This is a genomic window from Neptunitalea lumnitzerae (assembly GCF_027924185.1).
Taxonomy (GTDB): domain Bacteria; phylum Bacteroidota; class Bacteroidia; order Flavobacteriales; family Flavobacteriaceae; genus Neptunitalea; species Neptunitalea lumnitzerae.
The window spans coordinates 230,686-288,356 of the sequence record NZ_BRVO01000003.1 but is presented as its reverse complement, the minus strand read 5'-3'; the positions used below and the strand labels follow the sequence as shown (position 1 = coordinate 288,356).

57 protein-coding genes and 2 tRNA genes (1 of these 59 running past the window's edge) are annotated in these 57,671 nt (G+C 33.8%); 44 read left to right on the top strand and 15 right to left on the bottom strand.

Annotation, left to right across the window (positions count from 1 at the left end; genetic code table 11):
• The first annotated feature begins 104 nt into the window (after nt 1–104).
• The 5 genes from Y10_RS13655 (at nt 105) to Y10_RS13635 (ending at nt 3,540) form a co-directional block, all read left to right on the top strand.
• Nucleotides 105–650, top strand: a complete 546-nt coding sequence (locus Y10_RS13655) for a carboxymuconolactone decarboxylase family protein (protein WP_281765964.1) — start codon at nt 105–107, stop codon at nt 648–650.
• Nucleotides 651–835: 185 nt separating this feature from the next.
• Nucleotides 836–1,720 (top strand): helix-turn-helix domain-containing protein, encoded by an 885-nt coding sequence (locus Y10_RS13650; protein WP_281765963.1) that lies wholly within the window; start codon nt 836–838, stop codon nt 1,718–1,720.
• Between the two features lie 10 nt (nt 1,721–1,730).
• Nucleotides 1,731–2,018, top strand: coding sequence for a hypothetical protein (locus tag Y10_RS13645; protein ID WP_281765962.1), 288 nt, complete (start codon nt 1,731–1,733; stop codon nt 2,016–2,018).
• A 17-nt stretch (nt 2,019–2,035) separates the two neighbouring features.
• Entirely contained in the window at nt 2,036–3,100 is a 1,065-nt protein-coding gene (locus tag Y10_RS13640; protein ID WP_281765961.1) for a family 16 glycoside hydrolase, read from the top strand.
• A gap of 47 nt (nt 3,101–3,147) precedes the next feature.
• Nucleotides 3,148–3,540 carry an iron chaperone gene (locus Y10_RS13635; RefSeq protein WP_281765960.1) on the top strand — a complete coding sequence of 131 codons (393 nt, stop codon included), beginning with the start codon at nt 3,148–3,150 and terminating at the stop codon, nt 3,538–3,540.
• Nucleotides 3,541–3,673: 133 nt separating this feature from the next.
• On the opposite strand, the gene Y10_RS13630 is transcribed toward Y10_RS13635, so the two are convergent.
• From Y10_RS13630 to Y10_RS13590, 9 genes are all read right to left on the bottom strand, one after another.
• Nucleotides 3,674–4,702: a hypothetical protein gene (locus Y10_RS13630; protein ID WP_281765959.1), complete on the bottom strand. Its 1,029-nt coding sequence runs from the start codon at nt 4,700–4,702 to the stop codon at nt 3,674–3,676.
• A 5-nt stretch (nt 4,703–4,707) separates the two neighbouring features.
• Nucleotides 4,708–6,156, bottom strand: a complete 1,449-nt coding sequence (locus Y10_RS13625) for an MBOAT family O-acyltransferase (protein ID WP_281765958.1) — start codon at nt 6,154–6,156, stop codon at nt 4,708–4,710.
• A 245-nt stretch (nt 6,157–6,401) separates the two neighbouring features.
• Nucleotides 6,402–6,475 (bottom strand) — tRNA-Pro (locus Y10_RS13620).
• A gap of 45 nt (nt 6,476–6,520) precedes the next feature.
• Nucleotides 6,521–8,644: a methylmalonyl-CoA mutase gene (gene scpA, locus Y10_RS13615; RefSeq protein WP_281765957.1), complete on the bottom strand. Its 2,124-nt coding sequence runs from the start codon at nt 8,642–8,644 to the stop codon at nt 6,521–6,523.
• Nucleotides 8,645–8,666: 22 nt separating this feature from the next.
• The gene (locus tag Y10_RS13610) at nt 8,667–10,049 is read right to left on the bottom strand and encodes a methylmalonyl-CoA mutase subunit beta (protein WP_281765956.1); all 1,383 of its coding nucleotides are present in this window, start codon (nt 10,047–10,049) and stop codon (nt 8,667–8,669) included.
• 251 nt (nt 10,050–10,300) lie between these two features.
• The gene (locus Y10_RS13605) at nt 10,301–10,630 is read right to left on the bottom strand and encodes an FtsB family cell division protein (protein WP_309297836.1); all 330 of its coding nucleotides are present in this window, start codon (nt 10,628–10,630) and stop codon (nt 10,301–10,303) included.
• A 4-nt stretch (nt 10,631–10,634) separates the two neighbouring features.
• The gene (udk, locus tag Y10_RS13600) at nt 10,635–11,243 is read right to left on the bottom strand and encodes a uridine kinase (protein WP_281765955.1); all 609 of its coding nucleotides are present in this window, start codon (nt 11,241–11,243) and stop codon (nt 10,635–10,637) included.
• A 73-nt stretch (nt 11,244–11,316) separates the two neighbouring features.
• The gene (locus tag Y10_RS13595; RefSeq protein WP_281765954.1) at nt 11,317–12,543 is read right to left on the bottom strand and encodes a multidrug effflux MFS transporter; all 1,227 of its coding nucleotides are present in this window, start codon (nt 12,541–12,543) and stop codon (nt 11,317–11,319) included.
• Nucleotides 12,544–12,666: 123 nt separating this feature from the next.
• A complete protein-coding gene (locus Y10_RS13590; protein ID WP_281765953.1) occupies nt 12,667–12,906 on the bottom strand; it encodes a cytochrome c family protein in 240 nt (79 codons plus the stop codon).
• 265 nt (nt 12,907–13,171) lie between these two features.
• On the opposite strand from Y10_RS13590, the gene Y10_RS13585 reads away from it, so the two are divergent.
• From Y10_RS13585 to Y10_RS13560, 6 genes are all read left to right on the top strand, one after another.
• Nucleotides 13,172–13,246: transfer RNA gene (locus Y10_RS13585), tRNA-Pro, on the top strand.
• A gap of 306 nt (nt 13,247–13,552) precedes the next feature.
• Nucleotides 13,553–14,425: a hypothetical protein gene (locus tag Y10_RS13580; protein ID WP_281765952.1), complete on the top strand. Its 873-nt coding sequence runs from the start codon at nt 13,553–13,555 to the stop codon at nt 14,423–14,425.
• Nucleotides 14,426–14,599: 174 nt separating this feature from the next.
• Nucleotides 14,600–15,121, top strand: coding sequence for a GNAT family N-acetyltransferase (locus Y10_RS13575; RefSeq protein WP_281765951.1), 522 nt, complete (start codon nt 14,600–14,602; stop codon nt 15,119–15,121).
• A 53-nt stretch (nt 15,122–15,174) separates the two neighbouring features.
• Nucleotides 15,175–16,053: a hypothetical protein gene (locus Y10_RS13570; protein WP_281765950.1), complete on the top strand. Its 879-nt coding sequence runs from the start codon at nt 15,175–15,177 to the stop codon at nt 16,051–16,053.
• Between the two features lie 398 nt (nt 16,054–16,451).
• Complete coding sequence (locus tag Y10_RS13565) at nt 16,452–16,877, top strand: DUF4259 domain-containing protein (protein ID WP_281765949.1); 426 nt, start codon at nt 16,452–16,454, stop codon at nt 16,875–16,877.
• Nucleotides 16,878–17,044: 167 nt separating this feature from the next.
• Nucleotides 17,045–18,067, top strand: a complete 1,023-nt coding sequence (locus tag Y10_RS13560; RefSeq protein WP_281765948.1) for a S41 family peptidase — start codon at nt 17,045–17,047, stop codon at nt 18,065–18,067.
• A 14-nt stretch (nt 18,068–18,081) separates the two neighbouring features.
• Here the strand turns inward: Y10_RS13560 and hemG are convergent, their stop codons facing one another.
• A complete protein-coding gene (hemG, locus tag Y10_RS13555) occupies nt 18,082–18,618 on the bottom strand; it encodes a menaquinone-dependent protoporphyrinogen IX dehydrogenase (RefSeq protein WP_281765947.1) in 537 nt (178 codons plus the stop codon).
• A gap of 296 nt (nt 18,619–18,914) precedes the next feature.
• The gene (locus Y10_RS13550; protein WP_281765946.1) at nt 18,915–20,792 is read right to left on the bottom strand and encodes a T9SS type B sorting domain-containing protein; all 1,878 of its coding nucleotides are present in this window, start codon (nt 20,790–20,792) and stop codon (nt 18,915–18,917) included.
• 356 nt (nt 20,793–21,148) lie between these two features.
• On the opposite strand from Y10_RS13550, the gene Y10_RS13545 reads away from it, so the two are divergent.
• From Y10_RS13545 to Y10_RS13500, 10 genes are all read left to right on the top strand, one after another.
• Nucleotides 21,149–21,706, top strand: coding sequence for a hypothetical protein (locus Y10_RS13545; RefSeq protein ID WP_281765945.1), 558 nt, complete (start codon nt 21,149–21,151; stop codon nt 21,704–21,706).
• Nucleotides 21,707–21,815: 109 nt separating this feature from the next.
• The gene (locus tag Y10_RS13540) at nt 21,816–22,232 is read left to right on the top strand and encodes a hypothetical protein (protein ID WP_281765944.1); all 417 of its coding nucleotides are present in this window, start codon (nt 21,816–21,818) and stop codon (nt 22,230–22,232) included.
• 89 nt (nt 22,233–22,321) lie between these two features.
• The gene (locus tag Y10_RS13535) at nt 22,322–22,810 is read left to right on the top strand and encodes a DUF7000 family protein (protein ID WP_281765943.1); all 489 of its coding nucleotides are present in this window, start codon (nt 22,322–22,324) and stop codon (nt 22,808–22,810) included.
• Nucleotides 22,811–23,047: 237 nt separating this feature from the next.
• On the top strand, nt 23,048–24,256 hold the full coding sequence (locus tag Y10_RS13530; RefSeq protein WP_281765942.1) for a T9SS type A sorting domain-containing protein: 1,209 nt from the start codon (nt 23,048–23,050) through the stop codon (nt 24,254–24,256).
• 202 nt (nt 24,257–24,458) lie between these two features.
• A complete protein-coding gene (locus Y10_RS13525) occupies nt 24,459–25,757 on the top strand; it encodes a short-chain dehydrogenase (RefSeq protein WP_281765941.1) in 1,299 nt (432 codons plus the stop codon).
• 30 nt (nt 25,758–25,787) lie between these two features.
• On the top strand, nt 25,788–26,360 hold the full coding sequence (locus tag Y10_RS13520) for a hypothetical protein (RefSeq protein WP_281765940.1): 573 nt from the start codon (nt 25,788–25,790) through the stop codon (nt 26,358–26,360).
• 346 nt (nt 26,361–26,706) lie between these two features.
• The gene (locus Y10_RS13515) at nt 26,707–27,468 is read left to right on the top strand and encodes a hypothetical protein (protein WP_281765939.1); all 762 of its coding nucleotides are present in this window, start codon (nt 26,707–26,709) and stop codon (nt 27,466–27,468) included.
• Nucleotides 27,469–27,522: 54 nt separating this feature from the next.
• Nucleotides 27,523–28,353 carry an RDD family protein gene (locus tag Y10_RS13510; RefSeq protein ID WP_281765938.1) on the top strand — a complete coding sequence of 277 codons (831 nt, stop codon included), beginning with the start codon at nt 27,523–27,525 and terminating at the stop codon, nt 28,351–28,353.
• Nucleotides 28,354–28,355: 2 nt separating this feature from the next.
• Entirely contained in the window at nt 28,356–28,901 is a 546-nt protein-coding gene (locus Y10_RS13505; RefSeq protein ID WP_281765937.1) for a hypothetical protein, read from the top strand.
• 115 nt (nt 28,902–29,016) lie between these two features.
• On the top strand, nt 29,017–31,005 hold the full coding sequence (locus Y10_RS13500; RefSeq protein WP_281765936.1) for a glycoside hydrolase family 97 protein: 1,989 nt from the start codon (nt 29,017–29,019) through the stop codon (nt 31,003–31,005).
• Nucleotides 31,006–31,071: 66 nt separating this feature from the next.
• On the opposite strand, the gene Y10_RS13495 is transcribed toward Y10_RS13500, so the two are convergent.
• Entirely contained in the window at nt 31,072–31,650 is a 579-nt protein-coding gene (locus Y10_RS13495) for an NAD(P)H-dependent oxidoreductase (protein ID WP_281765935.1), read from the bottom strand.
• A gap of 58 nt (nt 31,651–31,708) precedes the next feature.
• Nucleotides 31,709–32,275, bottom strand: a complete 567-nt coding sequence (locus Y10_RS13490; RefSeq protein WP_281765934.1) for a Crp/Fnr family transcriptional regulator — start codon at nt 32,273–32,275, stop codon at nt 31,709–31,711.
• A 162-nt stretch (nt 32,276–32,437) separates the two neighbouring features.
• Here Y10_RS13490 and Y10_RS13485 point away from each other — a divergent pair, with 162 nt between their 5' ends.
• Nucleotides 32,438–33,439: a glycoside hydrolase family 43 protein gene (locus Y10_RS13485; RefSeq protein WP_281765933.1), complete on the top strand. Its 1,002-nt coding sequence runs from the start codon at nt 32,438–32,440 to the stop codon at nt 33,437–33,439.
• Between the two features lie 61 nt (nt 33,440–33,500).
• Here the strand turns inward: Y10_RS13485 and Y10_RS13480 are convergent, their stop codons facing one another.
• Nucleotides 33,501–34,121, bottom strand: coding sequence for a trimeric intracellular cation channel family protein (locus Y10_RS13480; RefSeq protein WP_281765932.1), 621 nt, complete (start codon nt 34,119–34,121; stop codon nt 33,501–33,503).
• Between the two features lie 97 nt (nt 34,122–34,218).
• Nucleotides 34,219–34,845: a tRNA (guanine-N1)-methyltransferase gene (locus tag Y10_RS13475; RefSeq protein ID WP_281765931.1), complete on the bottom strand. Its 627-nt coding sequence runs from the start codon at nt 34,843–34,845 to the stop codon at nt 34,219–34,221.
• A 270-nt stretch (nt 34,846–35,115) separates the two neighbouring features.
• Between Y10_RS13475 and Y10_RS13470 the strand changes: the two genes are divergently transcribed.
• The 22 genes from Y10_RS13470 to Y10_RS13365 all read left to right on the top strand — a co-directional run.
• Nucleotides 35,116–35,745, top strand: a complete 630-nt coding sequence (locus Y10_RS13470) for a GDSL-type esterase/lipase family protein (RefSeq protein ID WP_281765930.1) — start codon at nt 35,116–35,118, stop codon at nt 35,743–35,745.
• A gap of 9 nt (nt 35,746–35,754) precedes the next feature.
• Complete coding sequence (locus Y10_RS13465) at nt 35,755–36,483, top strand: esterase family protein (RefSeq protein ID WP_281765929.1); 729 nt, start codon at nt 35,755–35,757, stop codon at nt 36,481–36,483.
• Nucleotides 36,484–36,608: 125 nt separating this feature from the next.
• Nucleotides 36,609–37,190, top strand: a complete 582-nt coding sequence (locus Y10_RS13460) for an RNA polymerase sigma-70 factor (protein ID WP_281765928.1) — start codon at nt 36,609–36,611, stop codon at nt 37,188–37,190.
• 105 nt (nt 37,191–37,295) lie between these two features.
• On the top strand, nt 37,296–38,429 hold the full coding sequence (locus Y10_RS13455) for a FecR family protein (RefSeq protein ID WP_281765927.1): 1,134 nt from the start codon (nt 37,296–37,298) through the stop codon (nt 38,427–38,429).
• Between the two features lie 162 nt (nt 38,430–38,591).
• Complete coding sequence (locus Y10_RS13450) at nt 38,592–42,107, top strand: SusC/RagA family TonB-linked outer membrane protein (protein ID WP_281765926.1); 3,516 nt, start codon at nt 38,592–38,594, stop codon at nt 42,105–42,107.
• Nucleotides 42,108–42,120: 13 nt separating this feature from the next.
• A complete protein-coding gene (locus tag Y10_RS13445) occupies nt 42,121–43,692 on the top strand; it encodes a SusD/RagB family nutrient-binding outer membrane lipoprotein (protein WP_281765925.1) in 1,572 nt (523 codons plus the stop codon).
• A 97-nt stretch (nt 43,693–43,789) separates the two neighbouring features.
• Nucleotides 43,790–45,115 carry a purple acid phosphatase family protein gene (locus Y10_RS13440; protein ID WP_281765924.1) on the top strand — a complete coding sequence of 442 codons (1,326 nt, stop codon included), beginning with the start codon at nt 43,790–43,792 and terminating at the stop codon, nt 45,113–45,115.
• A gap of 4 nt (nt 45,116–45,119) precedes the next feature.
• Entirely contained in the window at nt 45,120–46,715 is a 1,596-nt protein-coding gene (locus Y10_RS13435) for a calcineurin-like phosphoesterase family protein (RefSeq protein ID WP_281765923.1), read from the top strand.
• A gap of 127 nt (nt 46,716–46,842) precedes the next feature.
• Nucleotides 46,843–47,178 (top strand): ArsR/SmtB family transcription factor, encoded by a 336-nt coding sequence (locus Y10_RS13430; protein WP_281765922.1) that lies wholly within the window; start codon nt 46,843–46,845, stop codon nt 47,176–47,178.
• Between the two features lie 48 nt (nt 47,179–47,226).
• Nucleotides 47,227–48,114 (top strand): arsenite methyltransferase, encoded by an 888-nt coding sequence (locus Y10_RS13425; RefSeq protein ID WP_281765921.1) that lies wholly within the window; start codon nt 47,227–47,229, stop codon nt 48,112–48,114.
• Nucleotides 48,115–48,135: 21 nt separating this feature from the next.
• Nucleotides 48,136–48,744 (top strand): arsenate-mycothiol transferase ArsC, encoded by a 609-nt coding sequence (locus Y10_RS13420; protein WP_281765920.1) that lies wholly within the window; start codon nt 48,136–48,138, stop codon nt 48,742–48,744.
• On the top strand, nt 48,744–49,808 hold the full coding sequence (arsB, locus tag Y10_RS13415) for an ACR3 family arsenite efflux transporter (RefSeq protein ID WP_281765919.1): 1,065 nt from the start codon (nt 48,744–48,746) through the stop codon (nt 49,806–49,808). The genes Y10_RS13420 and arsB overlap by 1 nt, the downstream gene beginning before the upstream one ends.
• Nucleotides 49,809–50,052: 244 nt before the next feature.
• Nucleotides 50,053–50,895 (top strand): universal stress protein, encoded by an 843-nt coding sequence (locus tag Y10_RS13410; RefSeq protein ID WP_281765918.1) that lies wholly within the window; start codon nt 50,053–50,055, stop codon nt 50,893–50,895.
• Nucleotides 50,896–50,995: 100 nt separating this feature from the next.
• Nucleotides 50,996–51,883, top strand: a complete 888-nt coding sequence (locus Y10_RS13405; protein WP_281765917.1) for a formate/nitrite transporter family protein — start codon at nt 50,996–50,998, stop codon at nt 51,881–51,883.
• Between the two features lie 135 nt (nt 51,884–52,018).
• A complete protein-coding gene (locus tag Y10_RS13400) occupies nt 52,019–52,381 on the top strand; it encodes a hypothetical protein (protein WP_281765916.1) in 363 nt (120 codons plus the stop codon).
• Nucleotides 52,374–52,805, top strand: coding sequence for a DUF6515 family protein (locus Y10_RS13395; protein WP_281765915.1), 432 nt, complete (start codon nt 52,374–52,376; stop codon nt 52,803–52,805). Before Y10_RS13400 ends, Y10_RS13395 begins: the two co-directional genes overlap by 8 nt.
• A gap of 19 nt (nt 52,806–52,824) precedes the next feature.
• Nucleotides 52,825–53,562, top strand: coding sequence for a hypothetical protein (locus Y10_RS13390; protein WP_281765914.1), 738 nt, complete (start codon nt 52,825–52,827; stop codon nt 53,560–53,562).
• 91 nt (nt 53,563–53,653) lie between these two features.
• Complete coding sequence (locus Y10_RS13385; RefSeq protein ID WP_281765913.1) at nt 53,654–54,676, top strand: sensor histidine kinase; 1,023 nt, start codon at nt 53,654–53,656, stop codon at nt 54,674–54,676.
• 2 nt (nt 54,677–54,678) lie between these two features.
• Nucleotides 54,679–55,458, top strand: coding sequence for a LytR/AlgR family response regulator transcription factor (locus Y10_RS13380; RefSeq protein ID WP_281765912.1), 780 nt, complete (start codon nt 54,679–54,681; stop codon nt 55,456–55,458).
• Nucleotides 55,459–55,548: 90 nt separating this feature from the next.
• Nucleotides 55,549–56,319: a sterol desaturase family protein gene (locus Y10_RS13375; RefSeq protein ID WP_281765911.1), complete on the top strand. Its 771-nt coding sequence runs from the start codon at nt 55,549–55,551 to the stop codon at nt 56,317–56,319.
• Nucleotides 56,320–56,413: 94 nt separating this feature from the next.
• Nucleotides 56,414–57,178, top strand: a complete 765-nt coding sequence (locus Y10_RS13370) for a hypothetical protein (protein WP_281765910.1) — start codon at nt 56,414–56,416, stop codon at nt 57,176–57,178.
• 136 nt (nt 57,179–57,314) lie between these two features.
• Nucleotides 57,315–57,671: the 5' end (the start) of an MFS transporter gene (locus Y10_RS13365; RefSeq protein ID WP_281765909.1), read on the top strand. The gene runs 813 nt beyond the window's last position; the window shows 357 of its 1,170 coding nt (coding positions 1–357); it begins with the start codon at nt 57,315–57,317; its stop codon lies beyond the right edge, outside the window.

Here is a 57,671-nt window from a genome sequence, read left to right as displayed (position 1 = left end):
TTTAGTACCCAGGAAATTTTGTCCATTCATTGGCGCCAACTATCCATTTTAGGGTAACGCGTTGGTTAGCATCTTTGTAATGTTAAACTTTAAAACATAAAAAAATGGAAGAAGTAAAAACTTTAGAATTTGCAGTACCAACAAAAGACCAGGTATCTACAACCAATCAAGCTATTTTTGATAATTTGAATAAAGCCTTAGGTTTTGTGCCAAATTTGTATGCTACCATAGGGTATTCTGCAAACGGTTTAGAACGTTTCTTAAATTATCAGAATGCAAAAAGCTCTTTTACTAACAAAGAAAAGGAAGCTATTAATTTAATAGTAAGTGAAGTTAATGGTTGTGTGTATTGTCTTAGTGCACATACTGTTGTTGGTAAAATGAATGGATTTACCGATGCAGAGATCATTGGTTTAAGAAAAGCAGAAAGTGATTCCCCTAAATTAGAAGCGTTAGTAATTTTAGCTGCTGATATTACAAAAAACAGAGGGACTGCTGCACCAGAAAATGTACAACGCTTTTTAGAAGTAGGGTATACCAACGAGCATTTAGTAGATTTGATTCTTCAAGTAAGTGAAAAAACAGCTATGAACTATTTACACAACCTTACTAAGGTACCAGTTGACTTCCCTGAAGCAATTAGTTTGTAAGCCAATCCCTAAAAATAGCTCTTTCCCATAACTCATTTATCTATATGGAAAGGGCTGTTTTTTGTTACAGATACAAATATATCTATAATTAAGAATTTTTTAAAAAAAAGTGAAATTATGTGTAAGCGTTAGGTGTATTATTACGACTTAACTTTTAAACTCACTAAACTTCAAACACCAAAATAATGACACAACCTGAGCGTTTTACGTTAATAGATCCGAAAACAGGAAATCTTGCTTTTCAAATTCGTACTATAGAAAAGGATTCTTTAAATCAGGTGCAACGTCTAAATCAATATTCCCTAATTTGGATTAAAAAAGGAAAAGGTCATGTGAATGCAGATTTTTCTGAATATGCCTATAATGAGGGAGCTATGTTTTGCTTTTCTCCTCACCAACCTTTTATGTTAACATCAGTAACAGATTTGGAAGCATTGGTAATTCATTTTCACCCAGACTTTTTTTGTATTTACAAGCATCAGAAAGAGGTAGCTTGTGATGGGGTGTTGTTTAATAATATTTATACATCGCCGCAGCTAACCATTACTGAGAGGGACCGTCTAAAATTGGATCTGTTAATAGACCAAATGAAAGATGAAATGCAGCAGCAAGGCTTAGCACAGTACGAGCTATTAGTGTCTTACTTAAAAATATTTCTTATTACCGCTTCTAGGTTAAAAACCCAACAACAAGAATCGCAGTTACAGCATATAAGTAATGAAAAGGAAGAACCTTTTGTATTGCAAAAACTGAAAGATTTTATCAACCTTCATTACAAAACAAAACACAAGGCTAGTGAGTATGCAGAAATGTTAACCATGAGTCAGAAAGCACTAGCTAAGCTAACGAAAACTTATTTTAATAAAACTATGACCGATTTAATAACAGATCGTATTGTTATTGAAGCTAAAAGAGAATTGTACTTAACAAATAAAACGGTAAAGGAAATAGCCTATGATTTAGGGTATGATGATGAGTACTACTTTAGCAGGTTTTTTAAAAAGAAAGCAGCTTTGTCTCCACAGGCCTACCGAGATAGTGTAGGTGTTGCCAAACCCTTATATACATAATAAATATACTATGACAGAAAAAGAGAAAAGAGAAATGATAGCAACCAGTTGGGAGCTTCACGCAAAGGTTGAAGCAGCCTATTTAGCACATCCTGCAAAGATGGGTGAAGCAGACTGGTTAGATAAACAACGATTACTTATGGCAGATATGGCGTTGCATTTGTTACAAACAGCTGTATACCCAGATGAAATTCGCTTAGATAAGCTACGTAATAATATGAATGCCATTTTAACCATTGGCGACCGTTTTTTACCTGAAGCTGAATTGATTAAAGCCACCGATAAACTTTTTGAATAAATTTTAAAAATCTACTTATGATAAAAATACTTAGCTTTTTTGCATTACTACTTTGTGTATATGGTAATGCACAAAATTTGATAGCGATACCTTTTGATAAGGCTCATTGGAAGGTTAATGAAGAGACTACTTTTGAAACATTTCAGGGAAAACAAACACTCGTGCTAAACGGAAAAGCACAAGTTAAGAATCTTGATTTTACCACAGGAATATTATCTGTTGATGTATATGCCAATAACAAACGAAGTTTTGCAGGCTTGTTTTTTAGACAACAAAATACAAATGCCGAAGAGGTGTATATGCGTATGCATAAATCTGGGCAAGTAGATGCAGTACAATATACACCAACGTTTAACGATGAATTAGCATGGCAATTGTACCCAGAATATCAAGCGCAGGTATTTTTTAAGCATACCGGATGGAATACTTTAACCTTACATGTTTTTGACCATAGTGCAGAGGTGTATGTAAATAATGAATATGTGTTAAGTGTTGAGAATTTAAGAACCAACCAGAAAAACGGAGCATTCGGATTGTTTGCATTGTTTCGCAACAGATTTGCTAATTTTAAGTATAGCAAGCAAGTACCCGAACAAAAGCCTCAAAAAATAGTAGAGCCTACTCAAAATAAAGCCATTATTAAAAAGTGGGAGGTTACTAAAGCTATGCCTTATAATGAGGCTACTTTTCAGTTAGCAACTTTTGCTAATGAGACAGTACAAATAGTACCTACAGAGCCTACGGGTTTGTTGCCTATATCAAAATATGTAAAGAAATCTTCTAAAGGTAATTTCGAGCAAAACGGAGAAGCCTTTGCAATTGCTACAACTCAAGTTGAAGTAGATGAAGATACCTTTAAAAAGTTTTCGTTTGATTATAGTGATAAAATAAGGGTGTATGTAAATGGTGTGCTGTTGTTTAGTGGTTCCAATGCTTTTAGAGCTAAAGGGGTACAGTATATGGGGCATTTGAGTTTGTACACTAATAGTTTATATATACCACTGCATAAAGGTACTAATACCATTAGTTGTGTTGTAATAGATAAAGCCAATGGTTGGGGACTTATGGGAGCATTGGAGTAGCTAGTTTACAATAATTGCTATTTTAGTAGTTCTAAAAACTAATTACGATGGCCAAGAAAGGACCTATGCCTACTTTTAAAACGATTGATGATTATATCAATCATCAACCCCCTGAAGCGCAAATCATGTTACAAGAGATTAGAGCATTGGTAAAAGAAGTAGCACCTGATGCTGTTGAGGTGCTTAATTATAAAGTACCTTCCTTTACTTTGGTACCCAATGGTAAGCGCGACCAACAGATTATGATGGCAGCCTATGCTAAGTTTATAGGTTTTTATCCGTTTCCTACAACTATGGAGGCTTTTGCAGAAGAATTAAAGGAATACAAACAAGGAAAAGGTTCTGTTCAATTTCCATTCAACAAACCGTTACCAACCGATCTTATCAAACAAATGGTAAGTTATAGAAAAAACGAAATTCTAAAAAATTGGAAAGGATAAGTGGAGTTTGGAATATTTGATGGAGGAAATAAAAAATAGTTCACTTTCTTCGTCTTTTAAAAAAATGATTTTCGCAGACGAAAAAAGTGAACTCTTATGTTAAAAATATATATAACAGTTTTGCTTATATTATTTAATTAGACACCGTTTCTGAGGAGTGTATTTTAGAAGTTATTTCTTCTGCTAAGTACGTAGTGAAAATGTTTGCACCTTCATTATTTAAATGTCCAATGTCAAAAGAATACTTCACTTCATAAAGCTCACGATACTTGTTGTAATCGTTTAGCTTAATAATATTATTACTAGGTAGTTTATTGCAAATAGGTACTAATTCTTTATAGTGCTCTAAAGTTAATCTAGGAGGTAGAATATAAATCAATTGAATTCCTTTTGCTTTAGATTTGTTGATAAGATTCTTTAAAAAGTTTAAGTGGTAAGTATTTTCCTTGCTTTCTGCTATAGGCGTTAATGTGGCTTTAATTCTGTCATTTAGAGCTGAAGTGTCAGCTCTGAAATCATTCCATCTTTTCATTAAAGCACTATTACCTTTACTCATTTTACTTTCCAATGGATCAAAACCATTTTTACTAACCTTAGTAAGGTTTAAAGCTACTTTTGTAATGTTAGAAAATATTGAAAAATCATAATAACCATACAAATAACTTTTAAAGTATGAGTCTGACATTTCTTTTTTTTGTTCTTCTGTATAATTTGAGTTTTCAATATAGTTTAAAGAATAGTCAAGATACTTTTCGGTATTCCAATAACTACCTTTAGTAGTTTCATAATTATTTTCGGAATATTGATATAGCGCTTGTAATTCTACAAATGCTAATTTTATTTCTCCATTAGTTTTATTATCTATAAAGTTTTCGTATAAATAATAAGATTCAGGGTTGTAAGTGCCTGCAACCGAAAGATTATAGGAGGAGATATTGTAATCATTTAAAATCGAATCTAGTAATGTTGTATTTACATGTCTGTGAATTCTGCTTGAACCAAAGAAAACAGTATTGAATTTTTTCGATTTTGAATCGAAATCTTCCAGTTTAGTCATAAAAGTAGCATCACCAGTATAATAGGGAAGTACATGTTTTTTTATAATCAGAAGGAATAAAAATATAGCACCAAAAATGAATGTTTTTAAAAGGAATTTTTTCATAAATACTAAAATTGAAAGTAAATAAATTCTTGTTGTTTTCCACCAAACCATAAAAAAGCAATTAGAATAGCATAATACATAGCCCATCTAACTGGTTTTTTCCATCTAATGCCTATTTTTTCAATTGCGTATTGTCCATCTCTACCAGCCCATTCAATCATAACAAATATAATAGTTAAAATGATGGTAGTGGCTACTCCACTAGCATTTGGAATTTTAGGAACACTAAGAAGTGATGTAGAAAATATCCCTGAAATATAACTTATTGCATGACTAATGCTTTCAGCTCTAAAAAATATCCAAGCAAGAACGGTTAGGGAAAAAGTGGTTAGTATTTGTGAAAACTCTTTAAAAGAAGGAAGTATTTTATCTTTTGCTATCACATCTATGTTGTTTCTATTTTTATTAGTAAGTAGGAGTGGGAGAAAATATAATGCATTAATACCTCCCCAAATTACAAAAGTCCAATTAGCGCCATGCCAAAAACCACTCACTAAAAATATAATGAAAGTATTTCTAACTTTCATCCAAGTACCTCCTCGACTACCACCTAAGGGTATATATAAATAATCTCTAAACCATGTAGATAATGAAATATGCCATCTTCTCCAAAATTCAGCAATATCTCTTGAAAAGTATGGGAATGCAAAATTACGCATTAAATCAAACCCAAATAAGCGAGATGTTCCTATAGCAATATCTGAATATCCTGAGAAGTCACAATAAATTTGAAATGTGAAGAGAATGGCGCCCAAAACAAGTGTACTACCACTCATTTCAGTATGATTATTAAAAATCTGATTGGCTAGTTCCGCACAATTATCTGCTATAACCACCTTTTTAAACAGTCCCCATAAAATTTGTCGCATTCCGTCTGCAGCAAGCGCATAGTTAAACGTTCGTTTTTTATAAAATTGGGGTAGTAAATGTGTAGCTCTTTCAATGGGCCCAGCGACTAATTGAGGAAAGAAACTAACAAAAGCAGTAAAGGCAATAAAGTCTTTGGTCGGTTCTAGTTTTTCTTTGTACACATCTATGGTATAACTCATTGTTTGAAATGTATAAAAGCTTATACCCACTGGTAGTACTATGTTTAAATGTGTAGGTTCTATAGGGTTCCCTAGTAGAGTAAAGGCATCAGCAAAACTTTCTGCAAAAAAGTTGAAGTATTTAAAAAAACCTAGAAAACCTAAGTTTACTAACATACTAATCCAGAGTAGTGTTTTTCTTTTACTTGATTTCTTTTGGTGTAATAGTCCTAAACCAATGGAGTAGTCAACTATAGTACTAAAAAGAATTAATGATAAAAAGCGCCAATCCCACCAACCATAAAAAAGATAGCTTGAAAGCGCTATTAATAAGTTTTGAAGTTTTAAGTTTTTGTTGGTTACAAACCAGTAGAGACAAAACACGACTGGAAGAAAAATAGCAAAATCAATAGAATTGAACAGCATTTAATAGTTATTAGAGTTATTATAATGGGGCAAAAAACCATAACCTTTAATAGAACGAAATGGAATTTGGTCTAAAATAAATAAAATACTTCTTTCTATGCTAAAAAAAATGTCATAGAAACGTTAATCTATAGCATATATTGTATTTTGTATGTTAAACCGATCTTAAAAGGAAGAAAAAACTTAAAATTAAATGTTCCTAGAAATAAAAAAGTCTTGAAGATTCAAGACTTTTTTGTTTTTCGTCGGGATGACTGGATTCGAACCAGCGACCACACGCACCCCATGCGTGTACGCTACCAGACTGCGCTACATCCCGTAATTAATGGGATGCAAATATACTTGTTTTCTGAGTAACTAGAAATTACTCTTCGCTCAGAATTTCTAATATTTGAATAGCAGCGTCACTGATTTTAGTACCAGGACCAAATACGGCTACTGCTCCAGATTTAAACAGATAATCATAATCTTGTTGCGGTATTACACCACCAACAATAACCATAATATCTTCTCTATCATACTTTTTAAGTTCTTCAATTACTTGCGGAACCAGAGTTTTATGTCCGGCTGCTAAGGATGATACCCCTAAAATATGGACATCATTTTCCACAGCTTGTTTGGCGGCTTCTGCCGGGGTTTGAAATAACGGACCTATATCTACATCAAAGCCCACATCGGCGTAGCCAGTGGCTACTACTTTAGCCCCACGGTCGTGCCCGTCTTGTCCCATTTTGGCAATCATAATACGGGGGCGTCTACCTTCTGCTTCGGCAAAGGCATCTGCCATTTGTTTTGCTTTTGCAAAACTATCATCGTCTTTAATTTCTTTACTATACACTCCGTTAAACGATTGAATTTTTGCTTTGTATCTTCCAAATACCGCCTCCATGGCGTCACTAATTTCTCCTAAGGTAGCTCTTTTTCTGGCAGCATCTACTGCAAGCGCTAGTAAATTATCTTTACCGGTTTTAGCTGCTTCGGTTATTTTAGCTAAAGCCTCCGTTACTGCCTGGTTGTCTCTAGTGGCTTTTATTTTTTCCAAGCGTGCAATTTGCTGTCTGCGTACTTCTTGGTTGTCTACCTCTAATATTTGTAGCGGATCTTCTTGTTTTAAGCGGTATTTATTAACCCCCACAATAATATCTTGTCCACTATCTATACGTGCTTGTTTTCTTGCTGCAGCTTCTTCAATGCGCATTTTAGGAATACCTGCTTCAATAGCTTTGGTCATTCCACCTAACTCTTCAACTTCTTCAATAAGTTTCCAGGCTTTATCTGCAATTTCTTTGGTCAGATTTTCAATGTAATAACTACCAGCCCAAGGGTCTACTGTTTTGGTAATATGGGTTTCTTGTTGCAGATATAACTGTGTGTTACGTGCAATACGCGCCGAAAAATCGGTAGGTAAGGCAATAGCTTCATCAAGTGCATTGGTGTGTAAACTTTGAGTACCTCCAAATGCTGCTGCTGCTGCTTCTATGCACGTACGTGCAACATTGTTAAACGGGTCTTGTTCTGTTAAACTCCATCCGCTGGTTTGGCAGTGTGTACGCAATGCCAATGATTTAGCATTTTTAGGACTAAATTGATTAACCAATTTTGCCCATAGCATACGCCCAGCTCTCATTTTTGCTATTTCCATAAAATGATTCATACCAATAGCCCAGAAAAATGAAAGACGTGGAGCAAAGCTATCAATATCCATTCCTGCTTTTAGTCCTGTACGTATGTATTCTAAACCGTCTGATAGGGTATAAGCCAATTCAATATCGGCAGTTGCACCTGCCTCTTGCATGTGATAACCAGAAATACTAATGCTGTTAAAGCGTGGCATGTTTTTGCTGGTATATTCAAAAATATCAGCAATAATTTTCATGGAAGGAGTAGGTGGGTAGATGTATGTATTACGCACCATAAATTCCTTTAAAATATCGTTTTGTATGGTACCCGATAATAGGTCAGGACTTACCCCTTGTTCTTCCGCAGCTACAATGTAAAAGGCCATAATGGGTAATACGGCCCCGTTCATAGTCATAGATACCGACATTTTATCTAAAGGAATCTGATCGAATAATATTTTCATATCTTCTACAGAATCAATAGCAACCCCTGCTTTACCAACATCGCCCACTACACGTTCATGGTCACTGTCATACCCTCGGTGCGTGGCTAAGTCAAATGCTACAGAAAGTCCTTTTTGTCCGGCAGCTAAATTACGTCTGTAAAAGGCATTACTTTCTTCTGCCGTAGAAAACCCTGCGTATTGTCTAATGGTCCACGGACGTATCACATACATTGTACTGTACGGCCCACGAAGATTAGGAGCAATCCCAGCGGCAAAGTGTAAATGTTCTGCGTTTTCTATATCGGTTTCAGTGTATTCTTTTTTAACGGTAATACCTTCTGCAGTGGTAAAACCTTCTGCTGCAGTGGTAGGTGTGGCTACTGCACTTTTTAACGTTAAACTCTGTATGTCTTTTCTGCTCATACGTTTTGTTTTTTGTTTACGTTTATTGCTTTTCCTCAGCTAAGCGTTCTTTTTCTAATGCTTCCGATAGGCGTTTGCCAAAAATTGGCTCAATCAATGTTTTCTTTACATCGGTTTTTACAAACGGATATAGTTGCAAGTCGTTTTTCATTACGTCTTGCGGATTCGGGTACTTGTTGGTACCAATAGCCACCAACTCATTAGCATCAAATAAGGCTTGCTCTTCTGCAGCACTTTCTTTTATTTTTTTCTGAATAATATGTGATTTTAGCTGCGCTAAAAATCCGCCACCTGCTTCTATGCTTTTAAAAACCGCTAAAGCTTTTTCTGCCAGTTGTTTGGTAATACTTTCAATATAGTATGTACCTTCCGTTGGGTTGTTAACCAAGTTAAAGTAGCTCTCATGTTTTAAAATAAGCAGTTGATTACGAGCAATGCGGTTACCAAACTCATTTTCTTTATGAAACAAGCCATCGTATGGCATATTAGCTACTGCGTCGGCACCACCTAAAATAGCACTCATACACTCGGTAGTTGTGCGCAGCATATTTACATTGTAATCGTAAATAGTTTTGTTACGTTTAGTAGGTGTGGCGTAAATAAAGCAGTTGTTGGTTATCTCGTATGCATCAGACAACGTGTTCCATAAGGTACGTAGTGCTTTTAGTTTGCTAATTTCAAAGAAGTAATTAGTACCTACTGCAACATCAAATACAAAGGTTAACTCTTTAAAATACGGTTTGTTTTGTAAATGGTTAAGGTACTCATTTACATGCCCCATGGCATAGGCTAACTGTTGGGTGCAATTGGCACCTGCATTTTGGTAAATGCTAGTATCTATACCTACAGCCAACGGAAAACTTTGTTGGTGTGCCAAAGCATTTTCTAATACCTCATGGTCTTCTGTTAAACTTTGATACCAATTACCTGTTTCTGCCAAGTTACCAATAATATCTAATACCATGTACCCCTTAGCATTTTTGGCACTTAAAAATGCTTGCGCTTCTTCTATAAATTGTTGCGATAGAAAATGAAAGTATAAGTATACTGGTGTAGTTTCAAATGGAAAGTCTTTTAGTAAAACATCTAAATGTGTACTATCAGAAGGTATTTCAAATCGGATGCTTTCTGCACCTCTGGCAATATAATCTAAAGCAAGCTTAGCGGCTATTTTTTCATCGCCTGCGTAAACCTTTTGGTTAATAAGCCATTGCTCATTATTAACCGGTGCTTTAAAAGTGTCTTGTGTATCTTCATCTGTATAAAAAGGTTTAACATCAATACCCTCTGTGGTTTTCCAAATAAGGGTTTCATTATAGTCTTTTCCTTTTAGATCAAACTGAATTTTTTGCTTCCACTGTTTTGCGGAAACCTCACTAAAGTCGTCAAATAATTGCTTGTTCATAGTGTATGGCGTCTACTGTCTTTTCAAAATTCGTAAAAAAAACTTGATCTTTAAAAAAATGGAGCCAGTTTTAAGAACTAGTCATTTACCTAGTAAACACAATGACTCCAATAGATTACTAAAAGGTTTTCGCTGTGTATATTCGCTAAAATAATGTAGCTTATTGCTATGATTGACTAGTTTTGAGCAAAAATCTAACTTTTTAATACAAAATAAGAACTGGCACTTTCAGGTAGTATTATAGGGTATAGCTACTCTTCAGGAGTATCTGCATCTTCTATAATATAAATTTCCTCGTTATCTTTTTTATAGTAGTATTTTTCACGAGCAAATTTTTCTAGTGTAGCAGAATCTTGCAGCTGTTTTATCAGTGCTTTATCTTTTTCAATTTCCAATCTCAAATGCTTTTGTTGTTCGCGTAGCTTAATTACTTCCTTGTCTAATTCGCTATGCGTAAAGTACCAAGAATTGGCATCAAAAAAGAGCATCCAAATAATAAAGGCCACACTTACAATTACGTAAATGTTGCTAAATAATTTGAACCATTTATTATTTAAAAGCTCTTTTAGTTTGTTCATCATTTTGTTACAGTAGACGTTCGTTAATAATGGTACGTACAATATTAACCGCTACGGTATTGTATTTATTGTTTGGTATAATAATATCTGCATACTCTTTAGTAGGCTCAATAAATTGTTGGTGCATAGGTTTTAAAGTATTTTGGTAACGGTTTAAAACCTCGTCTATATCTCTACCACGTTCTGCTATATCTCTTTTAAGTCTTCGTATAAGACGCTCATCAGAGTCGGCATGAACAAATATTTTAATATCAAATAGTGCTCTAATATCAGGGTGGGTAAAAATTAAAATACCCTCCACAATCATCACCTTTCTAGGGTGGGTTAAAATAGTATCGTTGGTACGGTTGTGTTTTACAAATGAGTACACAGGCTGGTCTATACTTTTCCCTGCCTTTAGTTGAGAAAGATGTTCTTTCATCAAATCAAAATCGATAGCCCTAGGGTGATCAAAATTAATTTTGGTACGTTCCTCGTAGCTTAAGTGCGATGTCTCCTGATAATAAGAATCTTGAGAAATAACGCCCACTTCCGCATCGGGTAGTTCGTTAATAATTTGATTGACAACTGTAGTTTTTCCACAACCGGTTCCACCGGCAATTCCTATAATAAGCATAACTATTCTAAAATAATTCTAATACGGCAAAAATAGGAATAAGAACGTTTACTTAAAGAATTGCGTTTACTTTTTATCTATTTCTATAGAGTTTAACTCTTTTGTTGTATCTAAACAATAATAAAGCACTAAGTATATATAGAACTAATGAAATTATTGCCAGTGGTAATGCAGATTTTATACCAATACCACTTAATACCCCGGAGGTAATAGCCCCAAAAATCATTTTAATACTACCTACCAATGCCGAAGCACGCCCGGCTTTTTTACCAAATGGGTTTAATGATAATGAGGTGCAATTAGGATTCTGAAACCCTAAGAACGTCATCATGATAAACAGTAACACAAACGATGCATAGAAGTTGTTAAACGTAAGTACGTTAATTAAAAACAGTACAGCTATAATAATAAGCATAATGCTTATTTTAAGCGTAAGTTGTAGTACCCCAATTTTTTTAATAATGTATCGGTTAATTTGGCTACCTGCAATTAAACCAAGTGCATTAAGTCCTACTAGTAACCCAAAGTTTTCTATTCCGTAAACATCCTGAAACAGTATTGCGGCATCACTCACGTAAGCAAACATAGCCCCAATGGTAAAGCCCCCTGCTATAGAAAATGTAAAAAACTCAGGATTAGAAAGGATACCTATATACTTATCTAAAATGCTTAATGGTTTTAGGCTTACCTTTTTGTTGGGTGTTGAACTTTCGGGTAATAGAAAAAGTACATTGAAAAACATTAGAATAGAAAAACCTCCTAAAAATAAGAAGATATATTCCCAATTAAAATGGTTTACAACTAATTGTCCGGCATATGGAGCCAAAATAGGAGCAGCCCCCATGATTAGCATTAAGAACGACATGGCTCTGGCAACGTCCATATTGTTTTTAAAAATATCTCTTACCACTGCTTTAGATGCTACCATACCTGCAGAAGCACCCACCGCTAAAAAGAATCGTGCAATCACTAACCAAGTAAGGGAAGTAGCAAAGTAACACGCAAAAGCCGCTATTATATAAATAAGTAAACCTATAAGCTGAGGGTTACGCCTACCATATTTATCCATGATAGGCCCATAGGCTAATTGCCCTAACGATATACCAATAAAATAACTGGTTAAAGATAACTCTACGGCGTGTTTGGTGGTATGAAAATCTGTTGCAATATTTTCAAATGCCTGTAGGTACATGTCTATAGAAAACGGACCTAAGGCTATAAGGGTACCAAGTACATAGTAGATAACCGCATGGTTATCGGTGGTTATTTTGGGTTGGGATTGGGCTATACGTTTTAACATTATGCAAAGGTGCGAATAAAAGCCCTTTTGGCATATTTTGTAAATGAGTTTAACTAAGAATTAATACTACAACCTTATCGATTCTAAAGTACAATTAGGATTGTAATAGAGTACCTAAATAGTTTATTTAATAACCTTTACTACATCATCTACAGTTACCATATTCGTGTTTGTATTGCTCCAGCTGTTAGATATATAATTCATTACATCGGCTACTTCCTTATCTAATAATCCCATAGGCATCATCATGTTAAGGTAGGTTTTTCCGTTGACTATAATCTCACCTTTTAAATCATCTTTTATAGCTTGTATACTGGCGGTTCTTTTTTCTTCTTTAGGGGAGGGGAGGTGCTTTCTGTGCACTTGGCATTAGTTGGGTATGCTGTTTTTTATTTGAATTACATGCTACCAAAAAAAGGAAGTAGAAAAGCGCCTAGTTTTTTCATAAGTGTAATTTAAGTAATTGTAATATACATAATTATGTTTGGCATACCCAACAGATTGACTTTAGTATAAGAGATGCGGGAAGCAGGGCGCTTTAAAAAGATTGCAATATTTTTTAAAATATAGTTGTAGGCGTAAATAGAATTACTATATTTGCACCCTCGCAAATGGAAATTTGCACTTTCGGGGTGTAGCGTAGCCCGGTTATCGCGCCTGCTTTGGGAGCAGGAGGTCGCAGGTTCGAATCCTGCCACCCCGACGGAAAAAGGGAAAATCCCTCTCTAATTTTAGAGAGGGATTTTTTTGTTTGGTGGGTATGGTTAATTGTTGGGTTTTATTTTAGAGACTGGTTTCTGAGTACATTCTAAATACGAATAGCATGTGCAACGGCATGCTGCTGCTTGTTGTTTTTATACTTTTTATGGGTATCCGTGAATATATATACGTAAAGTGTTATATTTGGGTTATACAAATAATAAACAAGAGCTCCTCTTATTAGGCCAATAACACGGAATATTGTGTATGTTTATCCTTATATAAGGAGTTAGGTGCAATTTAAAAACATATGAACCCAGAAGATTTCATTAAATGGATTCAACTTATCATCAATGCTTTTGCTCTTGGAGCTGCTGGCTGGATTTACAAAGCATATATTCAGAATTTAAAAGCAACAGTTACAGCTAAAGATGAACAAATAAAAGTTGTAGAAAAAAACCTCAATTTATGGAAAGACAGAGTGTCGGAATTAGAAAGAAAAACACCTGATTTTATTGAAAATGCATTAAGCAAAAGAATAAAAATTAGAGAAGAGGAAATTGAACGACTAAACTTTGATAAAGAAAATCACGCATTCGAAATCCAAAAAAAGAATGAAGAACTACTCCTGTTTAAAAGCGAATTACAAAAAACAGGAGAACTACAAAATACTATTTCCCAACTAATTGAGGATTTTGGAGAATTTGCAGATTTTTTAGACAAAGACAAAGAATTAGAAACAAGTTTAGCTGGATATGTAGATGTAGATAGTGGACGATTGATGTTGACCGACCCATTATACATTGATTCTCAATGGAAAAAACGGTCCTATGAAAATTTGAGACTTTTCAAGGATAAAAAAACTGGAAAAACCTATCAGTATAAGAAAGACTTTAACCATTTTGATGAAAGAATAAAAGGCTTTGAACAAACGGTTAATGAATTATTGGAATCCAGAAGATTTGAACGAATTAAGATTGATAGAAAATCTGAATATTCATATTCTTATGCAGGTGCTTGCTATGCTACCTCAAGTGACGAAGGATTTGGAGCTTTAACTCACGAAAAAGGTCACGAAGGAGCAGCGGTTGCCTTCAATACTTTTATGGGTGATGGCTCTTATCCAGTTTATATTGAATCTTATGGAGGTAGAAATTTAAGAATGTACGTTGATTTAATTTAACGAAAAAAAACTGCACCTAAAAACGGTTACACCAGCTATACTTCATTGCTTCTGACTTTCCTTGTGGAAAGTCCTCTCAAATATGTTATCTTCGGTTTACGGCAGAAAATCCTCGCTGATTTTCACGTAACGAAACCATAGCCAAACCGTTGGAAGCAAGCTAAAAAAACAATCGTGATAAAGTTAAAATCATTTAAAATAGATGATTGGAATTATCTTAAAAAATGGATTTCAAGTGAATCTGAATTAGTCCGATTCGCTGGACAAATTTTTACTTTCCCAATTGACAAAAAACAAGTAGAGTTATATTTATCAGAACCAAATAGAACTGTATTTAAAATAGAAAACGAGAATAATGAGACAATCGGAATTGCGGAAATTAGTATTCCAGAGGATAATGTTGCGAAATTAGCTCGGATTTTAATCGGGGAAAAATCATTACGTGGAAAGGGAATCGGAACGGAGTTGATACATAAACTAACTGAATATGGGTTTAATAATCTAAAAAAAGAAAGAATTATACTAAATGTATATACTTGGAATATAGGAGCAATTAAATGTTATGAAAAAGTTGGGTTTCTAAAAACTGACAAACCAATAAAACATGTAAAGGTTGGAAATGAAAATTGGGTAACAATTGAAATGGAAAAAAAGCTACTTGCCAACAATGATAAGCGTAACACAACTCCTAAATAACCGTAAAAAACCAATCATACAACCGAGTTGTAGGCAATATTAAGCATCAAAAAATGATTAAATATTTATTAATGGGAATTATAATCTTCACTTTTAAAGGTGAAAAGTGTGATTATATTTCTGATTACTACCAAACTGTATATCAAGCAGAAATTCATTATTTAAAAAATGAAAATCAAAAAGCACTTGATTTATTCAAAAAAGTAGAGGCAAAGTGTGGTTTATTAAACAGAATAGGCACTTACGAACCCTTAATAGTTGCAGAACTGTATGTTCGTGTGAAGCAAGAAAACAAGGCATTTCCTTACTTATACAGACTTCTTGAGGATGGGTTAACCTTTGAGATGCTAAACAATAATCCTGAATTTGATGTGCTCAAATCAAAAAAGCAATGGGTACAATTAAAAGAAGATGCACCTGAATTGGAGAGTGAATTTCAAAAATCAATAAATAAAGAGTTGAGAAATGAAATTATAAAAATGAAAAGAGCCGACCAAAATGTTAGAAATGGTAATTTTAGCGTGCAAGAAAGAATAGCTGTTGATAGCATTAACGAAAATAGAATGAAAGAAATTTTCATTGAGTTTGGTTATCCACATTACAAACTAATTGGATATTCTACATATTTGGAAGATACAAATATTCAAGCCTTGTTAATGCATTTTAAAGATACGACATTCTTTAAGCAAAAATTGATGAAGTCTATTAGAAACGGTGTGGCATCACCAAGTGAACTTGCCGCTATGATTGACAGCCGACAAAGAAGTATTGGTATCTTTACCTATGGTGCTTATCAAAATGTAGATAGTACCAAAATCAAAAATTTTGAGAAAATTGACCAAACCAGAACAGCAATAGGTTTAAGACCCTATAAACTAGAAAAAGAATATTGGAAATTAATTAGAGCAAAATATGATAGTACTGAATACTAAATACAGCTTACTTTGGGTGTAAACAGTACGCTATTCACAACATGGTTCTGATTCATATAATAAAGTGATCTCCGATTGAGTAAGTTCCGTATTGAGAATTGCAATGTCATCAAGTTTTCCATTAAATTTTCCAATAAATAAATCACCAATATCTTGTACGGTAGGTGTAGTGCTACAATTAGTTATAGCCGTATCATAAACCCTAAAACTCTATTTCTATATATCCTTAAAGTTTTATTAGTTGATTTGTACAATACTACTAAATGATGCCAATTATTAAAACCTGTGTACTAAGCTAACGTAATTCTTTTTTTAGTAGAAAACAGAATAACGGCAGTGGCAGTATAACAAACAGTAAACGTAAAACCGCTATATTCGTAAAACTTAAACTAATACTAATGGGAGCTTGGGGATTTAAAAACTTTGAGAATGATAGTGCAGCCGATTTTATCTATGAAATACAAGACAATGGTAAAAGTGCTGTAAGAGATGCGTTACTTAAAATTGTAAACGCTAAAGATACATACATAGATGCTTCAGAATGTGAGGAGGCTCTTGTGTCAATAGAATTAATTGCTGCTGCTAAAGGGCAACCATCAGATGATTTACCTGAAGCGTTACAAACTTGGTTGGTTAAAAATGATGTGTTATCGGTTAGAAAATCGTTGTTTTCGAAAAAAATAGCTATGACCTCATTGGCAGAACGCGCTTTGCATATAATAACATCAACATCTGAACTAAAAGAATTATGGGAAGAATCTGAAAGTTTAGACGAATGGAATGCCGTACAAGAAGATTTACATAAGCGGTTGCTAGGTACGTAGGCAGTTATCTTAACGTTTAGATGGTTACATATACATAGTGTTTTGAGACTTTTCAAACTCAACTTTTATAAGTTTTTTATTGCAATTCTTTTTGTGGGTAAGTTTATTCTTTTGAAATTAGTTTCCTAGAGTAAGATTACTCAACTGTTATTTTTAGAAATTATTTTATGAAAAATCTTTTAGGAGTTATTCTATTATTACTCTTGTTCTCGTTTCATCTGCAGGCACAAAGTTTTAAAACTTCCCAAGACAGTATTCAGTATTTTTATAAGAATCTTTTTGAGACTATGAAAAAAGGTTATTTGTTTAAAGAAAACGTTGACTGGGAAGAGGTAGCACTAGCTATTAATGAAAATTGTAAACAATATTACAGTTTTGAGGAATCACTTGAAGAAGTGTCTAATGTTTTTGATTTAACAAATGCCGACCACTCTAAATTATTTTACAACAATCAAGTATTTAGTGGAAATTTTGAAGGACCAACCCAAGACGACTTTACAGAACAGTGGGTGAGAAAGTATAAAACAACTCCAGCTTTTGAGGTTACAGTGTTAGACGATAAGTATGGGTACATTCTAGTTCCTGCAATGAGGAGTGAAAAAAAATTGAATAAACAGGCGCAAAGAATGTATGATGAAATTTATAAGATTAAAAGTTCTCATACATTGCAAGGATGGATTATTGATTTACGTTTTAATACCGGAGGCGATATTTGGCCTATGCTTTTACCTTTGTACGATTTTCTTGGCGATACTAAAGTGTGGGGAACACTTGATTTTAATAAAAAACTGGTAAGTGAAGTAACCTTAGAAGAAGGAAAATATAAAGCTAATGCTAAAAAAATTGCCAGTATAAAACCAAAGGGAGAATTGCTAGATAACGTAAAAGTTGCTGTGATAACAAATATGGCTACAGGTAGTTCTGGAGAAGTAACGGCATTATCTTTTAAAGGAAGATCACATACTATTTTTATTGGTGATAAAACATATGGTAAAACAACCACTAATGTAGGGGCTAGTTTACCATTTGGGGCATATATGACCTTAACAGTGGGGTACGATTGTGATAGAAATGGTACTTATTATGAACAAATTAGTCCTGATGTTACAGTAAAAAAACAAGATAATTTTGATAATTTACTTTTAGATGGTAACATTCAAGAAGCTATAAAGTTTATAAATGCACACTAGCTTTTTAAAGTACCTTACAACCTATCTGTTAGCTCCGCTACTTGGTTAGCAAAACTATCTACTCTGGTCCAATTGGTATATTCTATAGGGCCGTTGGTTTTTGTAGGCCCTTTGGTATTTTTCATAATAAGCTTAATAAGCATACGGTCGTAAAACGGATAGGTATCATAATCTAGTTTTCCTGCAAATACATTGATAAGGTTGGGTTTCCATGTTATTTTAGTAAAAAACTTTTGCACGTAAGGGTTGGTGTCAAAAGTGTTTTTGTTTGTTTTTCGGGCTACCAGATTTACCGAAAAAAATGCCGTTTTCACCTTGTTTAGTGCCGCTATATTGTTGTTAATAAATCTAGTTACTTTTTTGGCATGTGTTCCGTAGCGTATGCTAGCCCCAATAATTACGGTAGTAAACTCGGTTAAATTGTAGGTGCATGTAGCAATGTCAGTCATTTCTACTATATAACCTTGTTGTTGTAACTGTGCTGAAATTCTTTTACAAATTTTAAATGTTTGTCCGTCTACCGATGCGTATATAATGGCTATTTTTTCCATGGTTCCTTCTATATATCAACCTTTAATTTGCATAATTGCTAGGGTGATTAACTATACATAAAATTAGCAAAAGTGTTTTGGCGTAAATATGATTTCTATCAAAGCATAGGAGAAATATAAGTAGTACGTATTTTCTACTTTCAATAGGTATGGCAATGTATATGATAAAAAGAATTTTTATTTCTTTTTTGAAGCAGGAATAGAATCACTGATTGTTAATAACAGATAGTGTTATAAAACAAAAGCGGTTTAAGGATTACCTTAAACCGCTTTTTCAATATAAATATATGTAGTAGTTAGTTTTCTCTGTTAACGTATACATAACCGGTTAGTTCTTCTCCGGTTGTGGTTTGTATATAATAGAAATATGTACCTGTAGGTAAGGCTTGTCCGTTATCGGTTTGGCCATGCCACTGGTTGGTATAATTGTTTTTTTGGTACACCTCGGTACCATAACGGTTAAATATTTTTAGGTGTTGTACCGCTAATCCCTGTAAATCAAAGTTATCATTTCGGGTATCGTTGTTAGGAGATATTCCTTCCGGAATTTCACAAAAAATACCGTTTACCGTAAATACTTCAGTAACCTCACAATTTCCACTGGTAACAGTAGCATAAAACGTTAAGGGGAAGTCGGCACTGTCTATAAAATTGTTGGCAACATAGGTAGTTACGTTAAAGGTAGCTTGGTTGCTACCTACCGTGTCGCCTTGTTCATTTTCCCAGGTATAGGTAACATTGTTATTGGTAGCAGGTAGTACTTCTAATATATAGCTTTGTGAACCCATAATTTCTTGGCAGCCTTGTTCGGTTAGCACTGTAGGTAGTGTTAAGGCTTCAATCTCTACTCCTGAAGTTTCTGCGTTACACCCATTGGTGTTTTGTACATATACGGTATAGGTTCCGGTAGCTAAATCGGTAAAAGTAGTAGCACTTTGGTAGTTAAAACCATCAATACTATATGTAATAGTAGCACCTAATGGAGCTGTAATTTCTATAGTACTAAGGGTGTTACAATCGGGTTGCGTAACGGTAACAGTTGGCGCTTCTAAGCTAGTTACTTTTAAAATAGCCGCATTACTTACCAATGTACAAGTAGCAGAGGTAATTTCGCAATAATATTGATTTTCATTTAAGGTATTGGTAGCATTATCAATGGTTAGCGTATCTGTAGTAGCGCCGCTATAGGTACTATTGTTGGTTACAGCTATCCAGTTACCCGATGCATCTAATATATACCATTGGTAGGTAAAGGTAGCCACTGTTGGGTCATCTAGAGTAACAGTAAAAGAAACCATTCCGTTTTCGCAAGTAGCTGAATCTTGCGGATGCGTATCAATAGTAGTAAGGGCACCACCAGTACCAGTATTGTTATCGGTATGGATGCCTAGGTTCGTACAGTCGTTTGTAGTGTACGTCCAATCGGTATTGATAAAAGTAGCCGTTGGTGCAGTCGCATTTGCATTTCTAATAATAGTGTATCCTCTATAATCGGGAGCTCTAGCAACATCTATCACAGTACTGTTTTTTACCAGAAAAAATTCATCATCCTCGTTAATACCCGATGGTAAAGTAACATCGCCTACCAAGCTACTGCTACATCCACTGTTAGAACCCAGTTGAATAAAATAGGTTTCGCCAGCACCAATTGTACCAGGTAATACCGTAGTGTACGGAGCACTAATAGGACCACCTATATCACCTGCACGTTGAAATTCATACGCACCGTTGAAAGTAACTGGGGTATTAGAAGGATTGTACAATTCAATCATACCATAATCTCCTTCATCATGATCGTATACTTCCGAAATATAAATCTCACCACCTTGAACTTCGCAATCAGAATTGAGTACTGTAAAGCTCGGAGTGTTAGCCGTGCAACTTCCTTCAGTAAGTTGTATACTAGCTGTAGCAGCACCTTCCGGAACAGTTAGTTGAATAAGGTTACTTGAAATTAAGGTATAATTGGAAACCGTTATGTTGTTTATAGAAATAGTTAGCGCATTGGTAAAACCGCTACCAGAAATAGCAACTACGGTACCTGCGGGACCTTCAACCGGACTCATGCTTGCAATAGTTGGTGGGGTACATTGCGCTTTGGCTGAAAATAAGGTAAATGCAAATAAAGAAAGTAGTAAGAAAAGGTGACTTTGAAAGGAGTGTTTTGTATTCATATAAAAAAATTGGACGGCGAAACTACTAGTTATTAACCAATAGGACGTTTATAAATGATTAAATTAAAGTTAATCGGATATTTATCCACTGTAAAAGTAAGTGGTTTTAATCATTTTTATGAAAAATTGAAATACAGTTATTGCTGGCTTTTAACAGAAAATAAGCTAAAGAGTTATTGTTTTAATGTAAAAAGGTCCTTTGAATGTAAGAATTCAGTGATTTATTTCATTATTTTTGAAAAATAGTTAATAAGGTGTTTAACACCATAACTACTTGGATTTTAAAGAAGGTAGCAGAGTAGCCGTGTAAATAATAGGGATTAAATTCTGTATGTATTATTAAAAAATTATAGCTAATGAAACTATTTATACCTCTTATGATGCTCTTGTGTTCCTTACCTGTTTTAGGTCAAAATTATCATACGGAATACACATATACAGAAGGTGCCTATAATGGGATTACGATACAGAATAGTTACCCTAAAGGTGGGTTAACATATACAGCGGTAAATGGTAGAGAATATGCTTATTTAGTGTTTTACACATGTATTAGTAACCATAGCACTACTGCGTTAACGATGAACATTGATTTTTCAGCCAATAGTTTTATAGTACCCACCGCACCTGGTATAGATTTTAATATATTTGTGCCAGCAGCTGAAATGACCTTAGCCAAAGCAACTGAGTTTAATTATGGTTTTTCAGTAGAAGATTTTTTAGATACCCACTTGGGTAAAGCTACTAAACTAAACGCTACGATACCACCAAAACAAACAAAGTTATTTTACACGGTACTTCTTTCTACCGGTAGGGTAGAAGGGGTAGTGCGTACGGGCTTTTTTTTAGAAGAGGGTAGGTTGCTTTATACTGTAAACGGCACACACATTTCTGGTGGAGCTCTTACTAAACAATAGAGAGTATATCCATGGGGGGATTACTTTAAAGATTGTTACCTCAAGTTGATATAGTAGGTTGAAGAACGCAACCTTTATAGGGCTATAGCATCTACAATAAAACAGACTTATGAAAAAAATAATATCGCTACTATTAGTAGGATTTCTTTTAGTGAACTGCTCAGATAACGATGAAGATTCAAATAGAGTTGTAACCCCCGTTGAAGGTACTTGGCAGTTGATGGAAGCTAGATTTTACGGCTTAGAAGGAGGAAGTTCTTCTGAGGATTCTATAGATTATTCAGATCAGAATATTGTATATACATTTAATTCAGATGGTACTTTGGAGGTGTCGGGTGGAGATAATGCAGGTTATACAAATGGAATTTATACCTATGAATATGAAGCAAACGCAATGGGGGTTGTCTACACTCAGGTAGTATATATAGATGAGTCAATGTGGTATTTTTATAATTATGAAGAGGGTGAAATTAGACTATCAAAACTTCATGTAGACGGGCCAGAATTGGTGTTTGTGGAACTTTAGAGGAGTTTAAGTAAATTGGTATATTTGAAAAGGAAGTGCGTATTCAAATGATTTTTTAATTTTCGCAGATTCTTGTTTAGATTTATTTTATGAAAAACTTAAACCAGTATGTTGCTGTTTATAAAGAACAACTGCAAAAAGGTGATATTTTAATTGCCTATAATGAGTTGGTGAAATTTGTTATGAATTTACGAACCGACTGTATCAATCAATTTACTGATGTTTATAGCTTTACAGGTATCTTACATGGTTACTTAGATTATACCTATTTTTATTTTTCGAATGATTTTTTAAAAAGTAAAAAACTAAAATTAGGTATAGTGCTAAACCACGTAGAAATGCGTTTTGAAGTTTGGTTGTTAGGTAATACCAAAAAGGTACACCAGCATTATTTGAATGTGCTTAAAGATAGTCAATTAAATTCAACGTATTTACAGTTGCACCCTTATGCAATTGTAGTGATAGGTATAGATAATCATCCTGATTTTGATAATTTACCTATTCTCTCAGAAAAATTACAAGCTCAAATTAAATTACAATCTGAGACTATTATTGCAGCAGTTAAGGCTGTGTCTTAGTTAGCATGTTGTTATAGTGATTGTTACCTGCTTCTTTATTTCATTTTTTTTATGTAAGTTTGAGATAATCAATTGGTTAGTTAACCATAATGATGCAGTGTATTTTAAATGTAATTTAGTTTTGTTAGCTTCAAAAAAGTTAAAGATTAGCTTTGCGGTTGGTTCACTTAGCATTGAATCTTAGGAGTGCATTTTTAAATTAAATCAATTCGAGCGTTAAACTCAATTATAGCGTATATGAAAAAGCGTTTATTCTTTTATTGCTTTTGTTTGCTAGCCATTGGTAGCTATGCACAATCATGGTATCAGGTGAACTCTAATACTACTCAACGCTTAAAAGATATAGTAATGATAAATGCTACTACTGGATTTTGCTCGGGAGGAGGAGATGTGTACAATGCCCCTGAGGGGAATGGAGTAATACTAAAAACTACTGATGGTGGCGAAAACTGGACTACCGTGTTTTCACAAGCTAACCTAGCTATTTATGCCATTCATAGTATTGCTAATGAAGTGTACGCATTTGCAAAATTAAATGGGGGAGATCTACTTTTACACTCGGCCGATAGTGGTGTAAATTGGTCGATAACTACTATAAGTTTTAGTCCGTATAACGTACAATATGCTAACAACGCTATTTATTTTCTGGATGCAAATGATAACTATGCTTTAAAAAAATGGACACCAACTACCTTAGCAGTTCTTATGGCAAGTGTAGGTACCTATGGGGTCAACAATAATGAAATTGTATGCATAAATTCTGCCTTTGATAGCATATATAAATCTACTGACGGGGGCACCACCTTTACGCAATTAAGCGGATACCCAACTGAGTTTGGTCAAAATCAGTCAACCAATGCAGTAATAAAATCATTTGGTACAACGTTGGTAGTGCATTATACCTATCCGGCGGCAACACAGGTGAGTACCGATAACGGAATTAGTTGGACCCACATGGGGTATGATGGTGCTAATGGTTCTGCCTTTGCTAATTACTGTGAAATTATAGCAGATAATTTGCTACTAGGAAGTTTTAGCACCACCTTAAATTCTCAACAAGATTTTCAAGCTTGGGAAACTGATGTTACCCTTAGCCATACCATTAGAAAGATTGCTATTTTTAGTGGTAATCTTGGGTTTGTATTAGGTGATAACGGAATGATTTATAAGACTACCAATGTAGAAGGGTTGGCAACTTCAGATGTAGCAGTAACACAACCAGAAATACGCTTCATAAACCACGCGCGGGAAGATGAACTTCTTATAGAAAATACCAGTAGTACCCCAATAAGTAGTATTACTTTGTATGATGTACAAGGGAAACAAGTAGCTGTTTTAAACGGGAATATTACTAAAATAAATACTTCACATTTGGCAAAAGGCATGTATATCATTTATGTAGCAACTAGTAGTAATTCTTTTTCAGAAAAGGTGTTTATTAGATAGTATTTTTTATTTTTATCTCATTGGTAGAGAGCTTAATATTTCCAATGTTAAATTCTTCTAAGTATTAAAAGCTAATTTACTAGTTACCAATTGCCTAATTATCGCCTCTTTTTATTCTGAAAGGTTTACTACAAAAACCATGGGAAATAATGTATTTTAGCAAGAATTAACTTATTTTTTAAAGTAGTATATACGTTATTCAATGAGACTTTTCAATATTCAACAGTATCTAAAAATTTGTGTGGTATGTGTAGCATTCACTTTGGTTAATTGTACTCAGCCCGAAAAAACAGACGAAGTTTTATTACAAGAGGATAAGGATGCATTGGCAGAATTGTTAGACAGCTACAAGGTAAATATTTACAAGTTTGCTAAAATAGCTCTAAGGTCTTCTGTAGCTAAAGATGAGGATATAGAAAGTTTTAAACCTTATCAAGAGAGTATGCAAAATATTACAGATGTTATTACAAAGGATGATGAAGATTTATCATTAATGGAGTATTATACCATTTACAAAGATTATAAAAAGATTGAAGAGTTTGTAGAGAAAACAGATGAAGATATATACCCAACAGTACTTGAGGCAGTACGTGTCTTAGAAGATTCAACAATTACTAAACCTAACCCGTACTTAGTAGGAGAGGAAAAGGTACTATTAGAAACTTCTGAACATGCAGCCCTTAGTGTTGTGACGCTTTTAAGCAAAAATATAGGGAAGGAGATTGCGCTGTATGAATGTTCAGAAACTCAAACAGAGAAGTTGCCAGATGGGGAATTAAAAGGATTATTGCAATATTTAAGAGGGCTTGTGTTTTTTGAAAAGCAGTTGTTTTATTTGTCCGAAAAAGAAATATCTGACAATATAAATTGGTTAAATACGCATAAAAATATACGATTTCCGTTTACAAAAGCGTTATTTGGTTGGTATAAATTATCAGATGCAGATGCTCACGTTGGGTTTCATTCAATTAATCATTTATTTAGAGGGTTTGACAGACTGATGATGGATCGTGCTATAGATGAAGAAAGAGCCCTACAAGACTTTGAAGTGTTTTTAGAAGATTCACATACACTGGGGGTAGAAAGTGAGGTGGTATGGATGATAGAGGTTTATGTGCATCTAAAAAGAGAGCAGCACCAAAAGGCTATTGCATCGTTGCGAAAATTAAAGACGAGTACATTATTAGATAATGATGAGAAAGAAAGTATTGACGAGGCTATAGCGTATTTAGAAAGCAGAAAGTCAGATGAAGTACTTAACAGAGTGTATGATAGGTATTTTATGAGTAAAATAGCCACCAAGTATATGTTTGCGAAACTAGCGAAGATAGATTGGGAAAAAGTACTAAAAGATAATGAGGTACCTAACGCTGAAGAAATTAGTGAAGCCATTGAAAATTTTAAGGAGTTTACAGAAGATTTGAGTACGTACAGTGCAACTGAATCACTTAAAGAAGAAGGTGAGAACCTTTGGAATAAAGCCAAAAAGCTAACAGAGTAACATTTTTACTCGTCATTTAAAACTTACATCATGAAAAAATTTGTGTGTCTATTTGTTCTTATCATCAGTTTTTGTGGATATGCACAAGAGCAAAAAAATTATAAAACTGAAGGTAATTTAGAATCAGAAAACCCATGTGGATGTGTAGAGCTTTCTGAAGTAACCAATAAGCATACGCCTATGGATATTTTAATGGGGATGAAGGCGTGTTTAGATAAAGAAGATTATAACAAGGCAGCTAAATTATTTGCTATAGCAGGTGTATTTGGTAGGTTTGATACCTATAGGGTATCAGATAAAAGTGCGCACCAAGCTATACAAGTGAGAAATCAGTCTTTATTAATGAATTTAGAAGAACGTGCTCAAAAGGAATTGATTAGTAATTTTGAGCTAGAATTTAATCAGGGTACAGAAAATTTAGTGAAAAACTGTGCAATTATTCAGAAAATAGGAATGCCAGACTATTATCCAAAGTATATGATTCAGCACGGTATGAAGGCTTTTATAAATACCGGAACTGATGACGATGGTTTAGTAGCTGATTTGGATAGTGAGGCCTCTTGGCAAAAAGCCCTAGAAAGCTACCTGCATTGTGGAGAGTAAATAAAAGAATCTTTTTAAAAATAATATCCAATATTTACATTAAAGCGTAATTCCCGGGTATCGGTTAAGGTAGAGCCTTATGCTAAAGCATTACTATAATCGAGATGAAATGCTTTGATGACTTGTTTTTAAGAGTCTTTATGATAAGGTTACAGGTTACTGGTATCACAATTACAGAATAAAGATAAACTTTTATATAGTACACAATTTAATAGCTAATTTATCTTACAATTAGCCTTTTATATTATATTTACTCGATAATTGAGTTTAGATGCTTCACGATTTGCAAGGCAGATAAATACTTAATGATAACCATGAACAACCAAAACCAACTAAACCACTAAAGATGTTTAAAGAAGAGTTTGATGATGCATCTTTCATAGATGACCGAACAGAAAACGCGGTACATTTAGAAAATAGAAGACCTAAGCCTATTTTAAAAAATAGAGAGGAACTGATTGAAAAAGGGTATAAAGCTGTATATATAGAGGGCGGTATTTTTATGGCATTTCTTGCTTTTCTAGGGGCATGCGTAATTCCATTTATTGGTGCATTATATTGGTTATTGGTAGGTTTCCGAAACTTTTCTAGAACCAAAACCCAATATTATTATACTAGTGTAGAACCTATTTATAAAGTTACACAAGAAGTACCATCTTTTTCTGGAGACTACGATAGATATGTTTCTTATGATCGTTATGGTAGGGTACGTAATGAGATGAATGTATATGCAAAGTCTACCATTTTTGAGCGTACTGTTTTTATGTTTAAAGGGTGTATTGCACTTTTTATTGCAATAACTATGTTTTTAATGTGGTTTTTGTTTTTTAAATATGTAGATGTTAGCTCTTTATGGGATGAAGATGCTGACACTCATGTTGAGATTATAGAAGATAAAAGCATTGGCGTAATTTTAAAAGAAGCAAGTATGTATGAAAGCTCTGACAAGAAGAATTTACAGGGTTTTATAAGTGAAAATGATACTGTTCAATATTTCGGAGAATCTGTTTACAATCTAGATAGCACAAGAATTTGGTATCACATTAAAGATATGAAAAATGATATTGAGGGATGGATATACAATGATATCCCTGAAGAAAAAGAATAGATTTTTTAGATAAATTCTTACATTGCAGGCGTAAACAACCTAACCTAACTATTTATGGAAATTGTAAAGAAAACTTTAGTCATTTGTTTAATAATAAGTTTAGCTACTACCATTTATTATTATGCTGCAGGACTAGGCTATATCCCTCAATTAATTTTAGGCGATTTTAGCTTTTTCGATATATTTAGTGCTGTAAATGCAATTTTTTGGCTTTTTGATAACTTTCTTGGTCTTTGTATTCTTATTGGTCTAGTACAAATACTTATAAAGAAAGAGTTCACTGTAATGCCTATTTTTAAAGTCCCAATTTATAGTATTTTAATACTCAAATTAAGTTGGTTTTTCATGAGTTTACTAATTACCGATGACCGAATAGGCTTTTTTAATGTTCCGTCTGAAGGAGCATGGATCTTTTGGATATCGCACGTGTATAGTACTGCTATTTGTGTTTTGGGTATTGTGTATTTTACCTATGAGCGTAAGCATGCAGCACAAAAAGATGTCAAAGAAGTCTCTAAAATGGCAAGGTTTATTAATCTATTTCTAGATAATATGTTTGTTACATGTTTAGTTATTTCTCACATATCAATACTTAAAGATTTTGATAATGTACTAAAAAGCGTTTTAGTTTATAATGATAATTTTATCTGGTTCATGCTGTTATACAGATTTATTTACTACTTAGTTTTAGAATTGTCTTTTGGTCAAACTTTAGGAAAGCTACATAACAACTCTTATGTTGCCTATGAAAACAATAGAGTAAAATCTATAGTGCTTAGAACTTTTTGTAGATGGATTCCTTTTGATGCGCTTTCGTTTTTTACAGAAGAGGGGTGGCACGATAAGTTCTCAAAAACTACTGTTGTGAAAACTACAGAATCGTAATTATGATTGAGAAATCTGAAACTTCATTTTTAACCAATTTTGGAGGGATTTTACCCTATGAGAAAATAATATATGTAACCAAATTAAACAGCTCTGAGGTATTAGAAAAGTTATCCGATGTCACTAGGTATCAGGATGAAATTAATTTTTTTCAATTGTTTGAGCGTCATAACAAAGCAGCATATATTGGAAGTATTGATGGCAGGTGTTTTAAAATAAGAAGAGTTATACACTATAAAAATTCTTTCCTACCTCGAATTAGTGGTGTGGTAGATGGAAAAATAAATGGTTCTAAGGTTACAGTAACCATGAAGTTACATCCAGTAGTACTGATTTTTATGACCCTATGGCTAATTACTGTAGCAGTTATATTTTCAGGAAGATTAGTAGATATTTTGAACGGTGTTGCTTTAGATAATGGTGCTATATTTATACCTGCTATAATGTTTATTGTTAGTTTGCTATTACCTATAGCTTTTTTTAAGTACGAAACTATAAAATCGAAAAAATTTTTAGCTGAATTATGGAATGCTGATGTAAATACATAAGGTATCTATGATGTATTTATATTAAAAAGTACAAGAGATAGCTTTATTTTGTATAGGTATTTTAGTTAAAATAAGCGAAATTAGAGGTTCATTAAATTAACTTTAAAAAAGGCTTATGATGCTTTACAAAAATGGGCTCAGAGTTGCATTTATTTTAGCCGCGCTAGCTATTTCATCTTGCACAAAATCTAATCAAACCAGTTTACAATCTCCTGATACTAATATTGCAGTTAATTTTAGTATTGATAAAGGACTTGAGTATGAAGTTGCTTTTAAAAACGATACTATTCTAAAACCTTCTTCTATAACGTTATCGTTAGAGAAGGATGAGGTGTTCAATAATTTTGAAATGTTGGGTACAGAGTCTACTTCTGTAAATTCATCGTGGGAGCGAGTATGGGGAAGAAGTAAACAAGTGCAGAATACCTACAATCAATTACTACTTCATTTAAAAGATAAAGAATCAGAATTATTAGTAGATGTTTATTGCCGAGTATATGATGACGGAATTGCTTTTAGATATGGCTTTCCTGAACAAACTGAAAAAAGCATTACATTAAGTAATGAACAAACGAAATTTGTTTTTACCGATGATTATGTGATTTGGCGTGCTAATTATAAAACCTATAAATCTTCTCAAGAACAAGAGTTTAAAAATGGACATTTATCTGATATTAGTAGCAAAGAACTTATAGGAATGCCTGCTTTATTGAAAGTGCATGATAGTGCTTATGCTTTTATTACCGAGGCAAATTTAACCGATTGGTCAGGTGCATTTCTTAAAACTGATAGTGTATCCAATACACTGGTTACTAAACTTACACCAAACCCTCAGGATACGTTGGTAGCCGTTCAAAGAGAGACGCCAGCGGTTTCGCCATGGAGAGTACTGATGTTAGCAGATAGTCCTGGTGCTTTTATAGCATCTGATTTAATTGCTAATTTGAATGAACCCGTAGCTTTTGAAGATACCTCATGGATAAAACCGGGTAGAGCTGCTTGGGACTGGTGGTGGAGCAATAAATATGCTAAGAATATAGATTTTGAACTAGGCGCTAATCAAAAAACGTATGAGTATTATATAGACTTGGCAGCCGAAATGGGATGGGAATATCAAATAGTAGATTGGCAATGGTATGGCGAACCATTTACAGATGATAATAAAGCAAATCCAGATGTAGATATAACTACTAGTATTGATGCGGTTGATATTCCTGCGTTGGTTGCGTATGCTAAAGAGCGAAATGTAAAACTTATTTTATGGTTACACTGGGAACACTTGAATAAGCAGATGGAGGAAGCTTTAGCTCAATATGAACAATGGGGTATAGCAGGGATTAAGGTAGATTTTATGGACAGACAAGACCAAGAAATGGTGAATTTTTATCATACTGCCGTAAAAACAGCAGCAAAACACCATTTGGTGGTAGATTTACATGGTGCTTATAAACCTACTGGTATTAGTAGAACATATCCTAATTTAATGACACGTGAGGGTGTTATGGGGAATGAATATAATAAATGGAGTGATTATGTAACTCCAGAACATAATGTAACACTTGCGTTTACAAGAGGTGCTTTGGGAGAAATGGATTATACACCTGGGAGTTTTGTAAATGTACGTCCTGACCAATTTGTAACTGAGGATAAAGCGGAAGAGGCAACACCTATGGTTATGTCTACCAGATGTCAGCAATTGGCAATGCCAGTGGTATATGAAAGTGCTTTTACGGTATTTTGTGATGCACCAGATCATTACAAAAATGGATTAGGAGCAGACTTTTTAAAGGAAGTACCTACCACTTGGGATGCTACCAAAGTGCTAAATGGGGTAGTGGGAGATTATATAACTGTAGCAAGGCAATCTGGAGATACTTGGTTCGTTGGTGGAATGACAGATGCTACTGCTAGAGAAGTAGATGTAAAATTTTCATTTTTAGATGAAGGAAGCTATACACTAACTTTATATTCAGATGCAGAAGATGCAAATGAAAATCCTACGCATGTAAAACTTACAGAGCAAACCATTAGTCAAAAAGATGTATTACATATTGCTATGGCTAGTGGAGGTGGTTTTGCAGCAATCATAAAAAAAATGGAATAAAGTCTGTGTGTATATTCACTAATTAGCTATAAAATATTATTTAGTAACAGTTGAAATGATTCAAAATCATTTCAACTGTTTTCCTAAGGTCTCAATTTTAGAAAGCCAATTTTTTCTAAAGACTTCAGTAGAATTTTTAATGATAGCAATATGCGTTACTTTAACCTTGCCAACTCCACAAAATTGTAACGTACCTTTTTTAAACTGGTTCAATACCGGGTTTTTCATATATAAGGTGTTATACCACTTAGGTGAGTCGGCGGTAATAATTAGTCGTGCTGTTTTACCTTTCAACAATTTTTTAGGGAATGGTTTGCCTGCTATAGGTTGGTAGGTAATGCCAGGCAAAAAGGTTCTATCTATAAAACCTTTCATAATGGCAGGTACACTGTACCACCACATAGGGAACACCCAAACCAGATGATCTGCTTTTTTTATTTTTTCAATAGCATCTTGTAAATCGGGTTCTAGTTCGGTTCTTTGTCTATAACCATGAGCAAGGTTGGGGTTAAATGATAGCTGCGCAATATTAATTTGATTTACGGATGCACTGCTAGTTTTTGCACCAGTACTATACGCATTAGCCAAGGCATAATTGTAACTTTCTACATCGGGGTGGCCATTAATAATTAGAATGTTTTTCATGATGATTTCTTTTACAACAAAGCAAAAGCAACATGAAAAAAATAAAAAGGACATATGTCTATTTAAGCAACCCTTTTCTAACCCTACTTAAATGGCGTTCTGTAATTCCTAAATAGGAGGAAAGATATTTTAACGGTACTAAATTTAGTAGTTCTGGTGTTTTGTTCAGAAGCTCTTCATAACGTTTTTCTGCATTCTCTTTTTGTAATAAGAAAACACGTTTTTCCATAGCTATAAATTCTTCATCACCTTTTAATTTTAAAAATTTCAACCAATTAATACTGCTATTTTCTAAGGTCTGAATATCGGCTCTGGAGAGTACCAATAATTCGCATTTGGTCAATGCTTGTATATTTTCTAGGGAAGGTGTTTGCTTTAAAAAAGAGGAATAAGCAGTCACGAAATTATTAGTAATAGGGAAACAATACGTAACCTCTTCAGAAGATGAAGAGTAGTAAAATGAGCGTAAAACACCTTCTTCAACAAAGGCAATCTCATTACAAACATATCCTTCTTGTACTAAATAATCTCCTTTTTTTAAAGTTCTGCGTTCGGCTAAATCATAACACAAGGCTATATCTTCAGCAGTTAAAATAGAATAGGTTTCCAAGTGTTTTTGTAACATGGCTAGCCAGATTTTATTAATTATTTAAAGGTACGTAATAAATAAGAATGGATGCTTTATAGATTTTATTTATTTAAGTGTAAAAAATACACTTTTTTTTGTTTGGAATACTTTTTGAACCAATAGAATACTTAAATTTGTGAGACATTGAATTTACAACCTATGAAATATTTTAAAATTTTAGCTTTAGTAATGTTTGCCGTAGCAGCTTTACAAAGCTCGTACGCACAAACAGAAATATTTGAAAACCCGATAGCTGAAAAGAGGGCAGACCCTTGGGTTTATAAAGCCGAGGATGGTTTTTATTACTTAATTGCTACCGTACCTGAGTATGATAAAATAGTGGTTAGAAAGGCTAAAACCATTAACGGATTAAAAGAAGCTAAAGAAAAGGTAGTTTGGGAAAAGCATGATAAGGGAATTATGAGTTATCACATCTGGGCTCCTGAATTACATAGAATAGAGGGGAAGTGGTACATCTATTTTGCTGCTGGTGAGGCTGATGATATTTGGAAAATTAGAATGTGGGCATTGTCTAATACTTCAGCAGACCCTATGAAGGGAACTTGGAAAGAAGAAGGACAAATAAAAACGGACTACGATTCTTTTTCTTTAGATGCTACTAGTTTTGAGCATAACGGAAAACGTTATTTAATATGGGCTCAAAATTTAGAAGGAATGTCTGGTACAGCTTTAAAGATGTCTGAGATGAAAGACGCTACTACTTTAACCGGGCCCGAAATTGTAATTACCAGACCTGAGTTTGACTGGGAACGTGTAAAGTATAATGTAAATGAAGGACCTGCTGTAATTAAAAAAGATGGAAAGATATTTGTATCGTATTCAGCAAGTGCTACAAATGATAATTATTGTTTGGGACTTTTATGGGTAGACGCTAAAGCTGATTTGTTAGAGGAAGCAAATTGGAATAAGGCTCCGGGACCGGTATTTTATTCTGATGAAGATTTAAAAAGATATGGGCCAGGTCATAATAGCTTTACGGTTGCCGAAGATGGTAAAACAACTATTATGATTTATCATGCTAGAGATTATAAAGAAATACAAGGAGATGAATTACGTGACCCAAACCGTGCTACAAGAGCAAGAGCAATCAAGTGGTTACCTAATGGATTTCCTGATTTTTTACAGAAACAGGCAGATTAAATTTTAATAGAGTAATAGCTTCTTAGTAAGCTTATATAGTCAGATAAAACAAAAGGAAGCATTAAGGCTTCCTTTTTTCTTTATATAAAGAGGGTAATTGAAGTTTATATTTTACGGCTAAAATCCTTATGATGATAATAACCATTACGGAGGTAATGTTAATGATAACCGAATTACCAGGTAGTATTTGTCGAAGTGCAAAAAAGGTAATACCACCCAGCATACAAGTAGTGGCATAAATCTCTTTCTTAAAAATAACAGGGATACGTCTGCACAAAATATCTCTTATAACTCCTCCAAAGCAAGCGGTAATGATACCAATAGCCACACAAATTACAGGGTCTAAATTAATAATTAGACTTTTTTCTATACCTGCTATAGTATACATGGCTACACCAATTGTATCGAAAAGAAAAAGCGACCTACTAACTGACTTTAAATATTTTCTTAGCACTATAGAAACTAGCGCAGTAATGATAATGGTATACACTACTCTAGTATCTATTAACCACCAAATAGGTCTCACACCAAGTAATAAATCTCTAAGGGTACCACCACCAGTAGCTGTTACAAAACCAATTATAAGTACACCAAAGGCATCTAATTTTTTTCTTAGTGCTACCAATACACCAGAAATGGTAAAAGACACAACTCCTAAAATATCAATAATTTCTAGTATCATACATTTTTATTATGATGAACAAATTAATGAAAATAGGGCTGTTAGGCTAAACCACCTTATTAAATTTTTAAATAAGGTTTAACAGGTTTTAAGAACTTTAGTGAGATTGGTTACCGTGCTTACGCTTGTTAAGCTCATCTTGTAATTGTCTGCGTACTTTTTGTTCACGTTCTAAGGCAACACTTCGGTGGTTGTCGTATTCTTCTTGTACTTCTACAAGTCGTTCTTGAGCTTCTTTAGTTACTACATGGCTATTTTTAAACTTGTATATAAATATCAAAAGAGCAATCATTAACGCAGCAATAATACCCCACAATAGCATATTATAGCCTGTTTTACTCATTTGCAAACCAAGTAATGCCATACTATCTTTTTCTTCTCGGGTAGTATCTAATGTAGCTTGTGTATTATTTAAATTAGTTTGTAGTTTTTCAATCTCAGATTTTTGAGTAGCTATGGTATTTTCAGAAGCACTTAAACTTTTATGTACTTCTGCTAAAGAATCTAAACTATGCGATTTTAAAGATTGAATCCATTCTGCCCTAACAACCTTATATGTTTTATTGTTGTAGTTGTATTTATTTGATTTGTCGTACACATAATCAAATTGTTCTTCCAGAGTACCGTTATTCAAGTCTTTTTCATCTTCATCTTGCGCGTTAGAAGTGAATGTAATACTTGCAAAAAGTAGAAAAATAAATACTAATCTGGAGCTGTTTTTCATGATAAACTAAAGTTTGGTTTTTAAATTCATTAAACAAAAAGGGGTTGAATGGCTGTAAATTTAACGAAACCATTTCTGGTTTGCCATAAATGAGCAACGTAAATGTGTTAAAGTTATTTTGTAAATGCCACGAAAACATGAATTAGAGATAACTTTCTTTTAGGTTAAATTAATGCCGAGCATATTAAATTATAGTAATGTAATCTTTGTAAAGGTCTGTGGTTCTGTTTTTTTCGTATTTTAGAGAGTGAATTTTTATACAGATGTAATATGTTTTGGTACCATGATGAAGTGGAACAATTAGCGCGGAAAGAAATTTTACCCAAAGGTGAAAAAATGAGAGTTTTATTTTATGGAAGCTCTTCAATTAGACTTTGGTCAACCTTAGCTGAAGATTTTCCGGAGTTTGAAATTATAAATCAAGGTTTTGGAGGCTCTACATTGGCCGCTTGTTGTTGGTTTTTTAATAAACTAATACCTGCATATAAACCAGATGCCATTGTGTTGTATTCTGGAGATAATGATTTGGGAGATGGTAGACACCCGGAAGAGGTGTATCTGTTTTTACAAAACATGATGGAACATATTAAAGAGTCTTGCGGAAATATACCTGTGGGTATTATATCTATAAAGCCTAGCTTTAATAGAGAGCATTTGATAAACTCCATACACTATACTAATAAGATTTTTAAAAACTTATTAGACGAAAAATATAGTAACGGCACTTTAATTAATGTGTTTGACGAAATGTTGGAGATTAATAAAAGTAGCCGAGAACTTTATGAAGAAGACGGCTTGCACCTTACCGATGCCGGATACCAACTTTGGAAGCGTGCTGTGAGAGATCAGTTTTTGCAGCAGTTTGTTGCTAGTTCAAAAGACAGTTCAACTAAAATGTAAAGTTCTCAAATGAAACGTATGTATCATAAATGGTTTAGTCCTAATTTAAAAAAGGAAATGGAACTACTTGTTTATGGTACTTCTGGGGCCAGGGTACTTATGTTTCCTACACGTACCGCTAGATTTTATGATTATGAGAATTGGAGAATTATAGAGGCTATATCACCTATGATAGAAAATGGGTGGATACAGGTGTTTACTGTAGATAGTATAGATACAGAAAGTCTTTATAATGGGAATGTACACCCAAAAGAACGGATACAACGACATTTGCAGTACGAAGCTTATATACTAAATGAGGTAATGCCATTTAGTTATAAGTTAAACCCTAATAATTGCCTTATGTCTGTTGGTTGTAGTATGGGAGCTTACCACGCCATGAACATAGCTTTACGACATCCACAGTGGTTTACCAAAATAATAGCGCTTAGCGGTAGGTTTGATGTTACTATGGAAGTAGAAGGTTTTGCTAATTTAATGGGCGGATTTTATGATGAGGATATTTACTTTCATATGCCTTCTCATTATATTAGTAATATACCAAGAGGTGCACAACTAAGAAACATTAAACGTTTAGAAATTATTATAGCTATAGGTAAAGAAGATCCGTTTTATAACAACAACAAAGTCTTTAGTACCAAATTATGGGATAAAGAAATTTGGCATGCCTTGCATGAATGGGAGGGGAGAGCACACAGTGCAAAATATTGGCGAAATATGCTGCCTATGTATTTATAACAGGTATGTATTACAACTTGTGTAGTACTTGTATTTATAGGCGTTGCTAAATAATAATAACTTAACTTCTGGTTGACTTTTGAGCAAAGGTAGGTAGATACATTTGCACAAAATCTAGTAGGTATATGGCTCACCAAAGGGCGCTTAACGAACTTGATGACACCTCCATAATCCAGTTAACAAAACAAGGAAATCAACTGGCATTTAATCAAGTTTATTATAGGTATTGGGAAGGATTATATGCCTATGCTTTAAATATTCTTAAAGACAATTGGTTAGTAGAAGATGTACTACATGAGGTTTTCACCAATATTTGGTTAAAAAGAGAAAACCTAGAAATTACAAACCTAAAAAGCTATTTGTTTACTGCTGTTAGAAACAGAAGTCTTCTAAAATTAAGAGCTACCAAACTAACCGAGTTAGATGAAAAGATAATTGAAAAACTCAAACATTCTTCAGAGGTTGAGCTAGACCACGATTATAAAGAATTGATTGAAGCTATTAATACATCGGCTAAAAAATTGCCACAAAGGTGTAGAGATATTTTCTATATGAATAAGTTTCAACATTATTCAAGTTCAGAAATTGCTGTTTACTTCAATATTTCTCAGCGTACGGTAGAAAATCAAATAAGTTTAGCGTTAAAACATTTACGTAACGAGCTGGGTACTACTTTTTCTATCCTGTTGTTTTATTGCTTTTTGTAGCTTTAAGTTACCTGTAGCTCTCCTAATTGTTATCAAAACATTAAGTGTAAAATTTGTGTGTGAAATAGTTCTTTTGAATGTGTCTTAGTAGTAAAAGGCCAGATAATGACGAAAAAAGAATTTATAGAATTACTAGACAAATTTGAGAAGGGAGAATGTTCTGAGGAAGAACAAAAAGTGCTTTTTAAATATTGTGAGAGTATTCAAATAAGTGGATTAGAATATGCATGGGATTTAACTGAAAGGGAAGAGGCTAGAATTAGATTATTTGCCCGTATACAAAGTACAATTAATGAAACACCTGTAATAGCAACTAAAAAGGTTTCAGTTAAAAAAATATGGTATGCAGCTGCGGCGGTGTTATTATTAATTGCATCGGGTAGCTTGTATTGGAGAAGTACTTTAGGAAATGAAATACCTGCAAATGCTATTACACTTGAACTGGAAGATGGTAGTATTCAAATAATAGAAGAAAACGGTACTAATAGTATTGTAAGTAGTCAAGGAGTAGTTTTAGGAACACAAACCGGAAACTCTATTACCTATACAGACACTTATGGTTCTGTAAAATCAGAAGCAGTAGCTTATAACACATTAAGAATACCTTACGGTAAAATATTTAATCTTCAGTTATCAGACGGTACTAAGGTGCATTTAAATGCGGGATCTTCTTTACGTTATCCTGTTCAATTTTCCGGACTAAAAAACAGAGAGGTAACTGTAAAAGGAGAGGCTTACTTAGAGGTAACAAAAGATTCTTTACATCCTTTTATTGTAAATGCTAATAATTTAAATGTAAGAGTGCTAGGTACAAGTTTTAATGTAAGTGCATACCCTGAAGATGAAATTAGTGAAGTTGTGCTGGTAGAAGGTTTGGTAGGGTTGTATACAGATGCCCAAAGTTTTGATAAAGACCAAAGTGAAATTTTACATCCAGGGTTTAAAGCTAGTTTTACAAAAGCAGATCAAAGTTTTGAGCAGTCAGAAGTGTTAACTTCTGTATATACCTCTTGGATGCATGGAGAAATGGTTTTTAGAAATATGAGCTTCAGCAATATTCTTAAAAAATTAGAACGTAAGTATGATGTTCAAATTACAAATACTAATGAGGGTATTTCTAAGGTGAAATTTAATGCAAGCTTTGGTAAAAACGCTTCTCTAGAGGAGATATTGAGTGAATTGAAAACCATGTATGATATACAATATACCATGAAAGATAACCTAATAACTATTAATTAACGCTTCCTAAAATTGTAGCCTATGTAAAACTTAATTCAGCAACAACCAAAAACACACACCACAACTCAATAACAAGACAAAAAAAATCGGAAAATGCGCCAACATCCCCCGATTCAAATGTGGTGATCAACAAAAAGTTAATCTCAATAACATCGTAAAAGTATGAAAAAACCGCTTAATACTAAAAGACGGTCCACATTATTATTACCGAATTTTGACCTTAAAATGAAGCTAAGTATCTTTTTTGTGTTTCTAACCTTATTCTCACTTCAAGCAAAAGAAGTTTATGGGCAGCGCACAAAAGTTTCTGTTAATTTAGAAAAAGTAAAAGTTAGCAGATTCTTAGATGAAATAGAAAACAGTACAGATTTCCGTTTTATTTATAAAGTAACAGACGTAGACCTTAACAGAGTAATTTCTGTAAATGCTAACGAAGAAACCATTTCTAGTGTATTGGCAGACATATTTAAATACACGAATACTGAATTTAAAATTTTAAGCAACCGTATTTATTTAACTAAAGAAGTTAATAACGATGAGGGGGCTAATAATACTAAAGTAGTTCCTGTTCAAAAACAAACTGTACAAGGAAAAGTTGTAGATGAAATAGGTATGCCTTTACCAGGAGCCTATGTTTTAGAACAAGGTACTACAAATGGTACAACTACAGATTTTGACGGAGCCTTTACCTTAGAATTAATTGGAGAAAACCCTGTTTTAGAAGTTTCTTATTTAGGTTTTGTGAAACAAGAAGTAGCTGTAACTGCGGGTACAGAGGTAGCAGTAATTATGAAAGAAGAAGCCTCTAGTTTAGATGAGGTTGTGGTTACTGCCCTAGGTATTAAAAGAGAAAAGAAAGCCTTAGGATACGCATCTCAAGAATTAGATGCCGACAAATTAGCGGCCTCTAAAGAGCCAAATTTTGTAAACAGTATGGCAGGTAAAGTAGCCGGGGTAAATATAACTAACAGCCCATCGGGTATTGGTGGGTCATCTCTTATTACCATTCGTGGGGTAAACTCGTTAGATATTGGAAAAAACTCTCCGTTGTTTATTATTGACGGTACTCCGGTAGGAAACAACTTTTATTCTCCTGGAGGAGATAGTACAAGGGATGTTGATTATGGTAATGGAGCAGGAGAAATAAATCCTGAAAATATTGAGTCTGTAAACATTTTAAAAGGACCTGCAGCTGCTGCACTATATGGTTCTAGAGCTGCTAACGGTGCCATTGTTATTACTACCAAAAGTGGTGCAAGTTCTAAAGGAAAAGTAACTGTAAATTTAAACACAGGTATTACTTTTCAAACACTTTTAACTATGCCAGATTGGCAAAATGAATATGGTCAAGGTAACAACCTAGAATTTCAGTTTGTTGATGGTGCCGGTAGTGGTATCAATGACGGATTAGATGAAAGCTGGGGTCCACGTTTAGATAATGGTTTAATGATAGCCCAATTTGATTCGCCTAGAGAAGATGGTACTCGTGGTGGAGATGTAGATGTTAGTAATTCTCCTATTATACCAACTGCATGGGCTTCTAACCCTGATAATGTAAATGACTTTTTTGATACCGGAATTGTTACCAATTATAGCTTGTCTGTAGCTAAAAGTGGCGATTTTGGAAGTTATCGAATTGCTTATCAAAACATGAACCAAGAAGGGGTAGTGCCAAATACCGACTTAAAAAGAAACAATTTTAATATTTCGTCTAAATTAAACTTGTACGATGGGTTAACGTTAAATGCGCACGTAAACTATTTAAAACAAGATAGTGATAACCGCCCATCGGTAAGTTATGGTACAGAAAACGTAATGTATTTATGGGTATGGTACGGCCGTCAGGTAAATACCAATAGTCTTAGAAATTACTGGCAAGAAGGTTTAGATGGTGTACAACAGTTTAATTACAACTATAATTACCATGATAACCCTTTCTTTAACGTTTATGAAAATACAAATAGCCAAGACAGAGACCGTATATATGGCAACGTTAGTTTAAATTATGAGCTTGGTGAACATTTTAATATAATGCTTAGAACGGGTAGAGATTTTTACCGCGATTTTAGAACTAAAAGACGTGCTTTTAGTACACAACGTTTCCCAAGAGGTTACTACCGTGAAGACAATATTTTTGCAGAAGAGATTAACTCAGATTTATTAGTAACGTATGACAATACATTTAATGATAAATGGAAAGTAAATATCTCGGCAGGAGCTAACCGTTTAGATGCTAGAAGAACTTACCAAAGAGATATGGCAGATGAGCTTATTAATCCTGATGTATTTTCTTTTAGTAATGCTCGTACCAATGTTAGAATTACCGAGTCTGATTATGAGAAAAGAGTAAACAGTGTGTATGGTTTTGGTAGATTTTCTTATGACGAAAAGATTTTCTTAGAAGTATCTGCAAGAAACGATTGGTCTAGTACCTTACCAGAAAATAACAACTCTTATTTTTATCCTTCTGCTAACTTAAGTGTATTAGTAAACGAGTTTGTAAACTTACCAAAAGCATTCACTTTTGTTAAGTTAAGAGCTGCCGTTGCTGCTGTGGGTAATGATACAGACCCTTATAACAACGGTCAAGCAAGTTTTTCTAATGGAGGTACATATGACGGAAGTCCTATATTATCTGAATCTTCTACTATTACCAATGGTAATTTAAAACCCGAAAATACCACTTCTTATGAGTTTGGTGCAGATCTTCGCTTTTTTGATAACAGATTACGTTTAGATGCAACTGCTTATAAAAGTATTACTACCAATCAAATTTTAAGTGTACCTGCTGATATTGCTAGTGGATATTCAAACAGATTTATCAATTTAGGAGAAGTAGAAAATAGAGGGGTTGAGCTTATGTTAGGAGGTACGCCAGTAAGAAACAAAAACTTTAACTGGAATGTAACTGCTAACTTTAGTACCAATGAAAGTGAAGTAAGAGACTTAGACGGAATTGACTTTACTATTTATGAAAACAAAGCTTATATACAAGCACGTGAAGGTGGTTCTATAAGTGCCATGTATGGTAGAGGTTTTCAGCGTGTTGAAGATGAAAATAGCCCTTACTATGGTCAAATTATTTATGATGCTAGTGGAGCACCAATGCGTACCGATGATATTGAGTACCAAGGAGATTATGCACCAGATTTTATGTTAGGTTTAAACAATGAGTTTAGATTTAAAAACTTTGACATAGGATTTTTATTTGATTGGCGCCAAGGAGGTACCATTGTTTCTAGAACAAAAGTAGTAGGTAGCCTTGCTGGGCAGTTACAAGAAACTTTAGTAGGTAGAGAAACTGGTATTGTAGGTGAAGGTGTTGTACAAGTATCAGAAGGGGTTTATGAGCCTAATACTACTTTGGTAAGTGCTAGAAGTTATTTCCATGATTATTATAAAAGTGATAACGTAGAAGCTTCTAAGTATGATGCTACGTATTTAAAATTAAGAGAAGTTAGTGTAGGGTATTCTTTGCCAGCTAAAATTTGTAAAAGTTTATACACAGAAAGTATTCGCTTATCTGTTACAGGTAGAAATTTAGCCTTATGGACAGAAAACCCACATTTTGACCCTGAAACACTAACGGTTGATGGTGGTAGGTTAACTCCGGGATATGAGTATATGTCTATACCAAGTACCCGTTCTTTTACCTTCAATTTAGATATTAACTTCTAAAAATTACTGAAACATGAAACATACAATTTCAAAGTTATTTTTCTTAGCTACTGCCATTGTAATGGTAGGATGTACGAACGATTTTGAGGATATAAATACCAATAAACAAAACCCAACAGAAGCAGCACCAAACTTATTGTTAACAGGAGTTATTAGATCTTCTGCTACCACTACTGCAGCTTTGGGTGCTGAAGAAGGTTTGGTGGTAACGCAGCATGCTGCGAAGGTACAATCTACCAATGATGATATTTATAACTGGGACCCTAACGATCAGCCATATTCTAGAGGATATAATGCATTAAGAGATATTTACAACATGATTGATGCATCTAAAGATTCGCAAGGATTTAGTGGATACTATGGAATTGCTTTAATTTTAAAAAGCTGGACGTATAGTGTAATGACAGATGCCTATGGAGATTTACCTTACACAGAGGCTATTATGGGAAGAGAATCGGGTGATTTTTTTCCTGAATTTTCATCGCAACAAGTAATTTATCAGGGTATTTTGGCCGATTTAGAAGAAGCGAATACCGTATTGGCTGCTGCACCTTCTAATATTGAAGGAGATATTTTATATGGGGGTGATATTTTAAAATGGCAAAAATTTGCAAACTCTTTAAGGTTACGTTTATTAATGCGTTTAGCAGATGTAGACAATGCAACAGCTGTGGCTGGTATCCAACAGATTGTAAATAACCCAAGTACTTATCCTATTTTTGACAGTAACGATGATAATGCAGCATTACAACATGAGGTACAAAACCCATCTTTAGGGTATGATACTCGTGAAGGTTCTTTTAATGTTTGGCGTTTAAGTGTTACTATGGAAACACGTTTAAAAGCATTAAATGATTGGAGAATAGCAGCATTTTTTCAACCAACTACAGATTCTGGTCAGGGAATTTTCTCTAGTGATATAAATGATTATGTGGGAGTACCTAATGGTTTAGGAGATGAGGCTTCAGAGTCTTATAGCCCTACAGGAGACCCAAGTATGTCAGGGTCTAATTATATTTCTAAACTAGGGGTATTATATGCGTGTAGTGAGTGTACGTCTGAATCTTCTTATGATGCTGCTCAATCTATTTTTATGACCTATTCTGAAGTAGCCTTTCTTTTAGCTGAAGCAAGAGCCGTTGGATATATTAGTGTAGGTTCGGCTGAAACATATTATCAAAATGGTATTATAGCATCAGTAGAATATTATAAAGACCGTGTACAAGTAGGTGGATGGACAGGTATCTATAATGCTTTAGATAGTATGGATATGAATATCTATCTAAACCAAACGGGTGTTGCTTTTACAGGTAATGCACAAGATGATTTAGCTAAAATTTATGAGCAAAAGTGGATTGCTTTGTTTCAAACAGGTTTAGAAGCTTGGTCTGATTGGAGAAGAACCAGTATGCCAGAAGTGATACCTGGGCCTGCTGCTCGTAACGATGGTGAAGTACCAGTTCGTTTTTTATATCCTAATAGTGTAAAATCGCTTAATAGCGATAATTATGAAGCAGCGGTAGAAAATATGGGAGGTGATACCCTTAAAACCCGTTTATGGTGGGACACTGCTGATAATGATTAATACCTAATTTAAACAAAAGGGGCAGCCCCCAAGCCCCTTTGTTTCTATCAATTTTAATACGGAGAAATTATATATCATGATTTTAATTAAAAAATCTGTGACAAATTGTTGCTATGCCTTTTTAATGCTATTATTAGTTACATTAAGTATTCAGAAAGGGTATGGTCAATCAGATGTGCCAGAGCATGTGGTACTTACTTGGCATGATAACCCTAGTACTACCCAAAGTGTTACTTGGCGTACTACAAAAGAGGTAAGTAACGCTATTGCTGAGGTGGCTTTGGCTACAGACGTGCCTTATGACACTGCTGGAGAAAAAGTATTCACGGCATTGGTACAAAAGGTAACCACACTAGAGGGAATAACGTATTATTACTATACAGCTCATCTTTCAAATCTATTGCCCAATACTATGTATAGATATAGGGTAGGAGCTAATAATGCGGCTTGGAGTGCATGGAATCATTTTCAAACAGCAAGTAGTAAACCAGAACCTTTTTCATTTATTTATTTAGGAGATATACAAAATGATATTAAATCATGGGGTACTCGTTCATTTTGGGCTGCATTTAAAAAAGCACCATATGCTAAGTTTATGCTGTTTGCTGGTGATTGTGTAAACAGAGGACACAATAATGAGCAATGGGATGATTGGTTTGGAGCTTTAGGGCATATAGCCGAAAACCAAACACTTGTGCCCGTTACCGGAAATCATGAGTATGATCCGGTTTCTAAAACAAATAAAGAAGATAAACTATCACTCTTTTGGCAACCTCAGTTTGAATTGCCTACCAATGGCCCTAAAGGATTGGAAGAAAGTGTGTATTACATAGATTACCCAGGAATGCGACTAATTGTGCTGAATAGTTTTGTTGCATTACGTTCAGAAGAAAATATGAAGGAGCAGGCTGCATGGTTAGAAAATGCGTTACAAACCAACACACAGAAATGGACAGTAGTTACTTTTCATCATGCGATGTTTAGCTCAAGGGATGGACGTTATGGAGATTATCCCCAAATGCGTGCAAGTTGGCTACCTATTTTAGAAAAATATAAGGTAGACCTGGTTTTAATGGGGCACGATCATATTTATGGTAGGTCTTTTCATCAGCAAAAGAATATTGAGGTACCCAAAGGGCATACCGGACCTGTCTATGTAGTATCTGTTGCCGGCCCTAAAATGTATGGTATTAATACAGAAAAGAGATGGATGGATAGGGCTGCGGTAAATACACAATTATATCAGGTTATAGATATTGACGGAGATACCTTAAAGTTTAATGCTTACACGGTAACCAATAAGTTATATGATGCTTTTGAGCTTCACAAAGAATCAAATCAGTTCAATTCAATTAAAGAAATTATATCATCAGAGAAGGTAGAAGAAAATACTTTTCCTGATGGGCGATATACCAGAAAATAATCAGATGAAAAAACTAACTATAGGATTGTTAGCTTTTATAGGCTACATACTACCATCCGCAGCACAAGATGTTGTAAAGGGATACATTTTTGAAGATACCAATGGCAATGCTAAAAAAGAGCGAAGAGAAAGCGGAATAGCTAATGTTAGTGTAACCAATGGTATTGATGTAACTACTACTAATGACAAGGGGTATTATGAGTTACCATTATTACAAGATATGATAGTATCGGTAATTAAACCAAGTGGATATGCGGTTCCTTTAAATGAAGAAAATCAACCGTTATTTTATTATATACATAAACCAAAGGGTTCTCCTGAAAATAAATATGGAGGTGTAGCACCTACAGGTAAATTACCAAAGTATGTGAATTTTCCATTGAACAAACAGGATGAAAACTCCAATTTTAATGTTTTACTGTTTGGAGACCCTCAAGCAGATGATATGGCCAATGCTATGTACTTTGAAAAAGCCATAGTAGATGAGGTAGCAGGCGTAGAGAATGTAGCATTTGGAATTAGTTTAGGAGATCTAGGAGCTAAAAACCAATACGATGTATACATACATAGTTTAAGTAAAGTAGGAATACCTTGGTATAATGTATTAGGTAATCATGACGTGAATGATGGGGCGATTGATGAGTTGACTGATGAGACTTACGAAAAGTATTTCGGTCCGGCTAATTATGCTTTTAATTATGCTAATGCGCACTTCATTATGTTAGATGATGTAATATTTCCAGACCCGAATGGCAAAAGAAGTTATGTGGGAGGTTTTAGAGAAGACATTTTAACCTTTGTAAAAAATGATTTAGCCTTTGTACCAAAAGATAAACTAATTGTAATAGGGTTTCATATTCCTATTTATGAGTTTGAACCAGGCCCAGATCAGTTTAGAGAGGGCGATGTACAAAAATTATTTAACCTGCTAAAGGGCTATAACTATACGCTATCTGTTTCAGGCCATACACATTCACAAAATCATCATTTCTTTACACCAGAAGAAGGCTGGGTTAATAAAGGGATTCATCATCAATACAATCCGGGGGCTACTTCAGGTTCTGTATATAACGGGCCAGAAGATGTTTACGGTACACCAGCTTCACTAATGAGAGACGGTACCCCAAAAGGATACGCTTATTTAGCCATTACCAATAATACATATACCTATGAGTACAAGGCTTCGGGTAGCCCTATATCTCATAAGTTTAGTGTGCACATACCTAAAATTGTACCACAAACTAAAAAGTATAGAGGAGAAATTGTGGTAAACTTTTTTCAGGGATCTCCTAGAGATAGTGTTTTCTATAGGGTAGATGATGGAGCTTGGAAAGTAATGGATAAAGAGTTTAGATCGGATAAGTTTTTATTAGATATTGAGTATGAATGGGATCATGCAGAAAAACTACCATGGGGTATTAGACCTTCTACACCATTACCTTCAAGTCATATTTGGGCTTCGCGTATGCCTTCTAAATTACCCTTAGGGAAACATACTTTGGAAGTTAAAGCTGTAGATTGGTTGGGGAGAACATATATTTCTGAAAAAAAGGAATTTACCATAGTTCCTGACCATAATTATATAGTGAATAAAAAATAATTTAAGTGTTTTGTGTTTTTTTAGTTAAACTAAGCTTTGGCCACCATTGTTAGATGGTGGCTTTTTTTTATAAAATGATGATAGGTTAAATTATTTATCGTAATATTGCAATAAACAAATTAAAAGAATGGGGTTAACCAAAAGTGAAATATTTTCTGAGGAGCAAAATCAGATAGCCATATATGCAAAAGTTCTTGGGCATCCGGCAAGAGTTGCAATACTGCAATATTTATTTCAAATTAATGCTTGTGTTTGTGGAGATTTGGTGGAAGAGATAGGGTTAGCACAACCCACTATTTCCCAGCATTTAAAAGAACTTAAAAATGTGGGTTTAATTAAGGGAAATATTGAAGGCACTAGTGTTTGCTACTGTATAGATAAAGAGAATTGGAGTACAATGAAAACTATAATGAATGGATTGTTAGATTTAGATACCAATGCTGGTAACAAAACTTGTTGCTAAAAAAATTTAAATCTATTAATCGTAATATCGCAATAAAACATTTAAGTTATGAAAAACGAGCAAGAATTAAAAAACGTAGTGAAAGAGCGTTATGCTAAAATTGCTGAACAAGGTAAAGCAGAAAATGCGGCATCTTGTTGCGGTGCTACAACGCCATCTAATAAGGTTTACAATATTATGATGGATGATTATTCTGAAACTAAAGGGTACATTGAAGATGCCGATTTAGGTTTGGGATGTGGTTTACCAACCCATTTTGCACAAATACAAAAAGGGGATACCGTGATAGATTTAGGTTCTGGAGCAGGAAATGATTGTTTTGTAGCAAGGCATGAGACAGGTGCAGAGGGTAAGGTGATTGGAGTAGATTTTACGCCTGCCATGATAAAAAAGGCCCGAATTAATGCTGAAAAACTTGGCTACAACAATGTTGAGTTTAGAGAAGGCGATATAGATGATATGCCTGTTAATGAAAACGTAGCCGATGTAGTGGTTAGTAATTGTGTTTTAAATCTTGTGCCTAATAAAGAAAAGGTAGTTAAAGAAATATTTAGAGTACTAAAACCAGGCGGACATTTTAGTATTTCTGACATTGTTTTGGTAGGTGATTTACCAGATGCTTTAAGACAGGACGCAGAAATGTATGCGGGTTGTGTAGCAGGTGCTATCCAAAAACAGGATTATTTAAACCACATAACCAATGCTGGTTTTACTGGGGTTACTATTCAGAAAGAAAAAACAATTACCATACCTGAAGACATTTTAAGCAAGTATTTATCTGCTGAAGAAATTACATCTTTCCAAAATGGTAACACAGGTATTTTTAGTATTACCGTATATGCAGAGAAACCTGGCGCTAAGCAAGAAAAGAAAAAAGTAAAACTATCTGAATTAGGTGCAGAATCTTGTTGTAACCCTGCTACAGGATGTTGCTAATTTTAAAATGAACCCCACAAAATGAATACAGTCCTTTTAGATTTTATTGAAACCTTATCTGTAGAAGATATTCCTGCAGAAAGAAAAGAAACATTACAACCACTTATAGATTTTATAGCCCACAAAGTGGCTAACAATGAGCCTGTACGCTTAAATTTTATTTGTACACATAACTCGCGTAGAAGTCATTTGTCTCAAGTTTGGGCGCAAACAATGGCTTCTTATTACAATGTTGCTCAGGTGTTTTGTTATTCAGGTGGTACAGAGGCAACAGCGTTGTACCCACAAGTAGCGGAAACATTAAAGTTCGCAGGTTTTGATGTTTTTAAATTATCGGAGGAAAAAAATCCTGTTTATGCTATTAAATATGCTGTTAATGAGCAGCCTATTATAGGTTTTTCAAAAAAGTTTGATGATGCGTTTAATCCAGCAGCTGAATTTGCGGCTATTATGACCTGTTCTCAAGCAGATCAAGGATGCCCATTTATTGCAGGAGCAGAAAAGCGTATTCCTATTACTTTTGAAGACCCGAAAGCTTTTGATGATAGTCCTTTAAAAGCTGAAAAGTATAAGGAGCGTAGCATTCAAATAGCTACTGAAATGTTGTATGTATTTTCTAAAATAAGTTAATGATGGCATCAAGTACAAAAAAACTAAGTTTTTTAGATAGAAATTTAACGCTATGGATATTCTTAGCTATGGCAATAGGGGTAGGTGTTGGCTATTTTATACCTTCTATACCTACTTCTATAAATTCTTTTAGTGAAGGTACTACCAATATACCCATAGCTATTGGGTTAATTATAATGATGTACCCACCGTTAGCAAAGGTTAATTATAAATTGTTGCCAAAGGTTTTTAGAAATGTGAAAATTCTATCTATTTCTCTCATTTTAAATTGGATTGTAGGCCCTGTTTTAATGTTTGCATTGGCCATTATATTTTTAAGAGAATACCCTGAATATATGATAGGCCTAATACTTATTGGTTTGGCAAGGTGTATAGCTATGGTGCTTGTTTGGAACGATTTAGCAGAGGGGAGTAGCGAATACGGTGCCGGTTTGGTGGCACTTAATAGTATTTTTCAAGTATTTGGATACAGTTTTTATGCTTGGCTTTTTATTACGGTGTTGCCTCCTTATTTTGGTTTTGAGGGAGCTTTGGTAGACATACCAATAGCTACCATAGCAGAAAGTGTAGCTATTTATTTAGGTATTCCATTTGCATTAGGGGTTGTAAGCAGAGTTATACTAGTTCCTCTAAAAGGAGAAGAGTGGTATACTAAAAAGTTTATACCAACTATAAGTCCGCTAACCTTAATAGCATTACTTTTTACCATAGTGGTTATGTTTTCTTTAAAAGGAGAGTTGATTGTAGAAATACCTATGGATGTTGTTATCATTGCCGTACCGTTGTTAGTATATTTTATCATAATGTTTATTTCAGGTTTTTTCTTTACAAAAGCCATGGGAGGTACGTATGATAAAACAGCTTCAGTAGCATTTACTGCCGCAGGTAACAATTTTGAATTAGCCATTGCTGTGGCCATTGCTGTATTCGGATTAAATTCTGGGCAGGCTTTTGCTGGGGTTATTGGTCCACTAGTAGAGGTTCCGGCTTTAATCTTATTGGTTAAAGTATCTTTTTGGTTGCGTAATAAGTATTTTAAAAATGCTTCAACAACAGCATCATAAACATAATATATACGATTTGTTGGATTATAGAAATTAACCCTTTTATCGTAGCTAGAGTCCTTTTTTAAAAAAGGGCTCTTTCTTTTTTACCAATCTCTCAATTGGTGCATATAAGTTTAAATAGCACACACATAGCTGGTTACTTATTTTGATTGAAAATAGTTGATTTGAGTTAAAAAATATAACGAATATCATTTTCTGAAGGCCTGTTTTTTTAGTAACTTTAAGTATAAAATTAAAGGTCATGAAGAAGATATTATTACCCACCGATTTTTCAGATAATTCGCGTAATGCTATCAAGTACGCCGTGGAATTATACAAAGACGAAAAGTGCCTTTTTTATTTATTAAATACCATTTACGATACTGATAATATTTTACATGGTAGTATCTACGAAATATATAAAGAACGCTCTTTTAAAGAATTAGAACTTCTTGAGCAAGAAATAAGTTCTAAATATAAAAATGATAAGCATTCCTTTAAAAAAGTTGCTACAGTTAATTTGTTAAATGAGCAGATAAAAACTTTGGTAAAAGCAGAGGGTATAGACCTTATTATAATGGGAACACAAGGGGCTACTGGGGCTCAAGAAATTTTATTTGGTAGCTATACTGTAAGTGCTATAAAAGTTGCAGAATGTCCTTTATTAGCAATACCAGAAGAGTTTAGTTACAGAAAACCTAAAAATATTGTTTTAGCCACCGATTACGGAGTAGACTTTGAGAGTTATCAGTTAGATTTATTAAAAAAAGTAGCGAAACGTAATAACTCACAATTGCATGTAGTACACGTAAATGTGAATGATAAACCACTTAAAGAAATCGAGGTACACTCTAAAGAAATGCTTAAAAATTCATTGAAAGATTTAGATGTAGTTTTTGATGAAGTTGAAGGTAACAGTGTTCAAGAAGCAATTTTTAAATACGATGATACCACCCCAATAGATTTGTTGGTAATGATTAAGCATAAACATACCTTTTTTGAAAGATTATTTTTAGGATCTCAAATTTATAAAATAGGATATCATACAACTTTCCCATTTTTAGTGCTTCCTTCTGAATACGTAGAAGAGACTACAACGGTATAATTTTAACTGTTGTTTGCAAAACGTTAGTACGGCTGTTAAATAGATTTAAAATAATAATTGTTTATTTGTTTTGGTTTTATCTTTAAGTTTTAATACAACTATGGATAAAGCCAAAACAGATAATACAGAAGCCTCAGAGGAGGCAATTCAGCACAAAATAGATACTGAAATAAAAAAATCTAAACCGTCTGCGAGAGATGCTGCTAAATCTCACGGAGAAATACTAAAAGAGCAAATACTTGAGGGGCTAGAGGTTTATGATAGAAGTGCTGCAAGTATTTTTTTAAGTTCTTTAACCGCTGGAATGGAAATAGGGTTTAGCTATATGTTAATGACCGCTCTTTTCTATTTTTTAATGCCCTATGTAGATGAGAGTATTATTTTTAAGCTTATCGCCTTGGTATATCCGCTAGGTTTTATTCTTGTAATTTTTGGTCAGTCTGTTCTATTTACCGAACAGACCTCTTTGCTTACCTTGCCTGTATTAAATAATAAACGATCGGTAAAGAGTTTATTGAAAATTTGGGGCACTGTAATATTAGGTAATTTAATAGGAGGTTATATTATAGCTACCGTTCTTCTTTGGATAGCTCCCCAATTAAATGTTTTAAACAATAGTGTAGTAGAAAGTATAGCGTTACATGTTACGGGGTATTCTCCCTTTGTTATTTTTGTAAGCGGTATTTTAGCCGGTTGGATGATGGGCTTACTATCATGGTTAATAACATCTTCTAGAGATACTATTAGCCGTATTGTAATAATTTTTTTAATTACGGCAACTATGGGGTTTGTAGGTTTGCACCATAGTATTATTGGTAGTATAGAGGTGTTTGCAGGGTTAATTACTTCGCCAGAAATAAACCTTGCAGATTATGTAAAATTTCAAAGTTTTGCTTTATTAGGAAATGCTATTGGAGGAGTAGTGTTTGTTGCCTTGTTTAAATATAGAGCTTTTGTAAGTAATATTGATATTTATAGTAATAAGTAATTTAAACTACCATTATAAATAGTAGATACCCGGCTTGGGTAGGTTCACCATACAAAAAGGATACTTCACCTTTTTATAGCATCTTAAGCAATTGATAATTAAATAATATTGTTCTGAAATTAAAGAATAATAGTTATGAAAAATTTATTGATTGTAGGATTGCTATTAGTAAATCTAATGGCTTTTGGTCAAACTTCAGAAGAGGACCGTGAATTATTTCGAACAGAGATTCAAGAAAAATTCCAAGCACTAGAATTATCAGATGATCAAAAAGTTCAATTTGAAGAAATTCAAGTGAAGTACTTTGGTCAAGTAGAAGCAATTAGAGCTTCAACCGATTCTCGTATGTCAAAAATGAAATCTTTAAAAGATATTCAGAAAAAGAAAAATGCTGAAGTGAAAGAAATTTTAACCGAAGCGCAATACGACTCCTATTTAGATATTCAAAAAGAGGTGAAAAAGGAAATGAAAAGCAGATACAAAGCTAGAAATGAATAAGGTTTTATTTTTTATGCTTTTGGGTGGATTGATGATATCTGCTAAAGCAAACAGCCAAATTGTTGTGGTACATCGGGCTCCTAGAGTTTATTATCGTCCGGTGGTACGCCCAGTTGTAAGAAGAGTTCCCCCACCAGTTCCTGTGGTAGTACACCCCGTTGTAGTTAGGGTTTTACCTCCACATAGAGTGGTTTACTATGCTGGCATACCCTATTACTATGCCGCAGGTGTATTTTATATTCAAGTAGAAAACACAGATACCTATAAAGTTGTTGAAGCACCTGCAGGAGTCATTGTAGAGGTTCTGCCTGAAGGTGCCCAACAAAAGGTGATAGACGATGAGGTATATTATGTTGCTGAAGGTGTTTATTACAAAGTAGTAAAGGTAGACGGTAGTAAAAAGTACCGAGTAGTTCAACTTTAAACGATTAAAAAAAGTAATGATGAAATTAAAACTAAAATTAAAAATAGGGGCTATAGTACTGTTAGCTTTAGGAACCCTAATCTCTTGTGATGATGACGAAGATGTGGTAGTGGTTAGATATGTGTATGCTTCTGATGATGCGGAAGAAATATTAGCAACATCTATAGCATATAATTCGTATGGTTTTGTAGCTAGTCTACAGCAAACAAGTGAAGAAATTCAAGAAGGAATTTGCGAAGAAACAATAACTAATTCAGATAGTTTTAGTGGGGCTAATTATTATGGTAATATCAATTATGAATATAGCTATGATGAAACCTATACTAATTATTGTAGCCCAGAGAGTTATGTAGCATATAATTTAGATGCTCTACAGCAGTTTGAAACTTATAACAGTGAATTTGAGCATACCATAGGATTGGAATATACAGTTACTGGTATAGAGGCTGCTTCTGATGATGAGTTTTATGAAGGAATATATGCTAGAAATGGATCTTGGCAAGCTTTGTATGATGAAGATTTAAGATACACTTTTGAATTGGCTATAAACTATGAAGAAGTAACTGTTTCAAAATCGTCTCATAAAATTTATGAAGGAATAGCCACGTTTACTTTAGAACAGGTATATGAAGATGCTGGTGTGGTATATACATATCAAGGTACTTTAGAGTTCTTAAATGAGGACGAAGCAAAAGTAACTTATGATAATGGAGATAGTTTTATTATAAATTTAAACAATGTTAGCTTAAGCAGCTAGTATTAGTTACTTTTATAGTTGGTTGGTTTTAAAAGGCTCCATTTTTTAATGGGGTCTTTTATGATTAGAATTTTTTAATTTAAGTGCTATAATGATAAGTAGGCTAGAAAATAAGATTGTTATTTATGTATCTATTTTATTAGGTTTAATACTTAATATACATAAGCTTATTTTACTTGTACCAGGTGAAAAATTAGCCGATAGGTTTTGGGAATTTAATATGCCTGAACTTATTTATCAGGCATCTACTAATACCTTGTTTAGTTTGTTAATAGGGTTTTATAATTTAAGGTATTTAAAGCGTAATTTTAATAACAGAAAGAATGCTTTCTTTTGGCTAGGTAATTTACTTTTAACACTATTCTGTGTTTTTTTTGCCTATAAAACACAGGCGGTTATTTTTCATAATATCAAAGTGTTTTTTATGAGCTTTTTTGGTACTATGCTAAGATTTGGTTTTACAACATTTTGTATGATTATACTGGTTAGGTTTATGCTTTTGTTAGAAGCTAAAGAAGAAAAAGAAAGAGAGAATAAACAGTTGCAAGAAGCCTATTTTAATGCAGAAATAAATAACCTCAAGGGACAATTAAATCCGCACTTTTTGTTTAATTCCTTAAGCAATTTATCTGCCTTGGTAAGAGAAGATAGTAATAAGGCTCAATTATTTATTACTAATTTATCTAAAATATTTAGGTATACTTTAAATGTACAGAATAAAACCACAGTGTTATTAGAGGAAGAGCTAAGAGTATTAAAAGCCTATGCGCAGCTTCAAGAAATACGATTAGAGAAGGGACTTCAAATAACAATACATGTACCACAAGAATATTTGCAATCTAAATTGCCTATAATGAGTTTGCAACCTTTATTAGAAAATGTGATAAAGCATAATTATGCTTCTGAAGAATTACCGCTAAGAGTTACCATTTATATAGAAGATAATTACTTAGTAGTAAAAAACAATCTTCAAATAAATAATATAGTTGAGCATAGTTCTGGGGTAGGCTTATCTAATTTGGCAGAACGTTATAGATTATTGTACAAAGAAGAAATTTTGATTACTCAAGAGGAAGGCTTTTTTATGGTATCGTTACCGTTAGAAATTAAATAAATATGAAATTAAAGGTTGTAATAATAGAAGACGAACCTGCAAATGTTAGGAACTTAGAGTATCTATTGAAAGATATAAGTGTAGATATTTCAATAATGCATGTGTTGGGTTCTGTTAAAGATGCTATTAATTGGTTGCCTAATAATTTAGAAGCTATTGATTTGTTATTTATGGACATAAGATTAACAGATGGAATTTCTTTTGAAATTTTAAAAAAAGTAGAAGTGTCCAAGCCTATCATTTTTGCAACAGCTTATGAGGAATATGCTTTGGAAGCTTTTAATACCCATGGAATAGCTTATATCTTAAAGCCTTATGATAAAGCAGATATTGAAAGTGCCTTGGCTAAGTTTGCATCTTTAACTACAGCCTCTATAACCAATGAGTTTTTATCACAAGACGTTTTAAAACAAGTATTGAGTCAATTACAACCAGAGCAATCTTATAAAAAGAGTTTTTTGGTACATTATCAAAACAAACTGGTTCCGGTAGCCACTGATTCTATAGTATGGTTTTACAGTAAAAATGAAATTGTAAAAGCCTGTACTAAAACAGGAAAACAATATGTGATTGAGGATACCTTGGAACATATTTATACACTATTACAACCAACAGATTTTTTTAGAGCTAACAGACAGTTTATTCTTCACAGAGATAGTATAGATAGTATAGATTTTTATTTTAATGGAAGGCTACTTGTTAAAACCACCCCTACTACAGAAGAGCAGATTATAATAAGTAAAGCCAAAGCAAGTATTTTTAAAAGTTGGTTAGATAGTTAAGATTGTTTTACCCTTATGTTTAGACACTTCACCCTTTTATAAATTAGATGACGTTATCTTTTTTTGAGTTTTGTACAAAAACTTAAGAAAATGATGATGTACAAATCTTTTGGTGCTATTGCTATTGGTTTTATAGTGGTAGTACTGGTAGCAGAAATTAGTTGGAATTTGATAAACCGTAAGAAGGTTTATCAAACAAATGATAGTATTGCCAGTATCGTTATTTTTATAGGTTTCCAACTTATAAAAATAATATCATCAGGATATTTAATGTGGGTGTTGGATTTAGCCTACTCTTACAGAATATTTAATTTTCCGGAGGAAATTTGGGTATTTGTACTCACTTTTCTGATGGTAGATTTTGCATATTATTGGTATCATCGGTTATCTCATATATTCCCATTTTTATGGGCATTTCACTTTACCCACCATACAAGTAAAAAATTTAATTTGTTAACGGCATATAGGCTTAACTGGTTTTCGTTTGTGTTGTTGCCATTATTTTTAATACCAATTGTTTTTTTAGGGCTACCAATATCTTATGTTGTTGTGTGTTTGGTACTCAATCTTTTCTATCAATTCTTTTTGCATACAGAAATGATATCTAAAATCCCGTTAATTGAAGGTATCATAAATACTCCTTCAGCACATAGAGTACACCACTCTCACAATAAGAAGTACTTCAATAAAAATTTTGCCGGAGTTTTTGCCTTTTGGGATGTAATATTTAACACCTACATACCAGAAACAGAAAAGCCTGTATATGGTTTAAAGTCTGGGTTTAGTAGTAACAATCCATTTGTGTTAATAGGTAGAGGGTTTAGAGATTTTTGGAACCAAATAACTCACCATAAGGTATAGATAATTGACCCTTTAAATAAGTCAGTTAACCCAAAAATAGACGTATCAATAGTAGAAAAAGTGTCAAGTTTGAATTATTAAAAACAATTAATTTATGAAAACTCAAAAAATCAAAATCGTTAGAAAAAGTAAATTGTATGTAGTTACACTACTTATAACTTTAGGAATGTTTACTGCTTGTTCAGATAGTGATGATGCTTCTGGATCAATAAACCAAGAAGAGGCTGCCGCTGAGACAATTATTAATGCAATGTCTCCTGAAACAGGGGGAGCTATAACACAAACAGATGAGGCGGTAGTAAAAGCTAGCACTATTGAAGATGCAGCTAAACAAACTGATGAGCCTACCATAAGTTGTGGAGTAGCCTATGCAAATGAGGTAACATTAGCTGGAACACAAGGGGGAGTTACCTATTATGTTGGAGCAGATTGGAATTGGATGTTAAGTTGTACTGTTTTTGGAGTACCAGAAACCTTTACAATGAGCTTTTCATCTAGCAGGCAATATACCTCTAATAGAATGACTTCTGATGATGACTCAGTAGGAGAAATCGCAGTATCAGGTTTAGAATTATTGTCAAACGTATTTGTGGTAAATTCAGAGGTTATCAATTCAGGCAATCAAATATCAACTCTAGGAAATGGGTATGATTTAAATAGTACCATTAATATTACAATTAGCAACTTAACCTATGATAAAGCTACATTAGAAATTTTATCTGGAAGTGCAAATGTTAGCTTTAGTGGTACTTTTAATGGCACTAGTAGTGAAATTTATGGAGGTACTGTTGAATTTTTAGGTAGTAAAAATGCCGTACTAAATATGAATAATGGCAATTCGTATCCGTTTTCGTGGTAATAGGATTGTTAAATTTTGAAAGTTGAAAAAGTAGTTTATAACATATTTCGTTGTAGTTAATTAAAAATATAGAATAGCTTTTTACCTAATGGTAAAGGGCTATTTTTGCATTTACAAAAACCTAGTAAGTAAGTATATGTTATTTAAAAAGAGCTTAATTTCTTTAGCCATTGGTGGCTTTGGGATTGGATTAACCGAGTTTTTAATGATGGGTATATTACCCGAAGTAGCTAAAGATTTTGGTATTACTATTCCAGAGGCGGGGCACTTTGTTGCATCCTATGCTATAGGTGTAGTTATTGGAGCACCTATATTGGTGCTTATAGCAGGTAATTATGCACCTAAAAAAATATTGGTGACGTTAATGTTGGCCTTTACAGTATTTAATTCGTTAGCTATTTTCGCATCCAATTATGAATTTATGGTGTTGAGTAGACTATTATCTGGGCTACCTCACGGAGCTTTTTTTGGAGTAGGAGCAGTAGTAGCTAGT

Coding starts and splice junctions, on each gene's coding strand:
- Y10_RS13655 (WP_281765964.1), top strand. CDS start 105: ATGGAAGAAGTAAAAACTTTAGAATTTGCAGTACCAACAAAAGACCAG.
- Y10_RS13650 (WP_281765963.1), top strand. CDS start 836: ATGACACAACCTGAGCGTTTTACGTTAATAGATCCGAAAACAGGAAAT.
- Y10_RS13645 (WP_281765962.1), top strand. CDS start 1,731: ATGACAGAAAAAGAGAAAAGAGAAATGATAGCAACCAGTTGGGAGCTT.
- Y10_RS13640 (WP_281765961.1), top strand. CDS start 2,036: ATGATAAAAATACTTAGCTTTTTTGCATTACTACTTTGTGTATATGGT.
- Y10_RS13635 (WP_281765960.1), top strand. CDS start 3,148: ATGGCCAAGAAAGGACCTATGCCTACTTTTAAAACGATTGATGATTAT.
- Y10_RS13630 (WP_281765959.1), bottom strand. CDS start 4,702: ATGAAAAAATTCCTTTTAAAAACATTCATTTTTGGTGCTATATTTTTA.
- Y10_RS13625 (WP_281765958.1), bottom strand. CDS start 6,156: ATGCTGTTCAATTCTATTGATTTTGCTATTTTTCTTCCAGTCGTGTTT.
- scpA (WP_281765957.1), bottom strand. CDS start 8,644: ATGAGCAGAAAAGACATACAGAGTTTAACGTTAAAAAGTGCAGTAGCC.
- Y10_RS13610 (WP_281765956.1), bottom strand. CDS start 10,049: ATGAACAAGCAATTATTTGACGACTTTAGTGAGGTTTCCGCAAAACAG.
- Y10_RS13605 (WP_309297836.1), bottom strand. CDS start 10,630: ATGATGAACAAACTAAAAGAGCTTTTAAATAATAAATGGTTCAAATTA.
- udk (WP_281765955.1), bottom strand. CDS start 11,243: ATGCTTATTATAGGAATTGCCGGTGGAACCGGTTGTGGAAAAACTACA.
- Y10_RS13595 (WP_281765954.1), bottom strand. CDS start 12,543: ATGTTAAAACGTATAGCCCAATCCCAACCCAAAATAACCACCGATAAC.
- Y10_RS13580 (WP_281765952.1), top strand. CDS start 13,553: ATGAACCCAGAAGATTTCATTAAATGGATTCAACTTATCATCAATGCT.
- Y10_RS13570 (WP_281765950.1), top strand. CDS start 15,175: ATGATTAAATATTTATTAATGGGAATTATAATCTTCACTTTTAAAGGT.
- Y10_RS13565 (WP_281765949.1), top strand. CDS start 16,452: ATGGGAGCTTGGGGATTTAAAAACTTTGAGAATGATAGTGCAGCCGAT.
- Y10_RS13560 (WP_281765948.1), top strand. CDS start 17,045: ATGAAAAATCTTTTAGGAGTTATTCTATTATTACTCTTGTTCTCGTTT.
- hemG (WP_281765947.1), bottom strand. CDS start 18,618: ATGGAAAAAATAGCCATTATATACGCATCGGTAGACGGACAAACATTT.
- Y10_RS13550 (WP_281765946.1), bottom strand. CDS start 20,792: ATGAATACAAAACACTCCTTTCAAAGTCACCTTTTCTTACTACTTTCT.
- Y10_RS13545 (WP_281765945.1), top strand. CDS start 21,149: ATGAAACTATTTATACCTCTTATGATGCTCTTGTGTTCCTTACCTGTT.
- Y10_RS13540 (WP_281765944.1), top strand. CDS start 21,816: ATGAAAAAAATAATATCGCTACTATTAGTAGGATTTCTTTTAGTGAAC.
- Y10_RS13535 (WP_281765943.1), top strand. CDS start 22,322: ATGAAAAACTTAAACCAGTATGTTGCTGTTTATAAAGAACAACTGCAA.
- Y10_RS13530 (WP_281765942.1), top strand. CDS start 23,048: ATGAAAAAGCGTTTATTCTTTTATTGCTTTTGTTTGCTAGCCATTGGT.
- Y10_RS13525 (WP_281765941.1), top strand. CDS start 24,459: ATGAGACTTTTCAATATTCAACAGTATCTAAAAATTTGTGTGGTATGT.
- Y10_RS13520 (WP_281765940.1), top strand. CDS start 25,788: ATGAAAAAATTTGTGTGTCTATTTGTTCTTATCATCAGTTTTTGTGGA.
- Y10_RS13515 (WP_281765939.1), top strand. CDS start 26,707: ATGTTTAAAGAAGAGTTTGATGATGCATCTTTCATAGATGACCGAACA.
- Y10_RS13510 (WP_281765938.1), top strand. CDS start 27,523: ATGGAAATTGTAAAGAAAACTTTAGTCATTTGTTTAATAATAAGTTTA.
- Y10_RS13505 (WP_281765937.1), top strand. CDS start 28,356: ATGATTGAGAAATCTGAAACTTCATTTTTAACCAATTTTGGAGGGATT.
- Y10_RS13500 (WP_281765936.1), top strand. CDS start 29,017: ATGATGCTTTACAAAAATGGGCTCAGAGTTGCATTTATTTTAGCCGCG.
- Y10_RS13495 (WP_281765935.1), bottom strand. CDS start 31,650: ATGAAAAACATTCTAATTATTAATGGCCACCCCGATGTAGAAAGTTAC.
- Y10_RS13490 (WP_281765934.1), bottom strand. CDS start 32,275: ATGTTACAAAAACACTTGGAAACCTATTCTATTTTAACTGCTGAAGAT.
- Y10_RS13485 (WP_281765933.1), top strand. CDS start 32,438: ATGAAATATTTTAAAATTTTAGCTTTAGTAATGTTTGCCGTAGCAGCT.
- Y10_RS13480 (WP_281765932.1), bottom strand. CDS start 34,121: ATGATACTAGAAATTATTGATATTTTAGGAGTTGTGTCTTTTACCATT.
- Y10_RS13475 (WP_281765931.1), bottom strand. CDS start 34,845: ATGAAAAACAGCTCCAGATTAGTATTTATTTTTCTACTTTTTGCAAGT.
- Y10_RS13470 (WP_281765930.1), top strand. CDS start 35,116: ATGTTTTGGTACCATGATGAAGTGGAACAATTAGCGCGGAAAGAAATT.
- Y10_RS13465 (WP_281765929.1), top strand. CDS start 35,755: ATGAAACGTATGTATCATAAATGGTTTAGTCCTAATTTAAAAAAGGAA.
- Y10_RS13460 (WP_281765928.1), top strand. CDS start 36,609: ATGGCTCACCAAAGGGCGCTTAACGAACTTGATGACACCTCCATAATC.
- Y10_RS13455 (WP_281765927.1), top strand. CDS start 37,296: ATGACGAAAAAAGAATTTATAGAATTACTAGACAAATTTGAGAAGGGA.
- Y10_RS13450 (WP_281765926.1), top strand. CDS start 38,592: ATGAAAAAACCGCTTAATACTAAAAGACGGTCCACATTATTATTACCG.
- Y10_RS13445 (WP_281765925.1), top strand. CDS start 42,121: ATGAAACATACAATTTCAAAGTTATTTTTCTTAGCTACTGCCATTGTA.
- Y10_RS13435 (WP_281765923.1), top strand. CDS start 45,120: ATGAAAAAACTAACTATAGGATTGTTAGCTTTTATAGGCTACATACTA.
- Y10_RS13430 (WP_281765922.1), top strand. CDS start 46,843: ATGGGGTTAACCAAAAGTGAAATATTTTCTGAGGAGCAAAATCAGATA.
- Y10_RS13425 (WP_281765921.1), top strand. CDS start 47,227: ATGAAAAACGAGCAAGAATTAAAAAACGTAGTGAAAGAGCGTTATGCT.
- Y10_RS13420 (WP_281765920.1), top strand. CDS start 48,136: ATGAATACAGTCCTTTTAGATTTTATTGAAACCTTATCTGTAGAAGAT.
- arsB (WP_281765919.1), top strand. CDS start 48,744: ATGATGGCATCAAGTACAAAAAAACTAAGTTTTTTAGATAGAAATTTA.
- Y10_RS13410 (WP_281765918.1), top strand. CDS start 50,053: ATGAAGAAGATATTATTACCCACCGATTTTTCAGATAATTCGCGTAAT.
- Y10_RS13405 (WP_281765917.1), top strand. CDS start 50,996: ATGGATAAAGCCAAAACAGATAATACAGAAGCCTCAGAGGAGGCAATT.
- Y10_RS13400 (WP_281765916.1), top strand. CDS start 52,019: ATGAAAAATTTATTGATTGTAGGATTGCTATTAGTAAATCTAATGGCT.
- Y10_RS13395 (WP_281765915.1), top strand. CDS start 52,374: ATGAATAAGGTTTTATTTTTTATGCTTTTGGGTGGATTGATGATATCT.
- Y10_RS13390 (WP_281765914.1), top strand. CDS start 52,825: ATGAAATTAAAACTAAAATTAAAAATAGGGGCTATAGTACTGTTAGCT.
- Y10_RS13385 (WP_281765913.1), top strand. CDS start 53,654: ATGATAAGTAGGCTAGAAAATAAGATTGTTATTTATGTATCTATTTTA.
- Y10_RS13380 (WP_281765912.1), top strand. CDS start 54,679: ATGAAATTAAAGGTTGTAATAATAGAAGACGAACCTGCAAATGTTAGG.
- Y10_RS13375 (WP_281765911.1), top strand. CDS start 55,549: ATGATGATGTACAAATCTTTTGGTGCTATTGCTATTGGTTTTATAGTG.
- Y10_RS13370 (WP_281765910.1), top strand. CDS start 56,414: ATGAAAACTCAAAAAATCAAAATCGTTAGAAAAAGTAAATTGTATGTA.